This window comes from Enterobacter sp. Ap-867, assembly GCF_011752855.1.
Lineage (GTDB): Bacteria > Pseudomonadota > Gammaproteobacteria > Enterobacterales > Enterobacteriaceae > Cedecea.
In genome coordinates this window covers 230,687-282,660 of record NZ_VWWS01000008.1, presented here as the reverse complement: position 1 = coordinate 282,660, position 51,974 = coordinate 230,687, and the positions used below count along the sequence as shown (strand labels likewise).

Sequence of the window (51,974 nt, the reverse complement as noted above, 5' to 3'; positions counted from 1 at the left end):
GTCACAATTCTTGATTGCTCCTGTATATTTTGTGTTTGCGGAAGCGCGGAACAGTCCAGATAGGTACTTACTACTCCCTCATCACTACTAACAGCCGCTACTATACCGGTGGTGTTGTCCTGCACCGTCGGGTTAAGCCTTTTTTGCTGATAGTAAGCTGTTACTGCATTGAAAAGTTCTTGCGGTTTACGGTTACCAATTTTAACGATCGATGCCGCATCATCCATACCCGGAGCTTTTGGTTGAGTAGAGTCTCCCTGAGCGCCTGGCTTTACTGGCCCATAGACATTTATGCAGCCACTGAGTAGCAGCACAACAGCAGGTATTAGCTTTCTCATAATGGCTATCGGTAATAAAGTGTCGTGCAGCCTGCCAGACTGATGCACAGGATAGCCAAAAGGAAAAATTTATATCTCATATGTAGGGCCATCAGGGGGCGCCATGAATAAGAAAACGTTCAACACCTGGTGGAATAAGGCAAAGAAAGCAGCAGCTTTAAAACTTGGCCACGCTGTGCCTGGAATATTCCACGACATTAAGGCCAAGGCTATTTCAGATTACGAAGGGAGCAGCAGAGACAAGCAGCTTTTCTCTGGCCATAAAACGGAAAGTCAGGTGACGACGTATGACCGAAAAGTGAAAATTTCACCAACACTCGCAGCACCGGTACTGAGCAAAACAGAGAGAAAATGAGAGGGCTAAGAACAAGAATATACCAAGTGAATATACCAACACTATACCAACACCCCAAAAACAAAAGGGGTCGCCTTTCGGCAACCCCTTCGAATGTTGGCGGAAGCGCAGAGATTCGAACTCTGGAACCCTTTCGGGTCGCCGGTTTTCAAGACCGGTGCCTTCAACCGCTCGGCCACACTTCCAACGAGGCGAACTATAAACATACCCATACTTCATGTAAAGCACGATTTTGTTCAATCGCCTGAAATTTCATCATATTTGTGTTATTTGCCTGAAACAGCAGCAACATGCTCAGTTTCAAGCCGCTTTTTCTGCCCTCCGGGGAGGGCAGCGTCAGCATTAGTGCTTTTTGATGTAGAGATCCTGGGTTAAATATTTGCCCAGCGTGCTCGGTGCATAACCTCCTACGTAAGGTTTCACCAGTTGAACCTTCACATAGTGGTAGACAGGGATGGTCGGGACGTCTTTCGCAAGAATATCTTCGGCCTGCTGATAGTACTTCGCACGCTCTTCCTGGGTAGTGGCCTGTGAAGCTTTAGCGATGATCTCATCGTAGGCAGGATTGCTGTATTTGGAACTGTTCTGGCTATCGCCGGTACGGAAGTTATTCAGGTAGGTCGCCGCATCATCGTAGTCGGCAATCCAGCCGTAGCGCACCAGGTCATAATTGCCGGTACGTTTGGTATCCAGCATGGTTTTCCATTCCTGGTTTTGGAGCTTCGCCTCGACGCCGATGTTCTTCTTCCACATTGAACTGGCCGCAATGGCAATGCGCTGGTGAGATTCCGAGGTGTTATAAAGCAGGTTGAACTGCAGCGGATGAGATTCGTTAAAGCCCGCCTCTGCCAGCAATTTCTTCGCCTCAGCGACACGCTTATCGTGGCTCCAGCTACCGTACTCCGCAGGCTTAAGCGTTATCCCGCCAATTTTAGGTTGGCTTACCAGCCACGCAGGCTTTTGCCCCTGCCCTAACACCTTACCGGCGATGATATCTTTATCCAGCGCCAGGTTTAATGCCAGACGAACGCGTGGGTCGTTAAACGGCGCTTTGGTGGTATTGAATTCATAATAGTAAGTGGACAGATAAGGCGTGATATGGACCTGGTCCGGAATCGCTTTTTTCAGTGAGGCAAACAGCGTTTCCGGCACGGTATAGGTGATGTCGATCTCACCCGCTTTATAGCGGTTTATATCTGCTGTACCGGAAGTCACAGGCAGATAAGTCACCTTATTAATCACCGTATGAGCATCGTCCCAGTACTGCTTATTACGCTCGCCGACGACTTTCTCGTTCACCACCCACTGCGACAGCTTATACGGACCGCTGCTCACGAAGTTGGCCGGCTGGGTCCATTTATCCCCAAATTTTTCTACCGCAGCTTCGCTCACCGGTACCATAGACGTATGGCCAAGCATCAGCAGGAAGGCCGACGTTGGCTGGTCCAGCGTCACCTGAACGGTGTTTGCATCCAGCGCCTTCACACCCAGGCTATCGACCGGCTTTTTGCCTTCGGCAATGTCATTGGCATTTTCGATATGCATCGTGCCGGGATAAGTTGCGTAAGGGGAGCCCGTTTTAGGATCGACTAAACGCTTCCAGCTCCATACCACGTCCTGAGCAGTGATAGGTTCACCGTTGGACCACTTAATCCCCGGACGCAGATGGAATGTCCAGACTTTGTTGTCCTGGTTATCCCATTTTTCGGCCAGATGAGGTTCGATAGAACCATCGTTTTTGACGCGAATCAGGCCGTCAAAAAAGTCGCCGATAATATTACTTTCAACGTCGCTCTCCACTTTGTGGGGATCCAGCGACGCCGGTTCACTGCCGTTGTTACGTACCAGCTCCTGTTTGGCTGCAAGCTCGGTTCCCGGCGGAACGTCTGCTGCCCATGCGCTGGAAATAGCGCTGAGCAGACCCAGAGCAACCAATGATTTTGAGAATGTGTTGTTGTTTGCTTTCATGACCTACGCCTTATTAATGTTATTTAACGACGGTACGGCTAACACTCTTAGTCGGCTTTAGGTAATAAAGCAATATTTTTCAGCCACCTATAAGTGGGTGTTATGGCATTAATTTTTTACAATGTGATAAACTGCACGAGGTAAAGATGGGTAAAAAGGCTTTTGTCTAATAAAGGCGGGCATTATGCTCATGACCATAAAACACCTGTAAAAGAGAGAGTTTAGAATGGATCGCATTATTACCTCCTCGCGTGACCGTTCGTCACTGCTCAGCACCCACAAGGTGCTACGTAATACCTATTTCCTGCTGAGTTTAACGCTGGCATTTTCCGCGTTGACGGCAACCGCCAGCACCGTACTGATGCTGCCTTCTCCAGGGCTGATTCTGACGCTGGTCGGCATGTACGGCCTGATGTTCCTGACCTACAAAACTGCGGATAAACCAGTGGGCATTTTGTCTGCATTCGCCTTTACCGGCTTCCTGGGCTATATCCTGGGGCCAATGCTGAATGCGTATCTGTCCGCAGGCATGGGTGATGTTATTGGCCTGGCGCTGGGTGGTACCGCACTGGTCTTCTTTAGCTGCTCTGCTTATGTGCTGACAACCCGTAAAGACATGTCCTTCCTCGGTGGCATGCTGATGGCGGGCGTGGTGGTTGTGCTGATTGGTATGGTGGCAAACATCTTCCTGCAGCTCCCGGCTCTGCACCTGGCGATTAGCGCGGTGTTTATCCTGATCTCTTCTGGCGCCATCCTGTTTGAGACCAGCAACATTATCCGCGGCGGCGAAACAAACTACATCCGCGCGACCGTAAGCCTGTATGTTTCTCTTTACAACATCTTCGTTAGCCTGCTGAGCATCCTTGGTTTTGCCAGCCGCGACTAACTGATGCCGTAATCCCTAAAAGAGAATGCCTTGTGCATTCTCTTTTTTTTGCCCTCAATCCTGCCGCATTCCGCCCTTAAGCCCACAGAGAAAATTTGCTACACTTCGCCCGATTTGACGTAAATAGCGGATAACTATGTTGACCTTTGAAGGCAGAGAAATAGAGACAGATGCCGATGGCTACCTGAAAAATAGCCAGGAGTGGAGCGAGCCGCTGGCGGAAGAGATTGCCGCCAAAGAAGGCATTACCCTGGCGGTAGAGCACTGGGAAGTGGTTCGCTTCGTACGCGAGTTTTATCTGGAGTTTAATACCTCCCCGGCCATTCGCATGCTGGTTAAGGCTATGGCGAACAAGTTCGGCGAAGAGAAAGGCAACAGCCGTTATCTTTATCGCCTGTTCCCGAAAGGCCCCGCCAAACAGGCCACAAAAATCGCTGGCCTGCCAAAACCGGTGAAGTGTATCTAGTAGCGGATACCAAAGTTGATCCATTCGCGTTCGGGTTGATACGGTTCAGTCAGAACTTTATCAACCCTGGCGCTACGTGGCCCGCCGGCTTTTAACCACGCCAGCAGCTTTTCAACCTGCCCCGCCTCTCCGCAGGCCACCACCTCCACGCTGCCATCATCCAGGTTACGGGCATAGCCGGTTAAGCCAAGTTTTTCCCCCTCACGCTGAGTGCTGTAACGAAAGCCCACGCCCTGAACCATGCCGTGTACCCAACACTTCACGCACTGTTTGTCTGAACTCATCATTGCCTCCGCCTGAACGCTCAAAACAGTTCTAAGTCTAACAAACCCCGTGTTTTTTTCTTTGGCAGTAACCCACTCTGTGAGGCTTTCACGTGAATAAATTGCAATTAGCGGCCCTAAACCGGAAAATGGCGCCCATTTCTTAGCGAAGCAGCAAATAAATTATGAGCGTACGTTTAGTGTTAGCCAAAGGGCGTGAGAAGTCGTTATTGCGCCGTCATCCATGGGTTTTCTCTGGGGCTGTTGCACGCCTGGAAGGCAAGGCCAGTCTCGGTGAAACGGTTGATGTGGTGGACAGCCAGGGCAAATGGCTCGCCCGAGCGGCATATTCCCCTGAATCGCAAATCCGCGCCCGCGTCTGGACCTTTGATCAGGCTGAAAGTATTGATATCGCCTTCTTTACTCGCCGCCTGCAGCAGGCCCAGCAGTGGAGAGACTGGCTGGCTAAGCGTGATGGGCTGGACAGCTACCGACTGATCGCCGGTGAATCTGACGGTTTACCGGGCGTGACTATCGATCGTTTTGGCAACTTCCTGGTGCTGCAGCTGTTGTCTGCCGGCGCAGAATATCAGCGCCCGGCCCTCGTTGCCGCCCTGCAGTCTCTCTACCCTGAATGCTCTGTTTACGATCGCTCCGATGTGACCGTACGTAAGAAAGAAGGCATGGCTTTGACTCAGGGGCCGGTCAGCGGTGAACTGCCTCCTGCCCTGCTGCCTATCGAAGAACACGGTATGAAGCTGCTGGTAGACATTCAGGGCGGGCATAAAACGGGCTATTACCTCGATCAGCGCGACAGCCGTTTCGCCACTCGCCGCTACGTTGATAATAAACGCGTCCTGAACTGCTTCTCCTACACCGGTGGTTTTGCCGTTTCCGCGTTGATGGGTAACTGCAGCCAGGTGGTAAGCGTGGATACCTCTCAGGATGCGCTGGATATCGCCAGAAAAAACGTAGAGCTGAACAAGCTTGATCTCAGCAAAGCCGAGTTTCTTCGTGACGATGTGTTCAAACTGCTGCGCAAATATCGCGACCAGGGCGAGAAATTCGACGTCATCGTCATGGACCCGCCTAAATTTGTTGAAAACAAAAACCAGCTGGCGGGCGCCTGCCGGGGCTATAAAGACATCAACATGTTAGCGATTCAGTTACTGAACCCTGGCGGCATTCTGATGACTTTCTCCTGCTCCGGGCTGATGACCACAGATTTATTCCAGAAAATCATCGCCGATGCCGCCGTAGATGCCGGGCGTGATGTACAATTTATAGAACAGTTCCGCCAGGCGGCCGATCACCCGGTGATCGCAACCTACCCGGAAGGGCTGTATCTGAAAGGGTTTGCCTGTCGAGTCATGTAGCTTGAAAAGGCGGAAATTGCCCGCATATTCGTATGCAGAGTAATGTTCCCGGGAGGTGACTATGATTGCCAGCAAATTCGGTATTGGCCAGCAGGTTCGCCATTCTTTACTGGGCTATCTGGGCGTAGTGGTCGACATTGACCCCGAGTATTCGCTCGATGAGCCGCAAGAAGACGATCTGGCCGACAATAGCGCACTCCGCGCGGCGCCGTGGTACCACGTTGTCATGGAAGATGAGGATGGCCAGGCGATTCATACCTATCTCGCCGAAGCTCAGCTCAGTTCTGAAGATGACGACGAGCACCCTGAACAGCCGTCAATGGACGAACTGGCTGCCTCGATACGCCAACAGCTTCAGGCCCCACGCCTGCGTAACTGATTAAAAACCCCGCCGATGCGGGGTTTTTCTTATTTCGCCAGCCCAAGGCGAGGGATTTCAATCGCCGGGCATTTATCCATCACAACGCTTAATCCCGCATTCTGTGCCAGCACCGCAGCCTGCTCATTAATCACGCCAAGCTGCATCCATAGCGTTTTCGCTCCCACGGCGATGGCATCCTGCGCTACGCCCCAGGCGGCCTCAGAGTTACGGAACACATCGACCATATCAATTTTCTTCGGTACGTCCGCAAGCGTGGCATAGCCCTGCTGCCCTAACAGCGTTTTACCCGCGACCTTCGGCGACACAGGAATAACCTCATAACCTTGTTTGAGCAGGTAATCCATCACCCGATAACTCGGACGATCGGGCTTGTCGCTGGCCCCCACCAGCGCAATGGTACGGGTGGTTTTCAGGATATTTTCGATATCACTTTGTTTCATAGCGCCCCCTAAGATGTTGTCTGAAGTGTATGCCAAACCCCGTCACCCAGCCATCTTTCTACTGGATACTCAGGCGCGCAATTTCTGAAAATATGTCTATATGTTAATAAACAGGTCTCAGGAAAAACTTTGAAATATCCACTCAGCATGTTCACCAGGGAGAGTGAAATGAGAGCAGGTCTGCCACTTGCAGGGCTAATATTGATGCTGCCAACCCTGGTATGGGGAACCACGCTGCGCCTTTCCGCCGATGTGGATTTACTGGTTCTGGATGGTAAAAGAGTTTCCAGCTCGCTCCTTAAAGGGGCGGACAGCATCGAAATAGATAATGGGCCTCATCAGTTGGTTCTGCGCGTTGAAAAAAAAATAAACAACGCACGCAGCCGATCTTCTGGGTTTTCCCCCCCGACGGTGATCAGTTTTGACACCAAAGAGATAGATCAGGTCAATATTGTTCTACCGCTAAAAGATCCCAATCATTCTGGAGCCGCCTTTCAAATTAAGCTGCAGGACGGACAGGGGCATTCCATTCCCATCCGAACCGATATTTTGGAGATAAAACCCGATCCAACCGGAACGGATTATGAAGAAGAGACACAGCGCTATAACAAATCAGGAAAAAAAGCGTCAATGCCCGGATTCGCAAACCGCATGGCCAACGAAGGTATTCTGCAATTTGCCCAGGCTAATCCAGATCTTCCACCGGCGCAGTCTGAAGTGCTAACAGAGCAACGGCTGAGATACTGGTTCAGCCAGGCCGATAATCCGACACGGGCGCGTTTTCTACGCTGGGCAAATGAGACCCACAACCCATAGCAATGCCTCGAGATGCCTCGCTTTTTTGACGTTCTGCTCTTGCAGCCCCGGGCACTTTTAGTAATCTGTTAGCAGCCTAAAACTACCCAGGAAAAGAGAATGGAACTAACAACCCGCACCCTTGCGGTAAAAAAACATATCGCACTGGTTGCCCACGATCACTGTAAGGACGCGCTTTTGAAGTGGGTACAGCGCCACAAAGCAACGCTTGCCAACCACACTCTCTATGCCACCGGGACAACGGGTAATTTAATTCAGCGAGCAACAGGGCTTGAAGTCAACGCCATGCTCAGTGGCCCAATGGGGGGCGACCAACAGGTAGGCGCGTTAATTTCCGAAGGTAAAATTGATGTCCTGATTTTCTTCTGGGACCCGCTCAATGCCGTTCCTCACGATCCCGACGTTAAGGCCCTGCTGCGCCTGGCGACCGTCTGGAATATCCCGGTCGCCACCAACCTTTCTACCGCAGACTTTATTATTCACTCTCCGGGCTTCAATGAGAGCGTGGATATTCTTATTCCGGATTACCAACGCTATCTGAATGAACGCCTGAAATAATCACGGGCGATTAGCCGCAGGCACACCCAGCCGCTTAAGTGCCTCAACAAAGACAGAAGGTTCCTGCTTGTTGAACATAAGCCAGACCCGATGACGTGCTCGCGTCAGCGCGACATAAAGTAAACGCCGCTCCTCTGCGTCCGGAAAATCCTCCGGCTGTGGCAGGAGCGCCTGCTCCATGATTGACTCCCGCGCGGGTGCCGGAAAACCTTCTTTTCCTTCCTGCAAACCAAGAATGATCACATAGTCCGCCTGCTGCCCTTTGCTGGCGTGGATAGTCATAAAATCGATGTTGAGCTTAGGCCATCGCGTGGAGGCTTTTTCCAGACTTTCCGGACGCAAATAGTGATACCGCGCCAGCACCAAAATTCGCTGTTCGGGCAAGGCGTACCCACTAAGCTTGTCCAGCAAATCATCGAGCCTGTCATCGGCAAGCAGAGTTACCGCTTTTTTGTCCCCTTTAGAGAGACTATTGAGCGGCTTACGCAGTTGATACGGATTTTGCTGTACAAAACCGTTAGCAATCTCGCCGATTCGGTCGTTAAAACGATACGTAGTATCCAGAGCGCAGCTGTCACCCTCCCCAAAATGGTGGCTAAATGCCGTGGTGAGCGTCATTTCTGCTCCGCTAAATCGATAGATTGCCTGCCAGTCATCTCCCACGGCATAAAGCGAAGTATGGGAATTCTGCCGTCTTAAAGCAGCCAGTAAGGCGGCCCGCTGGGGGGAAATGTCCTGAAACTCGTCGACAAGGATATGCTTCCACGGGCTGATAAAACGCCCCTTTTCGAGTACATTAATTGCCTGATGAATCAGCCCGGAGAAATCTACCGCCTCTTCGGCTTTCAGGGCAGCTTTCCAGCTTTTTAACAATGGCGCCATCAGCTTAATACGTTTAGTGAAGAGTTCTCTGACCTCTTCTGGCGCGCTGTCTATCATTTCAGCCTGTGAACCTCCGTGCATCCGCATCAGGCCGAGCCAGCGGTCGAGCCGGCTGGCAAGCCGCTTCGCCAGGCGTTTGTCCTGCCAGTATTCACCTTCTGGAACATCCCCCTCAAGCTCTTCGCTAAGCCATTGCCGCCAGCCTTTGGCCATTGCCTTCTTTTCCCGGCATTGCTGCTGCCAGCTGTCGATCAGCAACTGATGGCGAGCCGCTGTGTCGCTCTCAAGTTCACTGACTCGAGGGGCTTTTTTGCTCCCCTGTTGAATAATGTGTAGCGCCAGTGAATGGAAAGTTCTGGCAGAAATCGCTTCGGTATTAAGGCGGCTGGCTATACGCTCATCCATTTCCTGCGCGGCCTGACGGCCAAAGGCTAACAGCAGGATTTGCTCCTCTGTTGCTTCACCGCGCTGTAACAACCATCCGGCACGCGCCACAAGAACGGAGGTTTTGCCGCTACCGGCCCCAGCCAGCACCAGGAGCGAATCTTCTCCATTCACCACCGCCCTGGCCTGAGACGGATTCAGCGGCGAACTTTCAACCTGCTCAAAGAAAGCGGCATATTTTTCCAGCATCCGTTCGGTATAAGCGCTATTACGCTGGTGTCGGCGCTCTTCACCCTGTTCAAGCCAGGCTTTACATATGGCCCACGCTTCCCGGCAATTTTCGAACTCACCAAGTCGGGCATGCGGTAGCGGGAGGGCTGAAATAGCTGCGCGGAGGTTATCCTGTAACGCCTGCATATCACTTCTCCGGAACCACAGCTCCTTGCGAGTGCGCTGCGCAATCTCCTCTCGCTGAGCGGTTAATACTTCGGCGGCAACTTCACTCATCTCCGTGCTCCAGTTGAGCCAGAGCGAACTCAGATGATGGAAAAAGCGCTGGGTCTCCGCCCATTCGGTACCGTGCAGGCGAACCACTTTGTCATCTGGAAGAACGAATTCAAGCTCTCCCCAAACCAGGCCACGCTTACAGTTAATTGCGATTAACTGATTGAATGGAATAAGATATTCGTGGCGATCGCCTTTAACCTCAACGCCGGCAGGCAGCAGTTTGACCCGGTTATAAGGGTGCTGAGCTAAATGCTTGCCAAGAGAAGTTGCTTTGAGTTCCATTACGTTGCCCGATCCAATGTAAGAGTTATGGCTCAAGTTTAACTGCCGATGGAATGACGCTCCAGAGTAAAAACGCGTTATAATTTCTGCGGTTAATCACTCTTTATTTTTCTGTCAGGGAAGCGTCACTATGCGTACCGTACTTAATGTTCTGAACTTCGTGCTGGGTGGCTTCTTGACCACCCTCTCCTGGCTATTTGCCACGCTGGTGAGTATTGTGCTGATTTTCACCCTGCCACTGACTCGCTCCTGCTGGGAAATCACCAAGCTTTCCTTTGTGCCCTACGGCAATGAAGCCATTCATGTGGATGAGCTTAATCCACAGGGTAAAAATACGCTGCTAAATACGGGGGGGACACTGTTGAATGTTCTCTGGCTGATCTTCTTCGGCTGGTGGCTGTGCATTATGCATATCATGGCGGGCATCGCGCAGTGTATTACCGTAATTGGGATCCCTGTAGGAATTGCGAACTTCAAGATTGCTGCCATTGCGTTATGGCCCGTTGGTCGCCGGGTTGTTCCAGTCGAAGTGGCAAGAGCAGCACGCGAATCCAATGCACGTCGCCGTTTCCAGTAAGGAGCCGTTGTGCTGACCCTAAGCCCACTGGTACGTCGTTACACCTGGAACAGCGCCTGGCTTTACAACTTGCGCATATTTATTGCCCTTGCAGGCACTGCGGCACTGCCGTGGTGGCTCGGTGAAGTCAAGCTGACGATCCCCCTCACGCTTGGCGTTGTGGCTGCCGCCCTGGCCGATCTCGACGACCGGGTAAGTGGTAGGCTACGAAATTTACTGATCACTTTAGTCAGCTTTTTCATTGCTTCAGCGTCTGTTGAGCTGCTGTTTCCCTGGCCGTGGCTGTTTGCAGTGGGCTTAACGGTCTCCACCAGCGGATTTATCCTCCTTGGAGGGCTGGGCCAACGCTATGCCACCATTGCCTTTGGTGCATTGCTGATTGCTATCTACACGATGCTCGGTATTTCCCTCTACGAGCACTGGTATCAGCAACCACTGTTCCTTTTAGCCGGTGCCGTCTGGTATAACCTGCTGACCTTAGCAGGCCATTTAATTTTCCCGATTCGGCCCCTGCAGGACAACCTGGCACGCTGTTATGAAAGCCTCGCTAACTTTCTGGAAATTAAAGCCGCACTGTTTGATCCTGATATCGAAGAAGAAAGCCAGGCTCCAATGCTCCAGTTGGCCATGGCTAACAGCCAGTTAGTCACCACGCTAAACCAGACGAAAAGCTCATTACTGACTCGCCTCCGCGGCGATCGGGGGCAGAGAGGGACTCGTCGAACACTTCACTATTATTTCGTAGCCCAGGATATTCACGAGCGGGCGAGCTCGTCTCATATTCAGTACCAGGCCTTACGCGATAAGTTTCGCTATAGCGACGTGATGTTCCGCTTTCAGCGTCTGCTAACGATGCAATCTCATGCCTGCCAGCAGCTCTCTCGATCAATCCTGCTGCGAGTCCCTTATCAGCACGACACACGGTTTGAACGCGCATTTACTCATCTGGACTCCGCTCTGGACCGAATTCGTGCCAGCCATGCAACCACGTCTGAGATAAAAGCGTTGGGCTTTCTGATTACAAACTTGAGGGCAATTGATGCGCAACTGGCAAACATTGAATCAGAACAGGCGATTGCTGAGCCGCAGAACGATCCCGAGAATCGTCTGGCCGACGACAAGCTGACCGGCTTCGATGATATCTGGCAGCGGCTGAAGCTTAACCTCACGCCTGAATCCGCACTCTTTCGTCACGCGGTGCGGATGTCCCTGGTGCTTTGTGTGGGCTATGCGTTTATTCAGTTTACGGGTTTGCAGCATGGTTACTGGATACTTCTGACCAGCTTGTTTGTCTGCCAGCCCAACTACAGTGCAACCCGGCGACGCTTAGCGCTGCGTATCATCGGCACGCTGGTTGGGGTGGCCGTTGGCCTGCCTTTACTTTGGCTTGTCCCGTCTCTCGAAGGCCAGTTGATACTGATCGTCATTACTGGCGTGCTGTTCTTCGCTTTCCGCAATGTGCAATACGCCCATGCCACCATGTTTATTACTCTACTGGTATTACTGTGTTTTAATCTGCTAGGAGAAGGTTTTGAAGTCGCTCTCCCGCGCGTGATTGATACTCTCTTAGGCTGCGCAATAGCCTGGGCGGCGGTGAGTTTCATCTGGCCTGACTGGCGATTCCGCCGGCTTTCACGAGTCGTTGAACGTGCGTTCAACGCCAATTGTCGCTATCTGGATGCCATTCTTGAGCAGTACCATCAGGGACGTGATAACCGCCTGGAATATCGCATTGCCCGGCGGGATGCCCATAACAGAGACGCCGAGCTGGCCTCCGTGGTTTCAAATATGTCTTCCGAGCCTCGAGTCTCCGCTGAGATGCGGGAAGCGGCGTTCCGTCTGCTTTGCCTGAACCACTCGTTTAACAGCTATATCTCTGCATTAGGTGCGCACAGGGAAAAACTCAACCACGGCGATACGTTAATGTTGCTTGATGACGCCGTCTGCTACGTTGATGACGCACTGCATCACTTGCCTGTCGATGAAGGACGCGTTCAGGCTGCTCTGACAGGGCTCTCCGCCCGCATCTCGCAGCTTGAGACTCGGGCAGACACAAAAGAACCCCTGGTGCTGCAACAAATTGGGTTATTAATTGCGCTTCTGCCAGAGATCTCTCGTCTTCAGCAACAAATCTCTCAGTGCTCAGAATAAGGCTGGCGCCGCTGCTCATAGCGGCGCCACCAGTCCGTCAATTCTTTGCGAACATCAGCAGGCAGTACAGCCTCATGAACACCGCGAATAGCGCCTGCAAGCGCGAGCAGTACTTTAATACCTACCGTTTTCCGGGTACTGCGTAATTTTAGCCATGACCGTTTTGCCCCAAAGAGTTGAAGCGTTTGTGGATCATTAATGCCCACCTCACGAAGCATAACTTCAATATTCAGGGAAAGATTGGGGAGATCCTTAAGGCGGCGAGAACGTATCTTAATTTGTGTCTTCTCCCGTTGGGCGCTTCGTAAAGCCAGGGAAGAGAGCTGGACGAGTTTATCGGGATTTTCCCAAAGCTCTTCATCGACACGATAGTAATTCAGTGCGACTGGGAGCCCCCGTTTACTGTACATCAGCGATGGGGCCGATTTTTGGATGAAATATTCCGCGCACTGTTCACAAGCTCGCAGGTAAAGCTCACCTTCCGCCACCATAGCAAAAACCACACCGTCGACGGTCAGACTATAACCGCCAAATAACGGTCTGTAGCCGATTTTACCCAGTGACGAAAGATATTTCCGTGATTTATGAATTCTAAGAAATGTCACCTTTTTCATAATATGTCCTTATATATCAACTGGTAAATAGCTTCTTTAGTTACTCACCCTCTTAATCCCTGAAAATAAGTAAGGTTAAAGCTAATGGCAACGACAATTTCATCGGTGTCGCTTTTGCGTACGGAAAATGCGAGACACTTTCCGAAATTCCGGTTGATCTTTGTTCGCACAGACATTACTGTATATGTATACAGTAACCCATTAGGCGGGACTCACTATGCACTCACATAACGCTCAAACTCACTTTCGTCATGTTGCAGTTACTGCGCACACCCCGGCGCAGTCTCTCTCTGATAACAGCGTACAGGGGTTAATCAGTGAAGTGGTCTACAGCGAAGAGAGCCCATGGGTTACGCAGTTTATTCTGCTACCTTTATTACAGCAGTTGGGACAACAATCCCGCTGGCAGCTATGGCTAACGCCGCAGCAAAAACTCAGCCGTACATGGCTGCAGGCGGCTGGGCTGCCGCTGGCAAAAGTGATGCAGGCAAATCAGTTAGATCCTCTCTGCACCGTTGATGCCATGGTGAAAGCTTTGCAGACGGGAAATTACAGCGTAGTCATCGGCTGGCTTACGGAAGAATTAACAGATGAAGAACATTTACGGCTGACAATAGCAGCCGAAGCTGGCAATGCGATGGGCTTTATTATGCGTCCAACCAGCACAGGAACATCCGGTTCAAGACCACGAAATGGCCTAAAAATTCATTCTAGTTTGTATCATTAAGTAAATTTAGGAGAAATCCTGGAATTTTTTACGTATGCCATATAATCCGCTGTCATGATTCAAAAAGTCCCGTCATATGGCGGTTTGACGGGGTTTATTGGATAGGTGAGCCGCTCAAAAAACAGTCCATTCTGTAAAAAAATATGTATGCAAGTCGTTTTTTTTCATATGCCTGACGGACTTCACACTTGTAACTTTCCAACTACGTTGTAGACTTTACCTCGCCAGGGTTGCTCTTCATAACACCGATATATCGGTAGAGTAACAATTGAGCGTAAACCCGGGCGAAGGATTTAACCCTGGGCTTTAAATTGGTTTAGAGCTCATGGCCTTTTGGATGATAATGAGGCGCAGAAAATGAAAAAGACAGCTATCGCGATTGCAGTGGCACTGGCTGGCTTCGCTACCGTAGCGCAGGCCGCACCGAAAGATAACACCTGGTATGCAGGTGGTAAACTGGGCTGGTCTCAGTTCCACGATACCGGCTGGTATAACAAGGACCTGCAAAACAACGGTAACACCCACGAAAGCCAGCTGGGCGCTGGTGCCTTCGGTGGTTATCAGGTTAACCCGTACGTTGGTTTTGAAATGGGTTACGACTGGCTTGGCCGTATGCCTTACAAAGGCAGCGTAACTAGCGGTGCCTTCAAAGCTCAGGGCGTACAGCTGACCACCAAACTGGGTTACCCAATCACTGACGACCTGGACATCTACACCCGTCTGGGCGGCATGGTATGGCGTGCAGACTCTACAAACACCATCGCTGGTAAAAACCACGACACCGGTGTTTCCCCAGTATTCGCTGGTGGTGTTGAGTGGGCAGTTACCCGTGACATCGCTACCCGTCTGGAATACCAGTGGGTTAACAACATCGGTGATGCACAGACCGTTGGCGTTCGTCCTGACAACGGCATGCTGAGCGTAGGTGTTTCCTACCGCTTTGGCCAGCAGGAAGAAGCTGCACCAGTTGTAGCTCCGGCTCCAGCTCCAGCTCCAGAAGTACAGACCAAACACTTCACTCTGAAGTCTGACGTTCTGTTCAACTTCAACAAAGCAACCCTGAAACCAGAAGGTCAGCAGGCACTGGATCAGCTGTACACCCAGCTGAGCAACCTGGATCCTAAAGATGGTTCCGTTGTTGTTCTGGGCTATACCGACCGTATCGGTTCCGAGCAGTACAACCTGAAACTGTCTGAAAAACGTGCACAGAGCGTTGTTGATTACCTGATCTCTAAAGGTATCCCAGCGAACAAAATCTCTCCACGTGGCATGGGCAAAGCTAACCCAGTTACCGGCAACACCTGTGACAAAGTAGCGCCTAAAGCTAAACTGATCGACTGCCTGGCTCCAGATCGTCGCGTTGAGATCGAAGTTAAAGGTATCAAAGAAGTTGTAACTCAGCCTGCGGCATAAGTTACCCTTCCTTGAACAAAAACCCCGCCATGGCGGGGTTTTTTTATTGTCTGAGACTTCGCGATGGCGAGGTCGTGTAACGCTTTCAGTGCTTTATTTTTTACCGAGCATAGCCTGCAGATCCTGCTTAAGCGTCGACATCTTGCTTTCCACCTTCTCTTTGTGCTCCGCATCTTCAATCAGCTGAACAACCGTTTCCGAAAGCGTATTGCCGCGACGTTGAGCAAGCCCGGCCAGACGTTGCCAGACAAGATATTCCAGATCGATGGATTTCTTGCGGGTATGCTGGTGCTCAGCGTTAAAATGCCTTTTACGCCGTGCACGAATCGTTTGCTTCATGCGGTTATGCAGCGCGGGGTTCATATGCTGATCAATCCAGCTCTGAACCAGAACCGGCACATTCTCCAGCGTCAGGAGCTGCTCTACCGCCTCTTGGGCTGCACTGGCCTCAATGTATCGCGTGATTAATTCCCCTTCGCGATGCTTCTTAACCAGATACTTCCACTTCCAGCCGCTCTCGAGATTTTCCAACTGTTGATATTTCATTGTGATCTCAGTGTGACCGTGTAACTTAGTTCAGAATAACAGTTTTTCCGCCATTCGCTGAACTGAAAATCAAAGCTGTGAGAGGGATAAAACTGTGTTACTGCTTTATCCGTGTGCTACCCGAGCGATTCTTGTATAATCGCGCCTTTGACATCTCATTAAAAAATATAGCGACTTTGACGACTAATCGACTTGACTGGCGTGCCCTGGTGCCTGATACCGAAAGCTATCAGGAAATTTTTGCACAGCCTTATGATACCGACTCCGCCCCTCTTTCTGCGGTTCAACCTCGTTTAGTTTACGGGATTGAGCAACTCAACCTTTCCGTTTCTTCCGTCGATCTAATGCTGATAAAAGCCCCGGAAGAACAAGAGTATCTGGATCTTATCGCCGCGGCCGTTGAAGCATCCCATGATGAAGCCGAAGAAATCATCGGCGGACATTATCTCATTGAAGGTAATCGGGTCACCCTGCGCCCGGCCGGGAACGCTGACGATAACTTTGCGTCCAGCGGAGAAGTTATTGCCGCTGACTGGGTTGAACCGGAGCAACTGTTAGGCTGCGTGCGGCAGTTTGCGGGCGAGGTGTCGTTGGAGCCCGGCCTGATCCATCGCGTGAACGGCGGCGTCCTGGTGCTGTCGATGCGTAGCGTCCTTGCCCAGCCGCTGCTGTGGCTACGCCTGAAACAAATCATGACCCAGGGGCGTTTCGACTGGATTTCACCTGACGAAACTCGTCCGCTGCCGGTAAAAATTCCGTCATTAGCGTTGGATTTCAAACTGGTCCTGGTTGGCGAGCGCGACTCGCTGGCCGATTTCCAGGAAATGGAGATGGATCTGGCTGCAGCCGCTATCTACAGTGAATTTGAAGACAATCTGCAAATTGCTTCTGCCGATGAAATGGCGCTTTGGTGTCAGTGGATCTATGCCATCGCCGCTGAGAAGTCATTGCCAGCACCTGCAGCCGATGCCTGGCAACCGCTGATTCGTGAGGCCGTCCGCTACACGGGCGATCAGGAAATGCTGCCACTCTGCCCTTCCTGGATTTCACGCCAGCTGCGTGAAGTCGCGCCGTTTACCGAAGCAGACAGCTTTAACGCCGAACAGCTCCAACAAATGCTCGAACAGCGTGAATGGCGCGAAGGTTTCCTGGCCGAGCGCATGCAGGATGAAATCCTGATGGAGCAAATCCTGATTGAAACCGAGGGCGAAATGATCGGCCAGGTTAACGCGCTGTCGGTCATTGAATTCCCGGGTCATCCACGGGCGTTTGGTGAACCTTCCCGTATCAGTTGCGTGGTTCACGTCGGTGATGGGGAGTTTACGGACGTAGAGCGCAAGGCAGAACTCGGCGGTAACATTCACGCCAAAGGGATGATGATCATGCAGGCATTTCTGATGTCAGAGCTGCAGCTTGACCAGCAAATCCCGTTTTCGGCGTCCCTTACCTTCGAGCAGTCCTACAGCGAAGTTGACGGCGACAGCGCCTCCATGGCTGAGCTTTGCGCCCTGATAAGTGCCCTGGCTAACGTCCCTATTTATCAGCACATTGCGATCACCGGCTCTGTGGATCAGTTCGGCCGTGTACAGCCCGTTGGCGGGCTGAATGAAAAAGTGGAAGGTTTCTTCAGCATTTGTCAGCAGCGTGAGTTTAGCGGTACCCAGGGTGTTATTATTCCTCTGGCGAACGTACGTCACCTGTCGCTGCATAAAGATGTACTGGAGGCCGTCGAGCAAAATAAATTCTCGATTTGGGCAATTGACGACGTGGCTGATGCCCTGCCGTTATTGACCAATCTCCCGTGGGATGGCGAAGGGCAAAACACCCTGATGCGTGCGGTGCAGGAGCGTATTGCTCAGGCCTCGGCGCCGGATGTTCGCCAGCGCTTTCCGTGGCCGCTACGCTGGCTCAACTGGTTCAACCACAACTGATCGGACTTGTTGAGCGTACACGTGTTAGCTAACCTGCGTGCTTCATTATAAAAAGGCTTACTGTAGACATGGTAGATAAACGCGAATCCTATACGAAAGAAGATCTTCTTGCCTCAGGGCGTGGCGAACTGTTTGGGGCTGAAGGCCCGCAGCTGCCTGCACCTTCCATGCTGATGATGGACCGCGTAGTCAAGATGACCGAGGACGGCGGTAACTTTGATAAAGGTTACGTGGAAGCCGAGCTGGATATTAACCCTGACCTGTGGTTCTTTGGTTGCCACTTTATTGGTGACCCGGTGATGCCTGGCTGTCTGGGGCTTGATGCCATGTGGCAGCTGGTTGGTTTCTACCTCGGCTGGCTCGGTGGCGAAGGCAAAGGCCGCGCGCTGGGCGTGGGCGAAGTGAAATTTACCGGTCAGGTTCTCCCTACCGCGAAGAAAGTTACCTACCGCATTCACTTCAAACGCGTTGTGAATCGCCGCCTGATCATGGGCCTGGCTGACGGTGAAGTACTGGTTGATGGCCGTGTGATCTACACCGCAACCGACCTGAAAGTGGGTCTTTTCAAAGACACGTCTGCTTTCTAATACCGTTTCATCTGGCTTTACCTCGAAAGCATCCATTGCTCGCAGTGGGTGCTTTTTTGTTTCTATCGCCCGCCTGAATGACGCTTTCTTGCCGTGGTTTTTATGGCGTTAATTGCTTAAACAACGTTCGAAATCACAAATCGTGAAGATAAAAAACGCCCCCTCTTGCCTGGAAAACGTTATGCGTTATGTTGATTTTTAGTTTCTCAAATGTAACTAGAGGTTAACAATAATGTCGAATAAGTTACGTATATCTTGCCTTGCTTCTGCCGTGCTGCTCTCTACCTCTGCATTTTCTGCTGTGCCTCAGGGCTATCCGGCGGATTATCAAAAAATCATCGATGCCGCGACCAAAGAAGGCAAAGTGGTGCTCTATTCCACCACCGACACCAAAACCGCGGCCCCGCTTATTCAGGGCTTTGAGGCCGCATATCCGGGCATCAAAGTAGAATATAACGACATGAACAGCACCGAGCTGTACAACCGTTATATCAGCGAGCAGGCCGCCGGCGGTACCAGCGGTGACGTGGTCTGGAGTTCTTCTATGGACACGGCATTAAAGCTCGCCACCGACTATGCCCAGGAATACAAATCCCCGGAGCAAGGCCAGTTGCCGAAGTGGGCAGTCTGGAAAGACAAGGCCTACGGTACCACCTATGAGCCGGTCATTTTTATCTACAACAAACGCCTGATCCCGGCCAATGAAGTGCCTGACAGCCATGCAGCGTTGGCCAAACTTATCGCCAGCCAGCCCGAAAAATTCAGCAAAAAAGTCACCACTTACGATATTGAAAAATCCGGTCTCGGTTTTATGCTTTCGGTACAGGATCACAAGGCCGATCCAAGTTACTTCCAAACGCTCGCCGATGTAGCCAAAGGCGGCCTTTCGGTTCAGTCCTCAACCGGCACCATGATGGAGCGAGTCTCCTCGGGTGAAAACCTGATTGGCTTCAACATTCTGGGCTCTTACGCCGAAGCCCGTGCCAAAACGGACACCTCCCTCGGTATCGCTTATCCGAAGGACTACACCCTGGTGCTGTCACGCGTCTCCTTTATCAGCAATGAAGCGAAAAACAGCAACGCGGCGAAGCTGTGGATTGACTACGTGCTGTCTGAAAAGGGGCAAAACATCCTCGCTAATCAGGCGGATATTCCTTCCATCCGCAATGATATCGACGGTGACAACGACATCGACGGCATGACCAAAAAACTCGGCAACGCCCTGAAGCCGATCCCGGTGGATGAAACCCTGCTGGAATACCTGCAGCAGAAAAAACGCCTGGACTACATCAAGCAGTGGCGCGAAGCCGCCGCGAAATAATCCTTTGATGAGGCGTGCCGTCCGGCTACGCCTCGCTTAACCCGAACACATTAGGCTATTCAGGCTAACTGACCTGAGGGATCGTTACATGGATGCATTACGCAGAAAGTGGCAAAGCCTGCCGCGCGGCATTGTGGTGCTGATAACTGCGCTGGTTATCTATATTCCGCTGTCGTTTATCGTTATACAGAGTTTTCTCTCGGCCCCCTTCTTCTCCCCGTCGAAGGAGTGGAGCCTCGACTCTTTTGAATTTATCTTCACCGACTCCGATTTTTACCTGGCGCTGAAGAGCGGCTTTATTCTGGCCTTTGGCCTGGTGGTGATTGCCATCCCGCTGGGCGGCATTCTGGCTTTCCTGATGGTGCGTACTGACCTGCCGGGCAGACGCATCATCGAGCCGCTGATTCTGGTGCCTATTTTTGTGTCGCCGATGGTATTGGGGTTTGGCTATGTGGTGGCCGCAGGCCCGGTTGGCTTCTTCTCCCTGTGGGCGCAGTCGCTGCTTGGTTTCGTGCCGTGGAATATCTACGACATGTCGAGCATCGTGGTGATCGCAGGCCTGACGCATGTGCCCCACGCCTATCTCTACATCTCCTCGGCCCTGCGCAGCGTAGGTTCCGACGTAGAGGAAGCGGCTCGCACCGCAGGTGCAACGCCGCTTCAGGTGATGACAGCCGTCAGCCTGCCGATGGTGCGTCCGGCAATGCTATATGCCACCGTGCTGCTGTTCTTCCTCGGGCTGGAAGTTTTCGGTCTGATGCTCGTGCTGGGCGACCCGGAAGGCAACATGGTGCTGGCAACGTATCTCTACAAGCTCACCAATAAGCTAGGGACGCCGTCCTATCATCTGATGGCTGCCGTCGCTGTCGTGCTGATTTGTATCACTATCCCGCTGGTCATGCTGCAGCGCCGACTGATGCGCACGGCAAACCGCTTTGTCACCGTCAAAGGCAAAGCCTCTCAGGCTCGCGCCTTGCCTCTGGGTAAATGGCGCTGGGTCGCAGGCGCCGTCGTGGCGTTCTGGCTGACCGTTACCATCGGGGTGCCGCTGATTGGCGTTATCCTGCGGTCCTTTATCTCCAACTGGGGCGTGGGCGTTTCACTGTGGGATGAACTGTCGCTCAATACCTTCCGCACTATCTGGGAACAGCCCAACCTGCTGCGGGCCATCGTCAACTCAATGGCGATAGGGGTCATCGGCGGCGCGCTGGCGGTGGTTTGCTACCTGTTTATCGGCATCGCCATGCACAGAAAACCAGACAACGTGACCCGCTTCCTGGACTACAGCGTGCTGGTACCTCGTGCCGTGCCTGGCCTGCTGGCCGGTCTGGCCTTCCTGTGGGTGTTTTTATTCCTGCCGATGTGGCTGGATAACGCGCTGAAGTCCGGCTGGCTTTCCGGTATGCCGTGGTCCCAGTGGCTGCGGGATAACCTTATCGTCTGGCTACGCTCGCTGCGCAGCACAATATTCAGCGTCTGGCTGGCCTATACCGTCGTGTGGATGGCCTATGGCCTGCGCCTTATCTCGTCTACCCTGCTGCAGGTTGGGCCGGAACTGGAAGAGGCCGCCCGCAGCACCGGGGCAAGCCGTGGGCAAATTACCCGCCACGTTACCATCCCGCTGTCGCGCTACGGCCTGATTGGCTCCTGGCTGCTGATGTTCCTGATCTTTGAGCGTGAATATTCTACCGGCGTCTACCTGCTTTCCCCCGGTACGGAAACCATCGGTTCCATGCTGGTTTCGCTGTGGGCCGCGGGCGCCATCGATATTGTCGCCGCACTTTCCTTTATTAATATTCTGTTCGTGGTGTTAGGGCTCGGCATTGCCCTTCGTTTTGGAGTGAAATTACATGATTGAGTTATCGGTCGAGAACCTGCACTTAACCTACGGCGACAATCCCGTGCTGAAAGGCGTTTCCATGGAGCTGAAGCGCGGCGAAGTCGTGTCTTTGCTTGGCCCTTCCGGCAGCGGCAAAACAACGCTGCTGCGCGCCGTCGCCGGGCTGGAAAAACCCACCCAGGGCACAATTGTTATCGGCAAAAGCAACGTTTACGACGGCGCATCCCGCAAAGAGATCCCGGCCGAAGAACGTAATCTTGGCCTGGTCTTCCAGTCTTATGCCCTGTGGCCGCATAAAACCGTCTTTGAAAACGTCGCTTACCCGCTCAAGCTGCGTAAAGTGGCGACGGCGGAAATCAACCAGCGTGTACAGGCCGTTTTGGATCAGTTGGGGCTTGGGCACCTCGGCCAGCGCCACCCTTATCAGCTATCCGGTGGGCAGCAGCAGCGCGTCGCGATTGGCCGGGCGCTGGTTTATAACCCGCCGGTGATTTTGCTTGATGAACCGCTTTCCAACCTGGATGCGAAACTGCGCGAAGAAGCCCGCGTCTTCCTGAGAGAACTGATTATCAAGCTAGGGCTGTCGGCGTTAATGGTCACCCACGATCAGAACGAAGCGATGGCCATTTCTGACCGTATTCTGCTGCTGAATAACGGAAAAATTGAGCAACAGGGCACCCCGCAAGAGATGTATGGCTCACCGCAAACGCTGTTCACCGCCGAGTTTATGGGCAGCAATAACCGCCTGAACGGTAAAGTGACTGAGGTTCGCGACGGTAAAGCACGCATTGAGGGCAGCGGCTGGGCGCTCTGGGGCAAAGCTGGGGCTGGCGCCGTGGCCGGGCAGGAAGGGACGGCGGTAATTCGCGTGGAGCGCGTACGGATTGCCGATCTGCCCGGGGAAAACGGCATGACGCTGCCGCTGTTAACCAGCATGTACCTCGGCGATCGCTGGGAATATCTCTTCCGAACCTCTGGAGATGATTTCGTGATTCGCGCCTACGGCAATGATATGCGTGATGCTCAGCCGCATCATCTCCAGTTGCCAGAGCAGCACGTCTGGATTTTCCCTAAACCCTGATCGATGTTACACACGTCCAAAAAGGCGAAACCTCCGCGATGCGGAGGTTTCTTTTTCTAAAGAGACAGTGATTACGCAGTAACCGCCCTGTCTTCCATGGCTTCTCGCCAGCCTCCCATCCAGTAGGATCTCTGATTCAGAGTCTGATATGGACAAATCTCTTTTGAGCGTCCGGCGATACCTGCCTGATAACCACGTTGATGTGCCCGTTCCAGGCGATCTCGTTTTTGTCTCTTCATGCCTCGTTTCCCTCATTACATTGTCTGGTGGAAAAGAAAACAGTGATTACAAAATGTGCAACCACGGATAAGCAATAACGCGAAATTCAGCGAGCGTCAATGCGCAAAATTCACGCCAATGTCACATTTCCGCGATATTATGGTTATCTTTTCGACAAAAACTGAGGCGCGCCTGTCGCTAACCGGTTCAGCAAAAAAGAAAAGCTGCGACCACCCGAAGGTGAAAATCGCAGCTTTTTTGTACCAATCATTTTACCTATCAATTAAGGCGTGTGAGCGCCGAAGCAATACTCTTCGCTTCCTGCTGCCAGCCCTGAGCCAGGGTTTTCACCATGGCGTCGTAGCCGTCATCCTGTTGCTTCAGTTCGATATGGAACGGGCGCTTAATAATTTCGCCCTGACGCTTCAGGAGCCACTCTCCGCTGACAATGACCTTGCCATCATATCGACCGTGAAAACCGGTCACATTCACGCTGAGCGCATCCTGATCGTGGCCTAGCGGCTGGGAGGCAACCACCCAGCCTGGCAATGCGCTGCTGAGATTGCTGACCAGCGCATTGCGCAGCTGCTGGTCAAGCGGGCTGGCCCAAAGGTTGCTGGTGGCGATGACATACTGCACATCGGTCGTCTGGTAAACCACCCCTGTGCCGGCGAGGAAATCAGGCACGGTGACCTGATCGACCCACAGCAAGTGGCTTCCAGGCTGGCTCACGGCCTGCATAGCAGGCTGTGAAGTTTGCGGCAGCTGATAGTACGTTTTGCCATTGTCGCTCCCGCTACAGGCGGAAAGCGCTAAGACGGCGGCTAGCGTGAGCCACTTTTTCATGGTTGTGCCCTCTTCGGCTGCGGATCCTTTTTATCCTTCGCTTCAAATATCAGCGAGTTGCTCTTGTCGTTCAGCGTACGCAATACCGGCTGCAGCTCGCGCAGCACCTGATCAAGACGCTGCATATCCGCCACCATCTTGTTATAGGCCGCCGAGCCCGGCTGGAAGCCCTGCATACTGCGGTTCAGCTCGCGAAGCGTTTTCTGCATATCTTCCGGTAGCTGCTGCATCGACTGACTGGAAGTAATCTTGTTCAGATTGTCCAGCGTCTGCTGCAGGTGGCGCATCGTTTTCTGGCTTTCAGCCAGCGTATTCGTGGCCTGTTCCAGCATCGGGTTAATCGGCAGGTTGTTGATTTTATCCAGCGTCTCCAGCAGTTTTTGCTGAATTTGCGCCAGGCCGCCGCTCACCGTTGGAATAAGCGGGTAGCCCGCGATTTGCGGCAGATCGCCCAGCGCTTTCTCTTTCGGATAGAAATCGAGATCGATAAACAGCGCCCCGGTCACCAGGCTCCCGGTTTTCATCGAGGCACGCAGTCCGCGCTTGATCAATACCTGCAGATTGGTCGAGATATCCGCGCCATCTTCAAGCATATTTTTCAAGCGTTCTGGCTCGATGCGGATCAGCACCGGAATGCGGAAATCGTCATTCAGGCTTTGGCGCATTTTTTCGTTGAAGAACGGAACCTGTGCCACCGTCCCCAGGCGAATGCCGCGGAATTCCACCGGCGCACCTGGCTGCAGACCACGAACAGAATCTTTGAAGAACATCAGGTAATCGATATGGTTGGTATACAGCGAATCCTGAATGCTTTTCTGATCGTCAAACAGCTGGAAGTCAGCGCCCGTTTCAACCGGCTTGCCCCACTCCCAGCCTTCAGGCACGTCGAAGCTGACGCCCCCACTAAACAGCGTGGTTAACGACCCCATCTCCACACGCATCCCCTGGGCGGACATATCCACGGCGATGCCGCTGTCTTTCCAGAAACGGACGTTGCTGGTAATCAGCCTGTCGTTTGGTGCCGCAATAAACAGCTGGTAGCTAATCGCTCGCTTATTGGTATCAAAGGTGCTGGTTTCCACCGAGCCTACGCGGTAGCCGCGGAACAGCACCGGATCCCCTGGGGTAAGCTGGCCCGCTTTTTTACTGTCGAGCGTAATGCGAATGCCTTTGGCATCAGGTGGCGCCAGCGGCGGCGCATCCAGCAGAGCATAGTTCTCGGGCTGCTCGCCTTTGGTCCCCGGCTGCAGCTCAATATAGGCGCCGGACAGCAGCGTGCCGAGCCCGGAGATCCCTTCGCGCCCCACCTGCGGTTTTACCACCCAGAACACGGAATCTTTGTGCAGCAGCTTCTCCATCCCGGAATTTAGCCGCGCCTTAATTTCTACATGGTGTAGATCGTCCGTTAGCTGTGCACTCTCCACTACCCCGACGTCTACGCTGCGGCTTTTGATGGTGGTTTTACCGCCTTCAATCCCTTCTGCGTTGGCGGTGATCAGGGTCACTTCCGGCCCCTGATGACTGTAGTGATAAAACAGGATCCAGGCGCCAATCAGCGCCGTTACGATGGGAAAGATCCAAACCGGCGACCAGTTTTTTACCTTCTGCACTTTCGCCTCGCCGTGCTTATTTTCCATGTTCGGAAGACTCCTCATCAGTTACATCGTCAGCGCGATCCCAGGACAAGCGAGGGTCAAAGGTCATCGCAGCAAACATCGTCAAAATCACTACACAGGCAAACATTAACGCCCCCATAGCCGGGTAGATATTCATCAGCCCGCCCATGCGCACCAGCGCGGAGAGAACGGCAATCACAAACACATCGATCATCGACCAGCGGCCGACAAACTCAACAACTTCATAAATCAGGTGCATTCGCTCGCTGTCACGCTTGCCGTGCCCTTTTGCATCCCAGCACAGCCAGGCGATGGCGATCATTTTTAGCGTAGGCACCATGATACTGGCGATAAAAATCACCATTGCCACCGGATAAGATCCCTCACTCCAGAGCAGGATCACCCCGGCCAAAATGGTGGAAGGATATTTGCTGCCCAGCATTTCGGTGACCATGATCGGCAAAATGTTTGCCGGCAGATAAAGCATAATGGAGGTGATCAGCAGCGCCAGCGTCCACTGCAGGCTGTGCCTGCGGCGAACGTGGCCGTGTGTCCCGCAGCGTGGGCAGACCAGCGTATCCGCCTCAACGATAGCCGTGCAGCAGGAACAGGAGCGCAGCCCCTGCTTAATCCCCGACACGCCAACTTTTAACGGATGGTGCACTGGCGGCATGGGCGCAATATCATCCCAAAGCCAGCGCCGGTCCACGCACTGGAAGGCTCGAAGCTGCAAAATGCAGAACAGGCACCAGGGAATAAAGCTGCTGCCCACGCCAATGTCCCCATAGGCCATCAGCTTCACGAAGCTAACCAATACCCCGGCGAGGAAGATTTCCGCCATGCCCCAGCTTTTCAACTGGAACAGCACTCGCGCCAGCCAGCGTTTAAGCCCAAAAGGCAATTTTGCCTGGTTGACCAACAGCAGGATGGTTATCAGGCAAAAAGCCGGCACCGCCTGAACAAAAAGCAGAAAGAAGGTGCCGAGGCTGGCGTAATCCTCGGAAAACATCACGCCGGGAATTTGCATCAGCGTGACTTCGCTACTGATCCCGGCCACCTTCATATTGATGAAAGGAAACAGGTTAGCCAGCAGCAGCATAAACAGCCCCGCCAAAGCGTAAGCCGTTGGCCGCTGACGCGGCAAAAACCACTGCGTGACTAACGGAGTGCCACAGCGCGGGCAGGAGGCTTTGTGGCCATCCTGCAGGGCGGGCAGCGCCACCAGCAAATCACATTGTCGACACAAAATATGCGAGCGATGGTGGTGCGTGGCACACATCGTAACTCTCCTTAGATTACGAACCGTTTTTCAGCGCTTCCAGGTACTCCCAGCGTTCAAATGCTTCTTCCAGAGCCTGTTCCGCCGCGGCCATTTCCGCCAGGACTTTTTGGGTCACATCGTGCGGCTGGTTGAAGAAATCAGCATCAGCGACCTTCGCCTGCAGCGTGCCTAAATCGGCTTCAAGCTGCTCAAGCCGTTGAGGCAACTGCTCTAATTCGCGCTGCAGGTTATAGCTTAGTTTGCTATTGGCACGTTTAACAGGTTCTGCTTTTTGCGATTCGACCTTCTCGGATTTAGCCGCAGCAGCCTGACGCAGCGGCTGAGCGGAACCCTGCTGGCCTTTGGCATCATGGTAGCCACCGACATAGCGACCAATTTTGCCCTGGCCTTCGAAGATCCAGCACTCGGTCACGGTATTGTCGACAAACTGACGATCGTGGCTGACCAGCATCACGGTGCCCTGGTAACCATCAATCAGCTCTTCCAGCAGCTCCAGGGTTTCCACGTCCAGATCGTTGGTTGGTTCATCGAGGATCAGCAGGTTGCTAGGTTTTAAGAACAAACGCGCCAGCAGCAGACGGTTGCGTTCCCCACCGGAAAGCGCACGCACCGGCGTCATCGCGCGTTTGGGATGGAACAGGAAGTCCTGCAGGTAACCCAGCACATGGCGCGGCTTGCCGTTCACCATCACTTCCTGCTTACCTTCCGCCAGGTTATCCATCACGGTACGGTCAGGATCCAGCTCGGCACGGTGCTGATCGAAGTAGGCCACTTCCAGCTTGGTACCGCAGTGTACGCGGCCGCTGTCAGCCTGAAGCTGGCTCAGCATCAGCTTCAGCAGCGTGGTTTTGCCACAGCCGTTCGGCCCTACCAGCGCAATTTTATCGCCACGCAGCACCTGCGCGGAAAAATCACGCACCAGCGTTTTACCGGCAACCTGATAGTTAACGTCTTCCATCTCGAAGACAATTTTGCCTGAGCGACTCGCTTCTTCCACCTGCATCTTCGCGCTGCCCATCACTTCACGACGTTCACCGCGTTCACGGCGCATCGCTTTCAGGGCACGAACGCGCCCTTCGTTACGGGTGCGACGCGCTTTGATGCCCTGGCGGATCCACACTTCTTCCTGCGCCAGCTTGCGGTCAAACTCGGCGTTCTGTAACTCTTCCACGCGCAGGGCTTCTTCTTTCGCCAGCAGATACTGATCGTAATCGCCAGGGTAAGACACCAGCTTGCCGCGATCGAGATCGACAATGCGGGTGGCCATATTGCGGATAAACGAACGGTCGTGGGAGATAAAGATAATGCTGCCCTGGAACTCTTTCAGGAAGCCTTCCAGCCAGTCGATGGTTTCGATATCGAGGTGGTTAGTCGGTTCGTCCAGCAGCAATACGCGCGGAGAGCTGACCAGCGCACGCCCCAGCGCGGCTTTACGCAGCCAGCCGCCGGACAGCGCAGACAGCTCGGTATCCGCTTCAAGACCAAGCTGCTCCAGCACTTCGTTAATACGGCTATCAAGCTGCCACAGGCCCTGATGATCGAGGATCTCCTGAATGCGAGCCATCTCGTTGAGGTTCTTCTCGCTCGGATCGCTCATTACTTTGTGGGAGATATCATGGTAGGCCTTCAGGTATTCCGCCTGCTCTTCCACCCCTTCCGCTACAAAGTCATACACCGTGCCAGCAACGTTACGCGGCGGGTCCTGCTGCAGGCGAGCGACGATCAGATCCTGCTCATAAACCATGCGGCCATCGTCCAGCGGGACTTCGCGGTTGAGGATCTTCATCAGCGTTGATTTGCCCGCGCCGTTACGGCCGACCAGACAGACGCGTTCGTTTTCTTCGATGTGTAATTCGGTGTTATCTAACAGCGGTGCGTCGCTAAACGACAGCCAGGCACCGTGCATACTAATTAATGACATGACTATTAATCCCGGGATTCGTGAGTGACTAACCAGCAGTTATGGATCTGGCGGTTGCGCGCAAAGTCCTGCGACTGCGTTTTTTGTGTAATTTCCTGTGCAACCAGGCCCAGCTCCGCCAGGCCGGCGAAGTCCATTTTGAAGCCACGTTTATTGTTGGAGAACATAATGGTACCGCCGCGACGCAGCAGGCGCTTCAGATCTTTCATCAGCGCAAGGTGGTCACGCTGCACGTCGAAAGAGTCTTCCATACGCTTGGAGTTAGAGAACGTCGGCGGGTCAATAAAGATCAGGTCGAACTGTTCGTCGCTGTCGCGCAGCCAGCCCAGGCAATCAGCCTGCACCAGCCGATGGGCGCGGCCGGTCAAGCCGTTCAGGCGCAGGTTGCGCTCTGCCCATTCAAGATAGGTACGGGACATATCTACCGTAGTAGTGCTTTTCGCCCCACCCAGCCCCGCGTGTACCGTTGCAGTACCGGTATAAGCAAAAAGGTTCAGGAAGTCTTTGCCTTTGCTCATCTGCCCCAGCATGCGGCGGGCAATGCGGTGGTCGAGGAACAGGCCGGTATCCAGATAGTCGGTCAAGTTGACCCACAGGCGAGCGTCATATTCGCTCACTTCCATGAAATCACCCTTTTCGCCCATCTTCTGGTACTGGCTTTTCCCTTTCTGACGTTCGCGAGTTTTTAACACCAGCTTGTTCGTCGGCAGCTCAAGCACAGCAAGCGTTGCCGCGATGACGTCAAACAGACGCTGGCGGGCTTTGTTTGGATCGATGGTTTTCGGGGGCGCGTACTCCTGCACCACAACCCAGTCGCCGTAACGGTCAACCGCCACGTTGTAATCAGGCAGATCGCCATCGTACAGGCGATAGCATTCGATGCCTTCCTGACGCGCCCACTTGTCGAGCTTCTTGACGTTTTTACGCAGGCGGTTGGCGTAATCTTCGGCAATCTGGCCGCTGGCCGCGGCAACGCCGGCAGGATTTGCCGCCAGCTGATAGTTTTTCTGTACGCAATCCAGTGGGCCGTTTTTGGCTTTAAACTGGCGGTCAGCGCGCAGCTGCAGGCAGCTCAGCAGTTCAGGGGAGGCGCTGAACAGCGACAGATGCCAGCCGCCAAACTGGTTTTTCAGGTGGCGACCCAGCAGGCTGTGCAGGGCAATCAGCGCCGGCTCGCTTTCCAGACGTTCGCCGTATGGCGGGTTGCTGATAACCGTCCCCGCCGGGCCTTCCGGCAGCGGATTGACCAGGTTCGCCACATCCTTAACGTCGAAGCTGATCACGTCAGCCAGACCCGCACGGCGGGCGTTGGCACGGGCGCGTTCAATCACGCGACTGTCGTTATCAGAACCATAGAAGCGAGACTGATATTCAGTCAGGCCGCGACGGGCGCGAACCTGGGCTTCGGTTACCACCTCTTTCCAGACATCGGCATCATGCTTCGCCCAGTTCAGGAAGCCCCAATGCTTACGGTGCAGGCCCGGCGCACGATCGGTGGCGATCATCGCCCCTTCAATCAGCAAGGTGCCGGAGCCGCACATCGGATCCAACAGCGGCGTGCCGTGCTGCCAGCCGGAGCGCATCACGATAGCCGCTGCCAGCGTCTCTTTAATAGGGGCCGCACCGGTTGCATCGCGGTAGCCGCGCTGGTGCAGGCCTTCGCCGCTGAGATCCAGGGCGATGCTGGCGGTATCTTTATTCAGCCAGACGTTAATGCGCAGATCCGGCTGCTCGCGATCGACATCCGGACGCGGCAGGTTTTTACGTGTAAAGGAGTCAACGATCGCATCCTTTACCTTCAGCGCCCCGTACTGGCTGTTGCGAATGGTTTCGTTCAGGCCGCTAAAATGCACGGCAAAGGTTGCGCCCGGCCCGAACAGTGCCGGCCAGTCGATCGCCATCACGCCGAGATAAAGATCAAGGTCGCTGTAGACTTTACATTCGCTGAGCGGCAGCAAAATGCGCGAAGCCAGGCGGCTCCACATCAGGCTTTGATAGAGTAGACGAGTATCCCCCTGGAAATGTACGCCGCCCTGAACCACCTGGCAGCCCTGGGCCCCCAGGTTTTCTAGTTCAGTTTTTAACAGCTCTTCAAGCCCACGCGCCGTACTGGCAAACAGAGAATTCATATCGTCACTTATCAGGTAAAAAGAAAATTGTGGCGCATTATAGCTAATCCGCAACGCATGTCATAAAGTTGCCCTCTTATATTTACTTCCCACGGAGGGCGCCGTGATTACTTTGTCTCAACTCTTTATTCACCCGGTAAAATCTATGCGCGGCCTGGCGCTCTCCCACGCGCAGGCAACCACCAGCGGCCTGGCCTTTGATCGCATCTTTATGATTACCGAGCTGGATGGCACCTTTATTACCGCCCGCCAGCATCCGCAGATGGTGCTGTTCACTCCCGCATTCGTGCATGACGGCCTTTATTTATCCGCCCCGGACGGCAGCTCGGCCAGCATTCGCTTTGCTGATTTCGCCGCAACGCCGGAGCCGACAGAAGTCTGGGGCACGCACTTTACCGCGCTCATTGCGCCCGATGAAATTAATCAGTGGCTGAGCGGGTTCTTCTCTCGCCCGGTGCAGCTGCGCTGGGTTGGTGAGCGGCCCACCCGCCGGGTGAAACGCCACGAAGAAGTACCGCTCTCTTTTGCCGACGGTTTCCCTTATTTGCTGACCAACGAAGCTTCGCTGCGCGACCTGCAAAACCGCTGCCCCGCCAGCGTTAAAATGACCCAGTTTCGCCCGAATATCGTGGTGACCGGTGCCTCTGCGTGGGCGGAGGATACCTGGAAAGTCGTGCGTATTGGCGGGGTCACTTTCGACGTGGCTAAACCCTGCAGCCGCTGTATTTTTACGACGGTTAGCCCGGAACGCGGCCTGAAACATCCGAGTGGAGAACCGCTCAAAACGCTGCAGGGATTCCGCACCGCGCAGGATAATAGCGGCGCAGTCGATTTTGGTCAGAATTTGATTGCCCGTAACAGCGGAGTTATTCGCGTGGGCGACGAGCTGGAGGTGCTGGCCCACAGGCCGGCGAATGTTTATGGCCCCGGCGAAGTGGTGGAAAGCCTCGAACCTCAGAGCCAGCCTGAAAGCAGCGTCAGCATCGACTGGGAAGGCACGACGTTCCAGGGCAATAACCAACAGATTCTTTTGGAACAGCTGGAAAACAAAGGGATTCGCGTCCCCTATTCCTGCCGGGCCGGGATATGCGGAAGCTGTCGGGTTAGGTTGCTGGATGGCGAAGTGAAAGCACTGAAGAAAGGCGCCATTGGCGCGGACGGCACCATTTTATGCTGCAGCTGCGTGCCTACAGGGAATGTGAGCGTGGCGTCGCGCTAAACGGCCTGATCGAGTCTGAGGCCGCTACTTAAAGGCTGCGGTTTCAGCCGGTCATTCATCACTTTAATGGCATCCCCAAGCTGCATCGTGCGGCCAGCTAACGTGAGCCCCTGCTGAGCAAGCAGGCAAAGTGCGGCATTGTCGCCGGTTTCCACCACCAGCAGGTTCACCTGCTGCATATTCTCGCTTAGCCACACGCAGGCCCCTTCCCCTACTTCTGGCTGCCAGCCGTCGCCGTGGGAGACAAAATGCCAGCTTTTTGGCATCTGCGGTTTGAGGAAGCGAATCGCTACCAGGGCGTTGAGCACCAGCTCGGCGCGCTGCTCTTTCCCTAACGGTAAATCACGGCATTTTTCTTCAAAAGAGAAATAAAGCGCCGCATCATCAACACAAAAACCTGAATTTTCAAAGGCATCCGGGGTTAGCATTTTACGGGGAAAGCGCGAACGGAAAAGCATACCATTGGCCAAATCGAGCATCATTCGATCGTGCTCTTCATCGAAATACCAACGCCAGTTATCGTCCGGTTTTATTCGCATAATGCTTACCCTTCATTTATCCCGCTGCTGAATTGCCACTCAAATTCTTACCATATTAATAAAAGACCAATATGTTTAAATAAGCAACAGTAGCGGAATATAAAACAACCAGGACCGAAAATAAAGCCCTGGTTGTCTGTAAAAGGTAAATGATCAGAGATGGGTAACGATTTCTTTAATCAGCGGTGGGCCTTTAAAAATGAAGCCTGAGTATATTTGAACCAACGAAGCGCCAGCCGCCATCTTCTCGCGAGCGGCAACCACGGAATCAATCCCTCCTACGCCAATAATCGGCAGGCGGCCATTTAATTCCTGAGACAGGCGGCGAATAATTTCCGTGCTTTTTAATTGTACAGGACGCCCGCTTAAGCCCCCGGTTTCATCGCAGTGTTTCATGCCCTGAACAAGGCTGCGGTCTAAAGTAGTATTGGTTGCAATGACCCCGTCAATATTATGGCGAACTAAACTGTCCGCCACCTGGATCAATTCTTCTTCAGAAAGATCCGGCGCGATCTTCACCGCCACGGGAACATATTTATGGTGGATCTCTTGCAGCGCTTGTTGCTTATTTTTAATGGCGCTTAAAAGATCGTCCAACGCTTCACCATATTGCAAAGTACGCAGCCCTGGCGTATTCGGTGATGAGATATTGATCGCAATATAGCCAGCATATGGATAAATTTTATCCATGCAGACCAGATAATCGTCTTTCCCCTGTTCAACGGGGGTATCTTTGTTCTTGCCGATATTAATCCCGAGCACGCCGTCGAAATGCGCTTTTTTTACGTTTTCGACCAGGTTATCCACCCCGAGATTATTAAACCCCATTCGGTTAATCAGCCCTTCGGCTTCCACCAAACGGAAGATACGTGGCTTGTCGTTCCCCGGCTGCGGACGCGGCGTCACGGTGCCAATCTCAATGGAGCCAAAGCCCATCGCTCCGAAGGCATCGATACATTCCCCGTTTTTATCCAGGCCCGCGGCTAAGCCGAGCGGATTCTTGAACGTTAACCCCATGCAGGTCACAGGTTTTGACGGCACGTTCTGACGCACCAGCCACTCAAGCGGCGTTCCGGTGACAAAGCGTAATTGCTGAAAAGTTAACTCATGAGCGCGCTCTGGATCGAGCTGAAAAAGGGCTTTACGAACGAAGGGGTAGTACATGAACTCTCCTGGATTCCCGGTGTGCAGACCGGGGCGTTATTATTCACGATCCGGGGGATGATTGGAATTGACCTGTCGCAAAAAAGCCTGAATAGAGGCAAACGTTTTCTTTCCCGGCGCGCAATATGCGCTTTTTCGCAAATCTATCCCGGAAAAATCACTTAGCCACGGAAATCATCTCTGCGAGTATCACGCTAATTGTTATCAATGTTAGATAAAAGCAAACAATTAGTTATAAGGAGTCGTGATGCGTGTGATTACCCTGGCCGGAAGCCCTCGCTACCCGTCCCGTTCCAGCTCGCTGCTGGAGTATGCGCGGGAGAAGCTGAGCGCCCTTGATGTTGAAGTTTATCACTGGCACTTACAGAACTTCGCGCCTGAAGACCTGCTCTATGCAAGGTTCGACAGCCCGGCGCTGCTGGCGCTCACCGAACAACTCAGCACTGCCGACGGCCTGATTATCGCCACGCCGGTTTACAAAGCCTCGTTTTCAGGCGCGCTAAAAACGCTGCTCGATTTGCTCCCCGAACGCGCCTTAGAGAAGAAGGTTGTTCTGCCTCTCGCCACCGGCGGTACCGTGGCGCATATGCTCGCCGTGGACTATGCCCTTAAACCGGTGCTGAATGCGCTCAAAGCACAGGAGATCCTGCACGGCGTTTTCGCCGACGACGGCCAGATAGCCGATTACCAGCACAAACCTCAGTTCACGCCTAACCTACAAAAACGTCTGGACGAAGCGCTGGAAACCTTCTGGCAGGCGCTCCACCGCCGTGACTTTGCGGTACCTTCGCCGTTTAACGCCCGAGGGGTGAGCCATGTTTAATTTGCTTAAACGCCGCTCTCCGTGGCTCGCTTTTGCCGGCCTGCTTGCTTTTTCAACCTATAGCAACGCCTCGGACAGCGGCCCGGAACAGCTGCGCATTGGTTACCAAAAAGGCTCCGTCAGTATGGTGTTAGCCAAAAGCCACCAGCTCCTGGAGAAGCAATACCCGAATACCAAAGTCTCGTGGATTGAGTTTCCCGCCGGGCCACAAATGCTGGAGGCACTGAACGTCGGCAGCATCGATTTGGGCAGCACGGGCGATATCCCGCCTATTTTCGCGCAGGCCGCCGGAGCGGATCTGCTGTATGTAGGTGCCGAGCCGCCCAAACCGAAAGCAGAGGTGATTCTGGTCCCCGAAAATAGCCCCCTGAAAACCGTGGCGGATTTAAAAGGCCATAAGATTGCCTTCCAGAAAGGCTCCAGCTCACACAACCTGGTGCTGCGCGCGTTGCAGCAAGCCGGACTGAAGTTTTCCGATATTCAACCCGCTTACCTGACCCCCGCCGATGCCCGCGCGGCCTTTCAGCAAGGGAACGTCGATGCCTGGGCTATCTGGGATCCGTACTATTCGGCAGCGCTGTTAAACGGCGGTGTTCGCGTCTTAACGGACGGCAGCGAGCTGAATCAAACCGGGTCGTTCTATTTAGCTTCCCGTCCTTATGCAGAAGCGAACGGCCCGTTTCTTCAACAGGTACTGAAAACCTTTAGCGATGCCGACGCGCTCACCCGCACGCAGCGGGCAGCAAGCGTAGCGCTTCTCGCTAAAACGATGGGCCTGCCTGAAGCCGTCATTGCCACTTACTTTGACCATCGCCCTCCTTCAGAAATTACGCCGGTCAACGAAGCGACTGCTGCCAAACAGCAAAATACCGCCGACCTGTTTTATGAAAATCGCCTTGTTCCAAAGAAAGTCGATATCCGAACCCGCATCTGGCAACCCGCCGGCAAGACACAAGGAGCTAAGTCATGAGTCTGAATCTGTTCTGGTTCTTACCTACCCACGGGGATGGGCACTATCTTGGCAGCGACACGGGCGCACGCCCGGTCGACTATGGCTACCTGCAGCAAATAGCTCAGGCTGCAGACCGCATCGGCTACACCGGCGTGCTGATCCCGACCGGGCGTTCCTGCGAGGATGCCTGGCTGGTGGCGGCCTCAATGATCCCGGTCACTCAACGGCTTAAGTTCCTGGTCGCACTGCGCCCGAGCGTTGTCTCCCCTACTCTTGCCGCTCGCCAGGCCGCCACGCTGGATCGCCTTTCCAACGGGCGAGCATTGTTTAACCTGGTGACCGGGGGCGACGCTGAAGAACTGGCTGCGGAAGGCGTTTTTCTAAACCATGAAGAGCGCTATGAGGCCTCTGCAGAGTTTACGCACATCTGGCGACGCGTCCTGGAAGGTGAAACCGTCGACTATGACGGCAAACACATCCAGGTCAAAGGCGCGAAGCTGCTTTATCCCCCGGTACAGCAACCTCGCCCACCGCTTTATTTTGGCGGATCGTCCGATGCCGCTCAGGATCTTGCGGCCGAGCAGGTTGACCTTTACCTGACCTGGGGCGAACCTCCACATTTGGTAAAAGAAAAGATCGAGCAAGTTCGGGCGAAAGCTGAAGCGCGGGGGCGGCAAGTTCGCTTTGGTATTCGCCTGCACGTTATTGTGCGCGAAACCAACGAAGAAGCGTGGCAGGCGGCAAACCGGCTTATTTCTCACCTCGATGACATCACCATCGCCAAGGCACAGGCCGCTTTTGCCCGCAGCGACTCCGTCGGGCAACAGCGCATGGCCGCCCTGCACGGCGGTAAGCGAGACAAGCTGGAGATCAGCCCTAATCTTTGGGCCGGTGTCGGTCTGGTTCGCGGTGGGGCTGGCACCGCGCTGGTGGGCGATGGGCCAACGGTCGCGGCCCGCATAAACGAGTACGCCGACCTGGGCATCGACAGCTTTATTCTTTCCGGCTATCCGCATCTGGAAGAAGCCTACCGCGCGGGCGAACTGCTGTTCCCTCACCTTGACGTGGCGATCCCAGAAATTCCTCAGCCGCGACAGGTTCAGGAAAAAGGAGAAGTTATCGCCAACGATTTTATCCCGCGTAAAGTGGCGCAGAGCTAGGGAGGCACCATGCAAGCGTCCGTGCACAGAGTCTTGCTGCGCCTGGCCCCCTGGGCGCTGCCGGTGGCGATTGTGCTTCTCTGGCAATTAGCTTCGTCTGCAGGCTGGCTTTCCACCCGTATTTTGCCCTCTCCAGAGGGCGTCGTGCTGGCTTTCTGGAGCCTCTCAGCCAGCGGTGAACTCTGGCAGCATCTGGCTATCAGCTCCTGGCGTGCCGTGATTGGTTTCAGCATCGGCGGATCGCTGGGCCTGATCTTAGGCCTGATTAGCGGCCTGTCGCGATGGGGCGAACGCCTGCTGGACAGCTCTATTCAGATGCTGCGCAACGTTCCACATCTGGCGCTGATCCCGCTGGTGATCCTGTGGTTTGGTATCGATGAGACGGCCAAGATCTTTCTGGTGGCGCTCGGGACGCTGTTTCCTATTTACATCAATACCTGGCACGGCATCCGCAATATCGATCGTGGCCTGCTGGAAATGGCGCGCAGCTACGGCCTTTCCGGGTTTAGCCTGTTCGTGCACGTCATTCTGCCGGGTGCGTTGCCGTCCATTATGGTCGGCGTACGTTTTGCCTTAGGCCTGATGTGGCTGACGCTTATTGTCGCCGAAACGATCTCGGCAAATTCAGGGATTGGCTATCTGGCGATGAATGCCAGGGAGTTCCTGCAAACCGACGTGGTGGTGGTGGCCATCGTGCTGTATGCGCTGCTGGGCAAACTCGCCGATGTCAGCGCCCGCCTGCTGGAACGCGTCTGGTTACGCTGGCATCCGGCTTATCAATTAAAGGAGGAGACGGTATGACAACTGCTCGTCTGAACCAGGGCACGCCGCTGTGGCTCAACGGCGTCAGCAAACGCTACGGCGATAAAAGCATTCTCAATCAGCTTGAGCTGCGTATCCCCGCCGGGCAGTTCGTGGCGGTGGTCGGCCGCAGCGGCGGCGGCAAAAGTACCCTACTGCGCCTGCTTGCCGGGCTGGAAACACCCAATCACGGCGCGCTATTCGCAGGCAGTGCACCGCTGCGGGACAGCCAGGATGATACGCGGCTGATGTTTCAGGACGACAGGCTGCTGCCGTGGAAAACGGTGATAGATAACGTCGGGCTCGGGCTGAAAAATAACTGGCGAGACGCAGCTCTTCAGGCGCTCACCGCCGTTGGGCTTGAAAATCGGGCCAATGAGTGGCCAGCGGCACTTTCCGGCGGGCAAAAGCAACGCGTGGCGTTGGCAAGGGCGCTCATCCATCGCCCGCGCCTGCTGTTGCTCGACGAACCGCTGGGCGCGCTGGATGCCCTGACGCGTATTGAGATGCAGGAGCTGATTGTTTCTTTGTGGCAGGAACATGGCTTTACCGTGCTTTTGGTCACCCATGATGTCAGCGAAGCCGTCGCCATGGCCGACCGCGTGTTGCTTATAGAAGAGGGGAAAATTGGCCTGGACCTGACGGTTGATTTACCGCGTCCGCGCCGCCTGGGATCGGTGAAGCTAGCGGAGCTGGAGGCTGAAGTGCTTGCCAGAGTGATGAAACGAGGTTCTGAGGAGCCGGCGCGCCAGGTGCGCACCGGCTGATTTAATACCCTATCCCTGAAAGGGATAGGGGCAAAGATTACGCCAGCGCTTTGGCAATCTTCTCGAACAGATCCCCGGACAGGTCTTCCAACCCTTTCAACTGCTCCAGCGCGGCACGCATCTTAGCCTGACGTTCGGCGTCATAACGCTTCAGGCGAATCAGCGGCTCTACCAGACGAGAGGCAATTTGCGGGTTGCGGCTGTTGAGCTCGGTCAGCATCTCGACCATAAACTGGTAGCCACTGCCGTCTTTGGCGTGGAACGCGGCCGGGTTGGCTGAAGCAAACGCGCCAATCAGAGAACGTACGCGGTTCGGGTTGCCCAGGCTGAAAGAACGGTGGTTCAGCAGCTCGCGAACCTTCGCCAGCGTGTTGCTGCCCGGGCTGGTCGCCTGCAGCACAAACCACTTATCCATGACCAGGCCATCTTTGTGCCATTTCTCATCGTAATCAGCCAGCAGCGCTTCACGGCATGGCAGCTGCGCGGCCACCGCGGCGGACAGTGCGGCAATAGAATCGGTCATATTGTCCGCCTGCTGATACTGCTCGCGTACCAGTTGCTCAGCAAGTTCAACGTCGCCAAACGCCAGATAACGCAGGCAAGTGTTGCGCAGCGCGCGCTTGCCGATATCACCGTGATCCACGCGATAGCTGTCGAGCTTATTGGCGTTATAGATAGCCAGGAACTCGTCGGCCAGCTCTGCTGCGAGGGTGCGGGTCAGCGCCCCGTGAACTTCAGCAATGGCAATAGGATCGATGGTCTGGAACAGCTCGGCAATTTCATTCTGCGAAGGCAGCGTCAGGATCTCCGCGGCGAGCGCCGGATCGATCTTCTCATCCAGCAGAATGGCGCGGAATGCGTCAGCCACGTGCAGCGGCAGAGAAAGCGGCTGCCCTTGCTGGCTGCGGTTCACGTTGATCTTGATGTAGTTTGCCAGCAGGCTTTGCGCCGCATCCCAACGGGAGAAGTCGTTCCGCGCGTGGCGCATCAGGAACGTCAGCTGCTGGTCGCTCCATTTGTACTCGAGCTTCACCGGCGCAGAGAATTCGCGCAGCAAAGACGGCACCGGCTGGAAGTAGACATTGTCGAAAACAAAGGTCTGTTCGGCCTGGGTCACGTTCAGCACGTGGTGCACCGGGTGACCGTCCTTCTGCAGCGGAATGACCTTCCCTTCGTTATCGTAAAGCTCGATATCAAACGGGATATGCAGCGGGTGTTTTTCCTGCTGTTCAGCGGTCGGCGGCGTCATCTGGCTGATAGTCAGCGTGTAGTGCTCAGTTTCCGGGTTGTAGTCGTCACGCACGGTGACAACCGGCGTCCCGGCCTGGCTGTACCAGCGGCGGAAATGAGACAGGTCAACGTTGGACGCATCTTCCATCGCCTGCACGAAGTCATCGCAGGTCGCCGCGCTGCCGTCATGGCGTTCAAAGTAAAGCTGCATGCCCTTCTGGAAGTTTTCTTCGCCCAGCAGCGTGTGCAGCATACGAATCACTTCTGAGCCCTTCTCATACACCGTCAGGGTATAGAAGTTATTCATTTCGATAACTTTGTCCGGGCGGATCGGGTGCGCCATCGGGCTGGCGTCTTCGGCGAACTGCATCGCGCGCATGGTACGCACGTTTTGAATACGGTTAACTGCGCGAGACCCCAGGTCGGAGCTGAACTCCTGGTCACGGAAGACGGTTAACCCCTCTTTCAGGCTCAGCTGGAACCAGTCGCGGCAGGTGACGCGGTTACCGGTCCAGTTGTGGAAATACTCGTGGCCGATGACGCGTTCAATGTCGAGGTAGTCTTTGTCAGTCGCAGTTTCGGCGCGGGCCAGGACATACTTCGAGTTGAAGATATTCAGCCCTTTGTTTTCCATCGCCCCCATATTGAAGAAGTCGACGGCGACGATCATATAGATGTCGAGGTCATACTCCAGGCCAAAACGGGTTTCATCCCACTTCATAGACGCCTTCAGCGAGGTCATCGCCCAGTCAGCGCGATCCAGATTCCCGCGGTCAACAAACAGCTCCAGCGCAACGTTACGGCCGGAACGGGTTTTGAAGCTGTCGCGCAGGACGTCAAAATCCCCCGCCACCAGCGCAAACAGGTAGCAAGGTTTTGGGAACGGATCCTGCCACTGCACCCAGTGACGGCCATTTTCCAGCTCGCCTTCGGCAATGCGGTTGCCGTTAGCCAGCAGATACGGATATTTGTTTTTGTCGGCGATGACTTTGGTCGTGAAGCGCGCCAGGACGTCCGGGCGGTCCAGGTACCAGGTGATGTGGTGGAAGCCTTCAGCTTCACATTGGGTACATAACGCTTCCCCGGATTGATACAGCCCTTCAAGCGCGGTGTTGGTTGCCGGGCTAATTTCGTTCACAATCGTCAGCGTGAAGGCGTCAGGAACCTGCTCCAGAATGAGCGCGCCATCTTCCTGGCGATAGTGCGGCCAGGCGCTACCGTTTACGGCAATGGAAACCAGCGTGAGGTCTTCACCATCAAGATGCAGCGGAGCGCCCGCTTCGCCCTGACGGACAATTTTGCTGACTGCGGTGACCTGAGTTTTTGCGGCATCAAGGTCAAAGGTCAAATCGATATCGGTTATCGTATAATCCGCCGCGCGATAGTCGTGGCGATATTTGGCTTGTGGCTGTTGTGTCATAAAAAACCTTATACATCGTCCGTAAGATAACGAACTTCAGTCTATTCCTGTTGCCGGAATGTTGCTACGCAGAATCTTCATCTTTGGCGGCCGATAGCCCAAATTTTTTACCGCTTTATGCGGTATTACGCTTTCTCTCCTGCACCTTCCGGCACGGAACTCTTCCTTTTCCTACGCCACTCAATGCAGCCCCTTCCTCCTGAGAGAACTTAATATGCGTATTCCTCCTTCCGGCCCCATGGCTTTTCATCAGGCCGTTGCCCAAAACGATATTGCTACCATCCAGAAGCTAAGGCAGCAGGGTTATAAACCCGTCGCTCTGGACCAGCACGGAAACTCACCGCTGGATGCGCTGGCTAACCGCCGTGATATTGACGGCACTACGCGGGCGCGGCTTTACCACAGCCTTTTGGCTTCGCTGAATCCCAGTGCGCCGTCGGGCTATATCAAGCCGGAAGCTTTTCATGGCTCTCCCTGGGGCTTTGAAATATTGCGCAGCGGCGCGCTGAAAGGCGGCGTGAACGATCCTAAAGGCGGTTCACAGTCGCTGGAGGGAAAAGTGTTTTTCTCCGACCGGACGCGGGAGTCGAGCAACAAATTTGAAACGCGTGAGAACCTTCGCCAGAAACCGCGCGTGTACGCAAAGGGACTGGGTATTAAGCCCACCACGGTGGAGACGCGCTCGAACCTGTACGTGCTGAGCAAAGCCATCAATCATGCTTCTTCTGCCAGCCATTTCCCAGCCTCAACGCTGACGCTAAAAAGCAGCAATAATCTGGAAGAGGCGGTGTATAACAGCCTGGTGCGTCTTTTGTCGAATAACGGTTATCGCCTAAAAAAGGAAACGCCGGAGCAAATCCTGCAGCAAACCGGCGTCCCGGCGCATATCAAATTCGTGGATAACAGCCACCCGCCTTCCGGGGAACAAACGCGGAAACTGATCGGTAGCGCCTTTAAGCGCATTGAAAATGAAATGATCGGCGGAAAATTACCGTTCCTGAATCTGCTCAACGATGGGCAAACCCTGCCGCTGGTGTTTGGCTTCAGTAAAGTGAACAACCTGAAAACCCATACCATCCATAATTCGTTGAGCAACACCGCCTCGATGTTTAACTACCAGGCTGAAAACCATTCCCTGAGCGGGACAGCTAACGGCGGCAAGCTCAAAGAAATTGAAGTGAAATCCCTGGCCGATCTTGCCACGCTCACGCTTGCCTGTAAGGTACAAAACGTCGCGTTACCGAAAGACGCGCTAATTCGTATCAACCCAACACCGAATGAAAAAAAACAGCACGGGCTGAAGGCGCTGTATCTGGATGCATCCGCACTCGCCAGATTCAGTCACGCGCTGCTCGGGTCAGGCACAACGAATATGGGCAGGATGACGCTCGAGCAACTTCAATCCCTGAATCACATCCTGCGTGAAAAAGCGGAGAACGGCAGTCTTCGCATTCGTTAGCTGCCAGTCAACATCGGCGGCCATTCGCCGCCGGTGATTTCACCGAGAAAAGGATGTCGCACGTTTTGTTTAGTACTCTAAACACCATTTAATTCAATGCATTGAACTCTATTATAGCGCTAAACATTTCATAAACTGCCCCAGAGCCTGCCCGTCTAATGTTGTGATCCTGCTTCAATAAACAGATAATCAGGGTATACTCCCGCGTCTTAATTTGCCCGGACTGATGGAAACGCTCCTGTGAGAGGATGCTGAAACGCGCCATGACACGACACGCTTCCCCGATTTTGCAAACGCTTCTGGATACTGACGCCTATAAGCTTCATATGCAGCAAGCGGTTTATCACCGCTATTACGACGTAAATGTCGCAGCGGAATTCCGCTGCCGCGGCGACGACCTGCTGGGCATTCATGCCGAGGCTATTCGTGAGCAGGTCGCGGCTATGCAGCACCTGCGCCTCAGCGACGAAGAATTTCACTGGCTGAAAAGCCTGCCCTTTTTCAAAGCCGATTACCTCGACTGGCTGCGTGACTTCCGCTATGACCCTGCTCAGGTTCAGGTGACCAATAATCATGGTCACCTGGATATCCGCCTAAGCGGCCCCTGGCGGGAAGTCATCATGTGGGAAGTTCCCCTGCTGGCGGTAATCAGTGAAGTCGTTCACCAGCATCGCGCCCCCGGCGTGACGCCAAAAATGGCGCTGGATCACCTGGAAACTAAGCTGCAGGAATTTAACACGCTGACCGCCGGGCTGGATCTTTCCCATTTCCGCCTGATGGACTTCGGCACCCGCCGCCGTTTCTCTCGGGAAGTGCAGCAGGCGATTGTCGAGCGCCTCAAGCAGGAGCCGTGGTTTATCGGCACCAGCAACTACGATCTGGCCCGCCGGCTTGATCTTACGCCGATGGGCACCCAGGCCCACGAATGGTTCCAGGCGCATCAGCAGATAAGCCCGGACCTGGCGAACAGCCAACGTGCAGCGCTGCAGGCGTGGCTGGACGAATATCCCGACCAGCTAGGAATAGCCCTGACTGACTGCATCACCATGGATGCCTTCCTGCGTGATTTCGGCAAGGAGTTTGCCACGCGCTACCAGGGACTACGCCATGACTCCGGTGACCCGGTTGAGTGGGGAGAAAAAGCCATTGCCCACTACCAGAAGCTGGGTATCGATCCGTTAAGCAAAGTGTTGGTATTTTCCGATAACCTGGATTTAAACAAAGCCGTGGAGCTTTACCGCCGCTTCTCATCCCGGGTTAACCTCAGCTTTGGTATCGGCACACGCCTGACCTGCGACATTCCGCAGGTTAAGCCGCTGAACATCGTGATTAAGCTCGTGGAGTGCAACGGTAAGCCGGTGGCTAAGCTTTCGGATAGCCCGGGAAAAACCATCTGCCACGACAAAGCCTTTGTTCGGGCACTGCGCAAAGCCTTTGACCTTCCTCTGGTTAAAAAAGCCAGCTGATTCAGCGATAATCGGTGAATAGCCGCTTCGCTATTCACCGCCCTTCTCTCATTCCTTTATTTCTTCATCAGTAACGCGAATTCTGCTTGTCTGATGGCGCGCGACAGGTAACATAGATAACCCCCATCTGTGGGTTACTATTTTTTTTGTCATTGACCATTTAATAGAGAGAAAACTATGAGCGTTGTGCCTGTAGCCGACGTACTCCAGGGCCGTGCCGCCGTTGACAGCGAAGTCACCGTGCGCGGGTGGGTACGTACTCGAAGAGATTCAAAAGCTGGTATCTCCTTCCTCGCCGTCTACGACGGTTCCTGCTTTGATCCTGTACAGGCCGTCATTAATAATTCTCTGCCCAATTACAATGAAGACGTGCTGCGCCTGACCACCGGCTGCTCCGTGATTGTGACCGGCAAGGTGGTCGAGTCTCAGGGCCAGGGCCAGGCATTCGAACTTCAGGCTACCAAAGTTGAAGTGACCGGCTGGGTTGACGATCCGGATACTTACCCGATGGCGGCAAAACGCCACAGCATCGAATACCTCCGCGAAGTGGCTCACCTGCGTCCGCGTACCAACATGATTGGTGCCGTGGCTCGCGTTCGTCACACGCTGGCTCAGGCGCTGCATCGCTTCTTCCATGAAAACGGTTATTTCTGGGTCTCTACTCCGCTGATCACCGCTTCGGACACCGAAGGTGCTGGTGAGATGTTCCGCGTTTCAACGCTGGATCTGGAAAACCTGCCTCGCACCGCAGAAGGCAAAGTCGATTTTGATAAAGACTTCTTCGGGAAAGAAGCCTTCCTGACCGTTTCCGGCCAGCTGAACGGCGAAACCTACGCGAGCGCGCTGTCCAAAGTTTATACCTTCGGGCCAACCTTCCGCGCGGAAAACTCCAACACCAGCCGCCACCTGGCGGAATTCTGGATGCTGGAACCGGAAGTCGCCTTTGCCGATCTGGACGACGTTGCCGGTCTGGCCGAAGCGATGCTCAAGTACGTCTTTAAGGCTGTTCTGGAAGAACGCATGGATGACATGAAGTTCTTTGCCGAGCGCGTGGACAAAGAGGCCATTGAGCGTCTCGAACGTTTCATCTCCGCAGACTTCGCCCAGGTGAACTACACCGATGCGGTCGACATCTTGCTGAACTGTGGGCATAAGTTCGAAAACCCGGTTTACTGGGGCGTCGATCTCTCCTCCGAGCACGAGCGTTACCTGGCCGAGCAGCACTTCAAGGCACCGGTGGTGGTGAAAAACTACCCGAAAGACATCAAAGCTTTCTATATGCGCCTTAACGAAGACGGTAAGACCGTTGCCGCGATGGACGTCCTGGCGCCAGGCATCGGTGAAATCATCGGTGGTTCCCAGCGTGAAGAACGTCTGGATGTGCTGGATGCGCGCATGGCTGAAATGGGTCTGAATAAAGAAGATTACTGGTGGTACCGCGACCTACGCCGCTACGGCACCGTGCCGCATTCCGGTTTCGGCCTGGGCTTTGAGCGTCTGATCGCCTATGTTACCGGCGTTCAGAACGTGCGCGACGTGATTCCGTTCCCACGTACTCCACGTAACGCCAGCTTCTAAGCCAACAAAACCAAAGGCCAGCTTTTCGCTGGCCTTTTTTACATTTGAGAATAAAAGGTCTATTTTCTTCAACGCTCATTAAGCAAACGTCAATTTCAACCTCCATTCCCGACTGCCCGGTTACCAACTGTTTCTATCTCACACTCTTTAACAAAAATTGCGCTTAAGTTTGCTCGCATTTCAAATCGGTGCTGGGCATAGCACAATCGTTCACTTTTCACACAGACATCTGGACATCCAAAAACAAGTCAAAAAATGAACAATTGTGAGCATGAAATACCCATTCACTGAGCTTATGCGGATTAAACATAAGTAATTCATATATATATGTTAACAAGCGAAGCATTTTTGTTGCGCTAAGAATGAAATTTGAAATGGTTCACAAAGTTCCCTAAAATTAATATTTAGTTACACATATTTTCTTTTTGAAACTCAATGTGCGTATTTGTAGCACTTTCAGGCTAGCGAAACGGTTTCATGGATGGAAAGATGCCTGACAGATACAGAAAGACACCAAACTATCATCAATAGTTCCGTAAAGAATTATTGACGGCAGTGGCAGGTGTCCATAAAAACCACAATGAGGGTAATAAATAATGATGAAGCGCAATATTCTGGCAGTGGTTATCCCTGCTCTGCTGGTAGCCGGTGCAGCTAACGCTGCAGAAATCTACAACAAAGACGGCAACAAAGTAGACCTGTACGGCAAAGCGGTAGGTCTGCACTATTTTGCTAAAGACAACGGTGTTAACGCTCAGGGTAACGGCGACAAAACTTACGCCCGTCTTGGCTTCAAAGGCGAAACTCAGATTAACAGCCAACTGACCGGTTACGGCCAGTGGGAATACAACTTCCAGGGTAACAACTCTGAAGGTGCTGATGCTCAGAAAGGGAACAAAACCCGTCTGGCCTTCGCAGGTCTGAAATTCGGTGACGCAGGCTCCTTCGACTACGGCCGTAACTACGGTCTGGTTTATGATGCAATCGGCGTGACCGACATGCTGCCAGAGTTCGGTGGCGATACCGGCAACAGCGACAACTTCTTCTCCGGCCGTAACGGCGGCCTGGCCACTTACCGTAACCACAGCTTCTTCGGCCTGGTTGACGGTCTGGACTTCGGCGTTCAGTACCTGGGTAAAAACGACCGTGATGGTAACCCAACCCGCTCTAACGGCGACGGCTGGGCGAGCTCCGCAAGCTACACCGTTGATGGCTTCGGCATCGTAGGTGCATACGGCGCGGCAGACCGCACCAACACTCAGCAGACTCTGACTTACGGTCACGGCGCTAAAGCTGAGCAGTGGGCTACCGGTCTGAAATATGACGCGAACAACATCTATCTGGCCGCGCTTTACGGTGAAAGCCGTAACGCTACCCGTCTGACCATCAACGGTACCGACGGCTTCCTGAACAAAACTCAGGACTTCTCCGTTGTGGCACAGTACCAGTTCGATTTCGGCCTGCGTCCATCCATCGCTTACTACAAATCTAAAGCGAAAGATGTTGAAGGTATCGGCAGCGAAGACTACATCAACTACATTGATATCGGCGCGACCTACTACTTCAACAAAAACATGTCTACCTACGTTGACTACCAGATCAACCAGCTGGACAAAAACAACAAGCTGGGCGTTGGCTCAGACGACACCGTTGCGGTTGGTATCGTTTACCAGTTCTAATTTCAGCCATTTGTTTGTCTGAAATGTTTAAAAACAGGGCTTCGGCCCTGTTTTTTTATGGCAAAAAAGTAGAATAAACCCGATGTTATCGCTAACCGTCTCTTTTTGTCGCAAACGGTTGGCAATTCGTAAAACAGCAGTTAACCTGAAAGCGATTTCCCCCGATATCACTAATGGAACCCGTCATGTTTGAGAACATTACCGCTGCCCCTGCCGATCCTATACTTGGTCTGGCTGACCTGTTTCGCGCCGACGACCGTCCAACCAAAATTAACCTCGGCATCGGGGTCTATAAGGACGAGACCGGTAAAACCCCTGTCCTGACCAGCGTGAAGAAAGCTGAGCTTTATCTGCTGGAAAATGAGACCACCAAAAACTATCTGGGCATTGATGGTATTCCAGAGTTTGGCCGCTGCACGCAAGAGCTGCTGTTCGGCAAAAACAACGTGCTTATTGCCGACAAACGCGCCCGTACGGCACAAACCCCAGGCGGGACAGGCGCGCTGCGCGTTGCCGCTGATTTCCTGGCGAAAAACACCTCAGCAAAACGCGTCTGGGTGAGTAACCCAAGCTGGCCTAACCACAAAAGCGTGTTTAACGCCGCTGGCCTGGAAGTGAAAGAGTACGCCTATTACGATGCGGAAAATCACAGCCTGGACTTTGATGGCCTGGTGGCCAGCCTGCAGGCGGCGGAAGCCGGTGACGTGGTGCTGTTCCACGGCTGCTGCCATAACCCAACCGGGATCGATCCTACCGCCGACCAGTGGAAAACGCTGGCAGAGATGTCGCTGGCCAAAGGCTGGCTGCCGCTGTTTGACTTTGCTTACCAGGGCTTTGCCCGTGGTCTGGAAGAAGATGCCGAAGGCCTGCGTCTTTTCGCAGCCGGCCACAAAGAACTGCTGGTGGCCAGCTCCTACTCCAAGAACTTCGGTTTGTACAACGAACGCGTGGGCGCTTTCACGCTGGTTGCCGCCGATGCCGACACCGCTGACCGTTCATTCAGCCAGGTAAAATCGGTTATTCGCGCTAACTACTCCAACCCACCGGCACACGGCGCCTCCGTTGTGGCGACTATTCTGAGCAACGACGCGCTGCGTACCATGTGGGAACAAGAGTTGACCGATATGCGTCAGCGCATTCACCGCATGCGTCAGCTGTTTGTGAATACCCTGCAGGAGAAAGGCGCCAACCGCGACTTCAGCTTCATCATTAACCAGAACGGGATGTTCTCGTTCAGCGGCCTGACCAAAGAACAGGTTCTCCGCCTGCGTGAAGAGTTTGGCGTTTACGCCGTCGCATCTGGCCGCGTTAACGTGGCGGGCATGACGCCGGATAACATGGCACCGCTGTGCGAAGCCATCGTTGCCGTGCTGTAATAGCCACGCATAGCAAAAGAGCCGCATAAGCGGCTCTTTTTTTATTTGAAACCCGTTTTACCAGACCGGCTGCTCATCCTGCAAAAACGGATTATGCAGGCGCTCGTAACCCAGCGTAGACATTGGGCCGTGGCCGGGAATAAAGGTCACATCATCCCCCAGCGGCAGCAGCTTACGTTTGATCGAATCAATCAACGCCGCATGGTCACCACGCGGGAAATCGCTGCGCCCCACTCCGCCTTTAAAGATAACATCGCCCGAAACCAGTAAACGAGAGGCCGCATCGAAGAAAACGATATGACCAGGCGTATGCCCCGGACAATGCAACACCTGTAAAGTTACATTCCCTACGGAAACACATTCCCCTTCGTTTAACCAGCGGTCCGGCGTCAAAGGCTGACACTCGTCGAGGCCAAACATCCGGCCTTGCTGAGGCAGTCCCTGCAGCCAGAACTCATCTTCTTTTTCCGGCCCCACAACGGGCACGCCGTAATGTGCCGCCAGCTCAGCCGCCGCGCCAACGTGATCGAGATGACCATGCGTCAACAGAATTTGGCTAATCTGCACGCCTTTTTGCGCCACTTCTTGCTTAATGCGCGCCGCATCGCCGCCGGGATCCACCAGCGCTGCCTGCTGCGTTTCCTCGCACCAAATAAGAGAACAGTTCTGGGCAAAAGCCGTGACCGGAATAATGTGATAGTTCATGCTGCTCCATTACCGACAACAAAGCCGGATTCCGTTGTTTTACCAGTGCCTTACCGGCCCGGTATCAATATGCACAAAGTCGCTGCTGGGGTAGTATCCTACACCACCTGCCCGCATAGATAATGCTGCTTTGCGAATATTGCTTAACGAAACGCCTTCAATATGGAAATCCATCGCCTGGCCTTTGGTGTGGTAGCTTTTTTTCGCCACGCCTCGGCTGTGAGCACGGAGTTCATTATTGGTGTCGATGGAACGGTAGCCGGAAACCAGCTGGACCGGTTTGTTAGTCCCTAAAAGCCCCTGCAGGCGATAGAGTTGGTCGAACAGGGAAGGATCGATGGATTTAATCTTGTTCGCCCGGTAGTCCCGGAAGAAATGATTAAGTCTTGCTAATTCATCCTGAATATAGCCTCTGCCATCAAAAAACTCAGCTTTCAGTGACTCTCCAGTATGCAGGTTATTGAGAGTCAAAATACGCGGGCGTGGTGTCGAGAGGGTGGCAAACGACGGCAAAGGCATGAGAGCGGCACCGAAAGCCACGCCCCCCAAAGCCAGTAGCTTGCGGCGATTAGCGTCAAATTTGTCCATGATATCCAGGTCTACAGGTAATAAAATGATGGTTTAATATGCACTTTTGCGCACAGCCATCGCACCATAGCTGCCCGAATCCGGGGAGTCAAGGCACGATAAAACCCAGCAACGGCGGGCCCTGCAGAGGGCCCGGCTGCGTTTTACATTTTCTACGACCACTAATTCATTAGAAATGTTGCGTTTAGCGGATTAATAACCCGGCTTTTGCGAGGTTTTGTGCGCCAGATCGCGCGGTGAGATCATAATTGTAAATATCTGTACGAAATTCGGTGCGGCCATCTTTTCCGACAAAAGCGGTCAGATAGTACAGATTAACCGGAATGTTATGACGGATATTGACGTATTTAGTGTTCCCTTCCTGCAAGGTACTGGATATACGGGAATCATTCCATCCGGCATCCTGCAACAGCATATTTGCCAGCTCAGACGCCTTGTTGACGCGTACACAGCCTGAACTCAGCGCCCTTGCATCCTTCTGGAAGAGGTTATGATTGGGCGTGTCGTGCAGGTAGATGGCGTCAGAACTCGGCATATTGAACTTGTAGCGCCCAAGCGAGTTCTGCGTGCCGGGCTTCTGCTGGAAGCGGAACGGCAGATTATTCTCGGTGATCGTCGACCAGTCTACGCGCCACGGATCGATCATCTCCGCATTGTTGCTCCAGCCGCGAATCACGCTATAGCCGTGCTGTTCCAGGTAACCCGGATTCTGGCGAACCTTTGGCAAAATATCTTTTCGCGCCAGCGTTGGCGGCACGTTCCACGGTGGGTTAACCACAACGTTGTTCAGCGCGCTGCTCATCATCGGGGTTTTACGATCCGGGCGCCCAACGATAACGCGAGAAGCAAGCGCCTCGTTCCCGTTAAGGTAATACACCAGCGAATAGTTAGGAATGTTCACCATAATGCCGGTCTCAAGTTTATCCGGCAGCAGGCGCAAACGTTGAATATTCAATGCCACCAGGGCTGCACGCTGCTGAGGCGTGACGTTAAGCCAGTCGCGCGTCAGTTGGCCAATCGCACCGTCCGAGCCTAACCCTTGCCATTGCTGGAAGCGTTTCACGCCATCGACCAGATCTCGGCTATAAACGCCGCGGGCGGCAACCTGAGATTTTTTCTTGCCAGCCTGAGGAGACGCGTCCTCGACGTTAATCGCGGACGGGCTGACGGTGACATCAGCCACGCTGGTCACCCCCGATGGCTTGTCCTGAAGCATGCCGGTTCGGGCAAGAATTTCTCTCAGCGCCCCCACATCGTTGCTCCACTGCCCTGGTCTTAAGGTCTCTTTGCCGGCCATCTGCGGCCACGGACGGGTATCAGCCAACAGATGAATCAGCGACTGATGCAGCTGGGCATACTGCGGATGCTGAGGCGCAAGGCTGTCGATAAAGTTCACCAGAGAACCCTGATCAACGGCGACCTGCCACTGGTTAATCACCGACAGGGGCGGCGTTTTTAACTTGTAAGGCGTGCTGCTATAAAGCCAGCGATTGCCGTCAATCGGGATGCCCGAAACGAACTGCAGGTAACCCATCATGGCGTCGGAAAGCACCACATCGCGTGCCATACCGGTCACTGCGGGATCGGTCAACAGCTCAACCCACTGGTTAAACTGCGGCTGTATTCCGGCAATGGCCACTTCCGCCAGCTGTTGCTGAAAGGCTTTAACCGCATCGCGGTTTTCCCACATCGGCTTCATGTCACGCGCAGCATAGAAGGCCGACAGGGCGTTGAGATAAACCGGCGTGTAGCCCGCAGGCAGGCCCGCAATAAGCTGCGACCGGCTTTGTGCCGCCGACATCGTGGAGGTGTTTGTTGGCAAAGTTCCGGCCATCGTGGCCGTCGCCGTAGACTGCGCCAAAGGCTGATTGAGTTCCGTGGGCCGATCGGTCTGGAAAGCAGAACTGTCGGAGGGAACGACGGCAGGCTCGTCGGCCTTGGCCACAAACAGCGGAGCGAAACTGAGCGCGAGGCAGTAACCGACTGCCGATAATCGAAAATCTTTAGCTTTTCTAAGCAACATCCCTTGCCCCCTGTTTATTACTGTGCTCACCGTCAAAGGCGGGAAGTATTCACCACTAGTATATAAACAGTAAAAACCATTTGCCTGACAAAATGTAAAGAAAATTAAAGATTAAGACTGTTCGCGACAAAGAAAAAGCGGGCCTTAGCCCGCTTGATAATATCGCATCCAGTAGCGCTGGTTTACGAGGCGTCAGCCGTTTCCGAACCCTGCTGCGGCTCTGGCAGCGCCGGAGCCGCAAAGCCACGCAGGCCAACAACGTGAACGTGCTCGCTGTTCTGGAAGACCTTACGCACCAGCTTATAGGTGGTGCCTTTTTCC

General features: G+C 53.9%; 45 protein-coding genes, 1 tRNA gene and 2 pseudogenes (1 of these 48 cut by a window edge). 27 read left to right on the top strand and 21 right to left on the bottom strand.

Translation table 11 applies throughout. The annotated features are described in order from the left end of the window. Positions 1–227, bottom strand: a pseudogene (locus tag F3J26_RS22595) (hypothetical protein); the annotation flags it as partial. A gap of 205 nt (positions 228–432) precedes the next feature. Here F3J26_RS22595 and F3J26_RS19740 point away from each other — a divergent pair. Beyond that, positions 433–693, top strand: a pseudogene (locus F3J26_RS19740) (site-specific integrase); the annotation flags it as partial. Between the two features lie 97 nt (positions 694–790). Here F3J26_RS19740 and F3J26_RS19735 read toward each other — a convergent pair. Together F3J26_RS19735 and F3J26_RS19730 are read right to left on the bottom strand one after the other, a co-directional pair. After that, positions 791–878, bottom strand: a tRNA-Ser gene (locus F3J26_RS19735). Between the two features lie 157 nt (positions 879–1,035). Continuing rightward, positions 1,036–2,661 carry an ABC transporter substrate-binding protein gene (locus F3J26_RS19730; RefSeq protein WP_166995550.1) on the bottom strand — a complete coding sequence of 542 codons (1,626 nt, stop codon included), beginning with the start codon at positions 2,659–2,661 and terminating at the stop codon, positions 1,036–1,038. Positions 2,662–2,887: 226 nt separating this feature from the next. On the opposite strand from F3J26_RS19730, the gene yccA reads away from it, so the two are divergent. Next, the gene (gene yccA, locus F3J26_RS19725; RefSeq protein WP_039291604.1) at positions 2,888–3,547 is read left to right on the top strand and encodes an FtsH protease modulator YccA; all 660 of its coding nucleotides are present in this window, start codon (positions 2,888–2,890) and stop codon (positions 3,545–3,547) included. Positions 3,548–3,683: 136 nt separating this feature from the next. Further along, a complete protein-coding gene (gene tusE, locus F3J26_RS19720; RefSeq protein ID WP_008461270.1) occupies positions 3,684–4,013 on the top strand; it encodes a sulfurtransferase TusE in 330 nt (109 codons plus the stop codon). On the opposite strand, the gene yccX is transcribed toward tusE, so the two are convergent. Beyond that, the gene (gene yccX / locus F3J26_RS19715; RefSeq protein ID WP_166995548.1) at positions 4,010–4,300 is read right to left on the bottom strand and encodes an acylphosphatase; all 291 of its coding nucleotides are present in this window, start codon (positions 4,298–4,300) and stop codon (positions 4,010–4,012) included. The two genes, tusE and yccX, sit on opposite strands and share 4 nt — an antisense overlap. A gap of 161 nt (positions 4,301–4,461) precedes the next feature. Here yccX and rlmI point away from each other — a divergent pair, with 161 nt between their 5' ends. Then, positions 4,462–5,652, top strand: coding sequence for a 23S rRNA (cytosine(1962)-C(5))-methyltransferase RlmI (rlmI, locus tag F3J26_RS19710; protein WP_008461267.1), 1,191 nt, complete (start codon positions 4,462–4,464; stop codon positions 5,650–5,652). A 61-nt stretch (positions 5,653–5,713) separates the two neighbouring features. Beyond that, positions 5,714–6,031 (top strand): heat shock protein HspQ, encoded by a 318-nt coding sequence (hspQ, locus tag F3J26_RS19705; RefSeq protein ID WP_008461265.1) that lies wholly within the window; start codon positions 5,714–5,716, stop codon positions 6,029–6,031. 29 nt (positions 6,032–6,060) lie between these two features. On the opposite strand, the gene F3J26_RS19700 is transcribed toward hspQ, so the two are convergent. Then, a complete protein-coding gene (locus F3J26_RS19700; RefSeq protein WP_008461263.1) occupies positions 6,061–6,474 on the bottom strand; it encodes a CoA-binding protein in 414 nt (137 codons plus the stop codon). 168 nt (positions 6,475–6,642) lie between these two features. Between F3J26_RS19700 and csgI the strand changes: the two genes are divergently transcribed. Both csgI and mgsA read left to right on the top strand, forming a co-directional pair. Then, on the top strand, positions 6,643–7,290 hold the full coding sequence (gene csgI / locus F3J26_RS19695) for a curli synthesis inhibitor (RefSeq protein WP_166995546.1): 648 nt from the start codon (positions 6,643–6,645) through the stop codon (positions 7,288–7,290). Between the two features lie 99 nt (positions 7,291–7,389). Further along, positions 7,390–7,848, top strand: a complete 459-nt coding sequence (gene mgsA, locus F3J26_RS19690; RefSeq protein ID WP_008461260.1) for a methylglyoxal synthase — start codon at positions 7,390–7,392, stop codon at positions 7,846–7,848. Here mgsA and helD read toward each other — a convergent pair whose 3' ends face one another. Next, positions 7,849–9,903, bottom strand: coding sequence for a DNA helicase IV (gene helD, locus F3J26_RS19685; RefSeq protein WP_166995544.1), 2,055 nt, complete (start codon positions 9,901–9,903; stop codon positions 7,849–7,851). Between the two features lie 130 nt (positions 9,904–10,033). Here helD and F3J26_RS19680 point away from each other — a divergent pair, with 130 nt between their 5' ends. Next, positions 10,034–10,480 carry a YccF domain-containing protein gene (locus tag F3J26_RS19680; RefSeq protein WP_008461256.1) on the top strand — a complete coding sequence of 149 codons (447 nt, stop codon included), beginning with the start codon at positions 10,034–10,036 and terminating at the stop codon, positions 10,478–10,480. Positions 10,481–10,492: 12 nt separating this feature from the next. Then, positions 10,493–12,631 carry a YccS family putative transporter gene (gene yccS, locus F3J26_RS19675; RefSeq protein WP_166995568.1) on the top strand — a complete coding sequence of 713 codons (2,139 nt, stop codon included), beginning with the start codon at positions 10,493–10,495 and terminating at the stop codon, positions 12,629–12,631. Here yccS and F3J26_RS19670 read toward each other — a convergent pair. Continuing rightward, the gene (locus F3J26_RS19670) at positions 12,616–13,245 is read right to left on the bottom strand and encodes a TfoX/Sxy family protein (RefSeq protein WP_166995542.1); all 630 of its coding nucleotides are present in this window, start codon (positions 13,243–13,245) and stop codon (positions 12,616–12,618) included. The two genes, yccS and F3J26_RS19670, sit on opposite strands and share 16 nt — an antisense overlap. 217 nt (positions 13,246–13,462) lie before the next feature. Here F3J26_RS19670 and sulA point away from each other — a divergent pair, with 217 nt between their 5' ends. Further along, a complete protein-coding gene (sulA, locus tag F3J26_RS19665) occupies positions 13,463–13,972 on the top strand; it encodes an SOS-induced cell division inhibitor SulA (protein ID WP_008461253.1) in 510 nt (169 codons plus the stop codon). 357 nt (positions 13,973–14,329) lie between these two features. Further along, the gene (gene ompA / locus F3J26_RS19660; protein WP_008461252.1) at positions 14,330–15,385 is read left to right on the top strand and encodes a porin OmpA; all 1,056 of its coding nucleotides are present in this window, start codon (positions 14,330–14,332) and stop codon (positions 15,383–15,385) included. A gap of 93 nt (positions 15,386–15,478) precedes the next feature. Here ompA and matP read toward each other — a convergent pair whose 3' ends face one another. After that, positions 15,479–15,931 (bottom strand): macrodomain Ter protein MatP, encoded by a 453-nt coding sequence (matP, locus tag F3J26_RS19655; RefSeq protein ID WP_166995540.1) that lies wholly within the window; start codon positions 15,929–15,931, stop codon positions 15,479–15,481. 176 nt (positions 15,932–16,107) lie between these two features. Here matP and F3J26_RS19650 point away from each other — a divergent pair, with 176 nt between their 5' ends. From F3J26_RS19650 to F3J26_RS19630, 5 genes are all read left to right on the top strand, one after another. Further along, positions 16,108–17,862, top strand: coding sequence for an AAA family ATPase (locus F3J26_RS19650; RefSeq protein ID WP_166995538.1), 1,755 nt, complete (start codon positions 16,108–16,110; stop codon positions 17,860–17,862). A 68-nt stretch (positions 17,863–17,930) separates the two neighbouring features. Beyond that, positions 17,931–18,449: a bifunctional 3-hydroxydecanoyl-ACP dehydratase/trans-2-decenoyl-ACP isomerase gene (fabA, locus tag F3J26_RS19645; protein ID WP_008461248.1), complete on the top strand. Its 519-nt coding sequence runs from the start codon at positions 17,931–17,933 to the stop codon at positions 18,447–18,449. Between the two features lie 232 nt (positions 18,450–18,681). Then, positions 18,682–19,770, top strand: a complete 1,089-nt coding sequence (locus tag F3J26_RS19640; protein WP_166995536.1) for an ABC transporter substrate-binding protein — start codon at positions 18,682–18,684, stop codon at positions 19,768–19,770. An 88-nt stretch (positions 19,771–19,858) separates the two neighbouring features. After that, positions 19,859–21,628: an ABC transporter permease gene (locus F3J26_RS19635; protein WP_166995534.1), complete on the top strand. Its 1,770-nt coding sequence runs from the start codon at positions 19,859–19,861 to the stop codon at positions 21,626–21,628. Beyond that, entirely contained in the window at positions 21,621–22,691 is a 1,071-nt protein-coding gene (locus F3J26_RS19630; protein WP_166995532.1) for an ATP-binding cassette domain-containing protein, read from the top strand. Before F3J26_RS19635 ends, F3J26_RS19630 begins: the two co-directional genes overlap by 8 nt. A 71-nt stretch (positions 22,692–22,762) precedes the next feature. Here the strand turns inward: F3J26_RS19630 and rmf are convergent, their stop codons facing one another. The 6 genes from rmf to rlmKL form a co-directional block, all read right to left on the bottom strand. Beyond that, positions 22,763–22,930, bottom strand: coding sequence for a ribosome modulation factor (rmf, locus tag F3J26_RS19625; protein WP_008461244.1), 168 nt, complete (start codon positions 22,928–22,930; stop codon positions 22,763–22,765). Positions 22,931–23,189: 259 nt separating this feature from the next. Then, positions 23,190–23,756, bottom strand: coding sequence for a membrane integrity-associated transporter subunit PqiC (gene pqiC, locus F3J26_RS19620; RefSeq protein WP_008461243.1), 567 nt, complete (start codon positions 23,754–23,756; stop codon positions 23,190–23,192). After that, positions 23,753–25,393, bottom strand: coding sequence for an intermembrane transport protein PqiB (gene pqiB, locus F3J26_RS19615; RefSeq protein WP_008461242.1), 1,641 nt, complete (start codon positions 25,391–25,393; stop codon positions 23,753–23,755). Before pqiB ends, pqiC begins: the two co-directional genes overlap by 4 nt. Next, complete coding sequence (gene pqiA / locus F3J26_RS19610; RefSeq protein WP_166875369.1) at positions 25,383–26,651, bottom strand: membrane integrity-associated transporter subunit PqiA; 1,269 nt, start codon at positions 26,649–26,651, stop codon at positions 25,383–25,385. The genes pqiB and pqiA overlap by 11 nt, the downstream gene beginning before the upstream one ends. Positions 26,652–26,667: 16 nt before the next feature. Continuing rightward, positions 26,668–28,575, bottom strand: a complete 1,908-nt coding sequence (locus F3J26_RS19605; protein ID WP_008461239.1) for an ABC transporter ATP-binding protein — start codon at positions 28,573–28,575, stop codon at positions 26,668–26,670. Between the two features lie 5 nt (positions 28,576–28,580). Beyond that, on the bottom strand, positions 28,581–30,704 hold the full coding sequence (gene rlmKL / locus F3J26_RS19600; protein ID WP_166875375.1) for a bifunctional 23S rRNA (guanine(2069)-N(7))-methyltransferase RlmK/23S rRNA (guanine(2445)-N(2))-methyltransferase RlmL: 2,124 nt from the start codon (positions 30,702–30,704) through the stop codon (positions 28,581–28,583). 103 nt (positions 30,705–30,807) lie between these two features. Between rlmKL and F3J26_RS19595 the strand changes: the two genes are divergently transcribed. Then, positions 30,808–31,923: an MOSC N-terminal beta barrel domain-containing protein gene (locus tag F3J26_RS19595; protein WP_166995530.1), complete on the top strand. Its 1,116-nt coding sequence runs from the start codon at positions 30,808–30,810 to the stop codon at positions 31,921–31,923. Here F3J26_RS19595 and F3J26_RS19590 read toward each other — a convergent pair. Together F3J26_RS19590 and pyrD are read right to left on the bottom strand one after the other, a co-directional pair. Then, positions 31,920–32,462, bottom strand: a complete 543-nt coding sequence (locus F3J26_RS19590; RefSeq protein ID WP_166995528.1) for a cell division protein ZapC domain-containing protein — start codon at positions 32,460–32,462, stop codon at positions 31,920–31,922. The genes F3J26_RS19595 and F3J26_RS19590 overlap by 4 nt on opposite strands. A 153-nt stretch (positions 32,463–32,615) precedes the next feature. Further along, positions 32,616–33,626, bottom strand: coding sequence for a quinone-dependent dihydroorotate dehydrogenase (gene pyrD, locus F3J26_RS19585; RefSeq protein WP_166995526.1), 1,011 nt, complete (start codon positions 33,624–33,626; stop codon positions 32,616–32,618). Between the two features lie 247 nt (positions 33,627–33,873). Here pyrD and ssuE point away from each other — a divergent pair, with 247 nt between their 5' ends. Genes ssuE through ssuB form a run of 5 tightly spaced genes read left to right on the top strand, consistent with a single transcriptional unit; the run spans position 33,874 to position 38,129 of the window. Continuing rightward, positions 33,874–34,449 (top strand): NADPH-dependent FMN reductase, encoded by a 576-nt coding sequence (ssuE, locus tag F3J26_RS19580; RefSeq protein WP_008461226.1) that lies wholly within the window; start codon positions 33,874–33,876, stop codon positions 34,447–34,449. Beyond that, complete coding sequence (locus F3J26_RS19575; protein ID WP_166995524.1) at positions 34,442–35,419, top strand: aliphatic sulfonate ABC transporter substrate-binding protein; 978 nt, start codon at positions 34,442–34,444, stop codon at positions 35,417–35,419. The genes ssuE and F3J26_RS19575 overlap by 8 nt, the downstream gene beginning before the upstream one ends. After that, positions 35,416–36,561: an FMNH2-dependent alkanesulfonate monooxygenase gene (gene ssuD / locus F3J26_RS19570; protein WP_166995522.1), complete on the top strand. Its 1,146-nt coding sequence runs from the start codon at positions 35,416–35,418 to the stop codon at positions 36,559–36,561. Before F3J26_RS19575 ends, ssuD begins: the two co-directional genes overlap by 4 nt. 9 nt (positions 36,562–36,570) lie before the next feature. Next, positions 36,571–37,362: an aliphatic sulfonate ABC transporter permease SsuC gene (gene ssuC, locus F3J26_RS19565; protein WP_166995520.1), complete on the top strand. Its 792-nt coding sequence runs from the start codon at positions 36,571–36,573 to the stop codon at positions 37,360–37,362. Next, on the top strand, positions 37,359–38,129 hold the full coding sequence (gene ssuB / locus F3J26_RS19560; RefSeq protein WP_166995518.1) for an aliphatic sulfonates ABC transporter ATP-binding protein: 771 nt from the start codon (positions 37,359–37,361) through the stop codon (positions 38,127–38,129). Before ssuC ends, ssuB begins: the two co-directional genes overlap by 4 nt. 37 nt (positions 38,130–38,166) lie before the next feature. On the opposite strand, the gene pepN is transcribed toward ssuB, so the two are convergent. Beyond that, the gene (pepN, locus tag F3J26_RS19555) at positions 38,167–40,779 is read right to left on the bottom strand and encodes an aminopeptidase N (protein WP_166995516.1); all 2,613 of its coding nucleotides are present in this window, start codon (positions 40,777–40,779) and stop codon (positions 38,167–38,169) included. A 214-nt stretch (positions 40,780–40,993) separates the two neighbouring features. On the opposite strand from pepN, the gene F3J26_RS19550 reads away from it, so the two are divergent. The 5 genes from F3J26_RS19550 (at position 40,994) to F3J26_RS19530 (ending at position 48,337) form a co-directional block, all read left to right on the top strand. Beyond that, entirely contained in the window at positions 40,994–42,238 is a 1,245-nt protein-coding gene (locus F3J26_RS19550; RefSeq protein WP_166995514.1) for an ankyrin repeat domain-containing protein, read from the top strand. Positions 42,239–42,501: 263 nt separating this feature from the next. Beyond that, positions 42,502–43,704, top strand: coding sequence for a nicotinate phosphoribosyltransferase (gene pncB, locus F3J26_RS19545; RefSeq protein ID WP_166875399.1), 1,203 nt, complete (start codon positions 42,502–42,504; stop codon positions 43,702–43,704). 177 nt (positions 43,705–43,881) lie between these two features. Further along, positions 43,882–45,282, top strand: a complete 1,401-nt coding sequence (gene asnS / locus F3J26_RS19540; protein ID WP_008461212.1) for an asparagine--tRNA ligase — start codon at positions 43,882–43,884, stop codon at positions 45,280–45,282. Positions 45,283–45,878: 596 nt separating this feature from the next. Further along, positions 45,879–46,961, top strand: coding sequence for a porin OmpF (ompF, locus tag F3J26_RS19535; RefSeq protein WP_008461210.1), 1,083 nt, complete (start codon positions 45,879–45,881; stop codon positions 46,959–46,961). Between the two features lie 185 nt (positions 46,962–47,146). Continuing rightward, positions 47,147–48,337 carry an amino acid aminotransferase gene (locus tag F3J26_RS19530; RefSeq protein WP_166995512.1) on the top strand — a complete coding sequence of 397 codons (1,191 nt, stop codon included), beginning with the start codon at positions 47,147–47,149 and terminating at the stop codon, positions 48,335–48,337. 57 nt (positions 48,338–48,394) lie between these two features. Here the strand turns inward: F3J26_RS19530 and F3J26_RS19525 are convergent, their stop codons facing one another. The 4 genes from F3J26_RS19525 to mukB all read right to left on the bottom strand — a co-directional run. Next, a complete protein-coding gene (locus tag F3J26_RS19525) occupies positions 48,395–49,042 on the bottom strand; it encodes an MBL fold metallo-hydrolase (protein ID WP_166995510.1) in 648 nt (215 codons plus the stop codon). A 39-nt stretch (positions 49,043–49,081) separates the two neighbouring features. Then, on the bottom strand, positions 49,082–49,630 hold the full coding sequence (mepK, locus tag F3J26_RS19520) for a peptidoglycan L,D-endopeptidase MepK (protein ID WP_008461203.1): 549 nt from the start codon (positions 49,628–49,630) through the stop codon (positions 49,082–49,084). A 184-nt stretch (positions 49,631–49,814) separates the two neighbouring features. Continuing rightward, positions 49,815–51,653: a L,D-transpeptidase gene (gene ldtD, locus F3J26_RS19515; RefSeq protein ID WP_166995508.1), complete on the bottom strand. Its 1,839-nt coding sequence runs from the start codon at positions 51,651–51,653 to the stop codon at positions 49,815–49,817. Positions 51,654–51,835: 182 nt separating this feature from the next. Continuing rightward, a protein-coding gene (mukB, locus tag F3J26_RS19510; protein WP_166995506.1) for a chromosome partition protein MukB crosses the window boundary here: on the bottom strand, positions 51,836–51,974 show its 3' portion. It continues 4,319 nt past the right edge of the window; the window shows 139 of its 4,458 coding nt (coding positions 4,320–4,458); the start codon falls outside the window, past its right edge; the stop codon is at positions 51,836–51,838.

Coding starts and splice junctions, on each gene's coding strand:
- F3J26_RS19730 (WP_166995550.1), bottom strand. CDS start 2,661: ATGAAAGCAAACAACAACACATTCTCAAAATCATTGGTTGCTCTGGGT.
- yccA (WP_039291604.1), top strand. CDS start 2,888: ATGGATCGCATTATTACCTCCTCGCGTGACCGTTCGTCACTGCTCAGC.
- tusE (WP_008461270.1), top strand. CDS start 3,684: ATGTTGACCTTTGAAGGCAGAGAAATAGAGACAGATGCCGATGGCTAC.
- yccX (WP_166995548.1), bottom strand. CDS start 4,300: ATGATGAGTTCAGACAAACAGTGCGTGAAGTGTTGGGTACACGGCATG.
- rlmI (WP_008461267.1), top strand. CDS start 4,462: ATGAGCGTACGTTTAGTGTTAGCCAAAGGGCGTGAGAAGTCGTTATTG.
- hspQ (WP_008461265.1), top strand. CDS start 5,714: ATGATTGCCAGCAAATTCGGTATTGGCCAGCAGGTTCGCCATTCTTTA.
- F3J26_RS19700 (WP_008461263.1), bottom strand. CDS start 6,474: ATGAAACAAAGTGATATCGAAAATATCCTGAAAACCACCCGTACCATT.
- csgI (WP_166995546.1), top strand. CDS start 6,643: ATGAGAGCAGGTCTGCCACTTGCAGGGCTAATATTGATGCTGCCAACC.
- mgsA (WP_008461260.1), top strand. CDS start 7,390: ATGGAACTAACAACCCGCACCCTTGCGGTAAAAAAACATATCGCACTG.
- helD (WP_166995544.1), bottom strand. CDS start 9,903: ATGGAACTCAAAGCAACTTCTCTTGGCAAGCATTTAGCTCAGCACCCT.
- F3J26_RS19680 (WP_008461256.1), top strand. CDS start 10,034: ATGCGTACCGTACTTAATGTTCTGAACTTCGTGCTGGGTGGCTTCTTG.
- F3J26_RS19670 (WP_166995542.1), bottom strand. CDS start 13,245: ATGAAAAAGGTGACATTTCTTAGAATTCATAAATCACGGAAATATCTT.
- sulA (WP_008461253.1), top strand. CDS start 13,463: ATGCACTCACATAACGCTCAAACTCACTTTCGTCATGTTGCAGTTACT.
- ompA (WP_008461252.1), top strand. CDS start 14,330: ATGAAAAAGACAGCTATCGCGATTGCAGTGGCACTGGCTGGCTTCGCT.
- matP (WP_166995540.1), bottom strand. CDS start 15,931: ATGAAATATCAACAGTTGGAAAATCTCGAGAGCGGCTGGAAGTGGAAG.
- fabA (WP_008461248.1), top strand. CDS start 17,931: ATGGTAGATAAACGCGAATCCTATACGAAAGAAGATCTTCTTGCCTCA.
- F3J26_RS19640 (WP_166995536.1), top strand. CDS start 18,682: ATGTCGAATAAGTTACGTATATCTTGCCTTGCTTCTGCCGTGCTGCTC.
- F3J26_RS19635 (WP_166995534.1), top strand. CDS start 19,859: ATGGATGCATTACGCAGAAAGTGGCAAAGCCTGCCGCGCGGCATTGTG.
- F3J26_RS19630 (WP_166995532.1), top strand. CDS start 21,621: ATGATTGAGTTATCGGTCGAGAACCTGCACTTAACCTACGGCGACAAT.
- rmf (WP_008461244.1), bottom strand. CDS start 22,930: ATGAAGAGACAAAAACGAGATCGCCTGGAACGGGCACATCAACGTGGT.
- pqiC (WP_008461243.1), bottom strand. CDS start 23,756: ATGAAAAAGTGGCTCACGCTAGCCGCCGTCTTAGCGCTTTCCGCCTGT.
- pqiB (WP_008461242.1), bottom strand. CDS start 25,393: ATGGAAAATAAGCACGGCGAGGCGAAAGTGCAGAAGGTAAAAAACTGG.
- pqiA (WP_166875369.1), bottom strand. CDS start 26,651: ATGTGTGCCACGCACCACCATCGCTCGCATATTTTGTGTCGACAATGT.
- F3J26_RS19605 (WP_008461239.1), bottom strand. CDS start 28,575: ATGTCATTAATTAGTATGCACGGTGCCTGGCTGTCGTTTAGCGACGCA.
- rlmKL (WP_166875375.1), bottom strand. CDS start 30,704: ATGAATTCTCTGTTTGCCAGTACGGCGCGTGGGCTTGAAGAGCTGTTA.
- F3J26_RS19590 (WP_166995528.1), bottom strand. CDS start 32,462: ATGCGAATAAAACCGGACGATAACTGGCGTTGGTATTTCGATGAAGAG.
- pyrD (WP_166995526.1), bottom strand. CDS start 33,626: ATGTACTACCCCTTCGTTCGTAAAGCCCTTTTTCAGCTCGATCCAGAG.
- ssuE (WP_008461226.1), top strand. CDS start 33,874: ATGCGTGTGATTACCCTGGCCGGAAGCCCTCGCTACCCGTCCCGTTCC.
- F3J26_RS19575 (WP_166995524.1), top strand. CDS start 34,442: ATGTTTAATTTGCTTAAACGCCGCTCTCCGTGGCTCGCTTTTGCCGGC.
- ssuD (WP_166995522.1), top strand. CDS start 35,416: ATGAGTCTGAATCTGTTCTGGTTCTTACCTACCCACGGGGATGGGCAC.
- ssuC (WP_166995520.1), top strand. CDS start 36,571: ATGCAAGCGTCCGTGCACAGAGTCTTGCTGCGCCTGGCCCCCTGGGCG.
- ssuB (WP_166995518.1), top strand. CDS start 37,359: ATGACAACTGCTCGTCTGAACCAGGGCACGCCGCTGTGGCTCAACGGC.
- pepN (WP_166995516.1), bottom strand. CDS start 40,779: ATGACACAACAGCCACAAGCCAAATATCGCCACGACTATCGCGCGGCG.
- F3J26_RS19550 (WP_166995514.1), top strand. CDS start 40,994: ATGCGTATTCCTCCTTCCGGCCCCATGGCTTTTCATCAGGCCGTTGCC.
- pncB (WP_166875399.1), top strand. CDS start 42,502: ATGACACGACACGCTTCCCCGATTTTGCAAACGCTTCTGGATACTGAC.
- asnS (WP_008461212.1), top strand. CDS start 43,882: ATGAGCGTTGTGCCTGTAGCCGACGTACTCCAGGGCCGTGCCGCCGTT.
- ompF (WP_008461210.1), top strand. CDS start 45,879: ATGATGAAGCGCAATATTCTGGCAGTGGTTATCCCTGCTCTGCTGGTA.
- F3J26_RS19530 (WP_166995512.1), top strand. CDS start 47,147: ATGTTTGAGAACATTACCGCTGCCCCTGCCGATCCTATACTTGGTCTG.
- F3J26_RS19525 (WP_166995510.1), bottom strand. CDS start 49,042: ATGAACTATCACATTATTCCGGTCACGGCTTTTGCCCAGAACTGTTCT.
- mepK (WP_008461203.1), bottom strand. CDS start 49,630: ATGGACAAATTTGACGCTAATCGCCGCAAGCTACTGGCTTTGGGGGGC.
- ldtD (WP_166995508.1), bottom strand. CDS start 51,653: ATGTTGCTTAGAAAAGCTAAAGATTTTCGATTATCGGCAGTCGGTTAC.